The 57671-nt window shown below is 56.6% G+C and carries 49 protein-coding genes (2 of these 49 cut by a window edge); 30 read left to right on the forward strand and 19 right to left on the reverse strand.

Annotated features, from left to right (window positions below; translation table 11 throughout):
• Both clsB and P2R09_RS01955 read right to left on the reverse strand, forming a co-directional pair.
• Positions 1–813, reverse strand: partial view of a cardiolipin synthase ClsB gene (gene clsB / locus P2R09_RS01950; protein WP_275766620.1) — the 5' portion only. 432 nt of this gene lie to the left of the window's left edge; only the first 813 of its 1245 coding nucleotides appear in the window; the start codon lies at positions 811–813; the stop codon falls past the left edge of the window.
• Positions 810–1571 (reverse strand): endonuclease/exonuclease/phosphatase family protein, encoded by a 762-nt coding sequence (locus P2R09_RS01955; RefSeq protein ID WP_275766623.1) that lies wholly within the window; start codon positions 1569–1571, stop codon positions 810–812. The genes clsB and P2R09_RS01955 overlap by 4 nt, the downstream gene beginning before the upstream one ends.
• Positions 1572–1750: 179 nt before the next feature.
• Between P2R09_RS01955 and P2R09_RS01960 the strand changes: the two genes are divergently transcribed.
• The 4 genes from P2R09_RS01960 (at position 1751) to P2R09_RS01975 (ending at position 5945) form a co-directional block, all read left to right on the forward strand.
• Positions 1751–2143 carry a YbhQ family protein gene (locus P2R09_RS01960; protein ID WP_003851829.1) on the forward strand — a complete coding sequence of 131 codons (393 nt, stop codon included), beginning with the start codon at positions 1751–1753 and terminating at the stop codon, positions 2141–2143.
• 217 nt (positions 2144–2360) lie between these two features.
• Positions 2361–3734 (forward strand): ATP-dependent RNA helicase RhlE, encoded by a 1374-nt coding sequence (gene rhlE / locus P2R09_RS01965; RefSeq protein WP_003851827.1) that lies wholly within the window; start codon positions 2361–2363, stop codon positions 3732–3734.
• A gap of 2 nt (positions 3735–3736) precedes the next feature.
• Positions 3737–4687, forward strand: a complete 951-nt coding sequence (gene dusC, locus P2R09_RS01970) for a tRNA dihydrouridine(16) synthase DusC (RefSeq protein ID WP_140033593.1) — start codon at positions 3737–3739, stop codon at positions 4685–4687.
• 70 nt (positions 4688–4757) lie between these two features.
• On the forward strand, positions 4758–5945 hold the full coding sequence (locus tag P2R09_RS01975; RefSeq protein ID WP_275766629.1) for an MFS transporter: 1188 nt from the start codon (positions 4758–4760) through the stop codon (positions 5943–5945).
• 50 nt (positions 5946–5995) lie between these two features.
• Here P2R09_RS01975 and P2R09_RS01980 read toward each other — a convergent pair whose 3' ends face one another.
• From P2R09_RS01980 to P2R09_RS01995, 4 genes are all read right to left on the reverse strand, one after another.
• The gene (locus tag P2R09_RS01980; protein WP_275766631.1) at positions 5996–7597 is read right to left on the reverse strand and encodes an inorganic phosphate transporter; all 1602 of its coding nucleotides are present in this window, start codon (positions 7595–7597) and stop codon (positions 5996–5998) included.
• A gap of 187 nt (positions 7598–7784) precedes the next feature.
• Complete coding sequence (locus P2R09_RS01985) at positions 7785–8906, reverse strand: L,D-transpeptidase family protein (protein WP_039659227.1); 1122 nt, start codon at positions 8904–8906, stop codon at positions 7785–7787.
• Positions 8907–9120: 214 nt separating this feature from the next.
• Positions 9121–10935 (reverse strand): glycoside hydrolase family 15 protein, encoded by a 1815-nt coding sequence (locus P2R09_RS01990; RefSeq protein ID WP_275766635.1) that lies wholly within the window; start codon positions 10933–10935, stop codon positions 9121–9123.
• 236 nt (positions 10936–11171) lie between these two features.
• Positions 11172–11753 carry a DedA family protein gene (locus tag P2R09_RS01995; protein WP_003851812.1) on the reverse strand — a complete coding sequence of 194 codons (582 nt, stop codon included), beginning with the start codon at positions 11751–11753 and terminating at the stop codon, positions 11172–11174.
• 209 nt (positions 11754–11962) lie between these two features.
• Here P2R09_RS01995 and P2R09_RS02000 point away from each other — a divergent pair, with 209 nt between their 5' ends.
• From P2R09_RS02000 to P2R09_RS02010, 3 genes are all read left to right on the forward strand, one after another.
• On the forward strand, positions 11963–12550 hold the full coding sequence (locus P2R09_RS02000; protein WP_008925064.1) for a Yip1 family protein: 588 nt from the start codon (positions 11963–11965) through the stop codon (positions 12548–12550).
• Positions 12551–12728: 178 nt separating this feature from the next.
• Positions 12729–13676 (forward strand): D-alanyl-D-alanine endopeptidase, encoded by a 948-nt coding sequence (gene pbpG / locus P2R09_RS02005; RefSeq protein ID WP_275766640.1) that lies wholly within the window; start codon positions 12729–12731, stop codon positions 13674–13676.
• A 226-nt stretch (positions 13677–13902) separates the two neighbouring features.
• Positions 13903–16347 carry a DUF3772 domain-containing protein gene (locus tag P2R09_RS02010; protein WP_275766642.1) on the forward strand — a complete coding sequence of 815 codons (2445 nt, stop codon included), beginning with the start codon at positions 13903–13905 and terminating at the stop codon, positions 16345–16347.
• A gap of 94 nt (positions 16348–16441) precedes the next feature.
• Here the strand turns inward: P2R09_RS02010 and P2R09_RS02015 are convergent, their stop codons facing one another.
• From P2R09_RS02015 to dld, 3 genes are all read right to left on the reverse strand, one after another.
• Positions 16442–19093, reverse strand: a complete 2652-nt coding sequence (locus tag P2R09_RS02015; protein WP_275766645.1) for a beta-N-acetylhexosaminidase — start codon at positions 19091–19093, stop codon at positions 16442–16444.
• 48 nt (positions 19094–19141) lie between these two features.
• Complete coding sequence (locus P2R09_RS02020) at positions 19142–20509, reverse strand: OprD family outer membrane porin (RefSeq protein ID WP_275767259.1); 1368 nt, start codon at positions 20507–20509, stop codon at positions 19142–19144.
• A 390-nt stretch (positions 20510–20899) separates the two neighbouring features.
• Positions 20900–22603, reverse strand: coding sequence for a D-lactate dehydrogenase (dld, locus tag P2R09_RS02025; protein WP_275766648.1), 1704 nt, complete (start codon positions 22601–22603; stop codon positions 20900–20902).
• Positions 22604–22758: 155 nt separating this feature from the next.
• Between dld and bglX the strand changes: the two genes are divergently transcribed.
• Both bglX and P2R09_RS02035 read left to right on the forward strand, forming a co-directional pair.
• Complete coding sequence (bglX, locus tag P2R09_RS02030) at positions 22759–25056, forward strand: beta-glucosidase BglX (protein WP_275766650.1); 2298 nt, start codon at positions 22759–22761, stop codon at positions 25054–25056.
• A gap of 96 nt (positions 25057–25152) precedes the next feature.
• Positions 25153–26025 carry an oxygenase MpaB family protein gene (locus tag P2R09_RS02035; RefSeq protein ID WP_275766652.1) on the forward strand — a complete coding sequence of 291 codons (873 nt, stop codon included), beginning with the start codon at positions 25153–25155 and terminating at the stop codon, positions 26023–26025.
• 131 nt (positions 26026–26156) lie between these two features.
• Here P2R09_RS02035 and P2R09_RS02040 read toward each other — a convergent pair whose 3' ends face one another.
• Positions 26157–26639, reverse strand: coding sequence for an anti-virulence regulator CigR family protein (locus tag P2R09_RS02040; protein ID WP_275766655.1), 483 nt, complete (start codon positions 26637–26639; stop codon positions 26157–26159).
• A 260-nt stretch (positions 26640–26899) separates the two neighbouring features.
• Positions 26900–27340: a GNAT family N-acetyltransferase gene (locus P2R09_RS02045; RefSeq protein ID WP_275766658.1), complete on the reverse strand. Its 441-nt coding sequence runs from the start codon at positions 27338–27340 to the stop codon at positions 26900–26902.
• Between the two features lie 297 nt (positions 27341–27637).
• Here P2R09_RS02045 and P2R09_RS02050 point away from each other — a divergent pair, with 297 nt between their 5' ends.
• The 5 genes from P2R09_RS02050 to idi all read left to right on the forward strand — a co-directional run bounded on the left by P2R09_RS02050 (position 27638) and on the right by idi (position 32963).
• Positions 27638–27949: a hypothetical protein gene (locus P2R09_RS02050; protein ID WP_275766661.1), complete on the forward strand. Its 312-nt coding sequence runs from the start codon at positions 27638–27640 to the stop codon at positions 27947–27949.
• 143 nt (positions 27950–28092) lie between these two features.
• The gene (locus P2R09_RS02055) at positions 28093–28824 is read left to right on the forward strand and encodes a 2-phosphosulfolactate phosphatase (RefSeq protein WP_275766664.1); all 732 of its coding nucleotides are present in this window, start codon (positions 28093–28095) and stop codon (positions 28822–28824) included.
• Positions 28825–29077: 253 nt separating this feature from the next.
• Positions 29078–30187, forward strand: a complete 1110-nt coding sequence (locus P2R09_RS02060; protein ID WP_275766667.1) for a suppressor of fused domain protein — start codon at positions 29078–29080, stop codon at positions 30185–30187.
• Positions 30188–30378: 191 nt separating this feature from the next.
• Positions 30379–32274 carry a methyl-accepting chemotaxis protein gene (locus tag P2R09_RS02065; protein WP_275767261.1) on the forward strand — a complete coding sequence of 632 codons (1896 nt, stop codon included), beginning with the start codon at positions 30379–30381 and terminating at the stop codon, positions 32272–32274.
• 146 nt (positions 32275–32420) lie between these two features.
• Complete coding sequence (gene idi, locus P2R09_RS02070; protein WP_275766669.1) at positions 32421–32963, forward strand: isopentenyl-diphosphate Delta-isomerase; 543 nt, start codon at positions 32421–32423, stop codon at positions 32961–32963.
• 158 nt (positions 32964–33121) lie between these two features.
• Here idi and P2R09_RS02075 read toward each other — a convergent pair whose 3' ends face one another.
• Positions 33122–34597: an MFS transporter gene (locus P2R09_RS02075; protein ID WP_275766671.1), complete on the reverse strand. Its 1476-nt coding sequence runs from the start codon at positions 34595–34597 to the stop codon at positions 33122–33124.
• Between the two features lie 310 nt (positions 34598–34907).
• Between P2R09_RS02075 and P2R09_RS02080 the strand changes: the two genes are divergently transcribed.
• Genes P2R09_RS02080 through P2R09_RS02095 form a run of 4 tightly spaced genes read left to right on the forward strand, consistent with a single transcriptional unit; the run spans position 34908 to position 38657 of the window.
• A complete protein-coding gene (locus P2R09_RS02080; RefSeq protein ID WP_275766673.1) occupies positions 34908–35819 on the forward strand; it encodes an ABC transporter substrate-binding protein in 912 nt (303 codons plus the stop codon).
• Positions 35820–35822: 3 nt separating this feature from the next.
• Positions 35823–36998, forward strand: coding sequence for an ABC transporter permease (locus tag P2R09_RS02085; protein ID WP_275766675.1), 1176 nt, complete (start codon positions 35823–35825; stop codon positions 36996–36998).
• A complete protein-coding gene (locus tag P2R09_RS02090) occupies positions 36991–37938 on the forward strand; it encodes an ABC transporter ATP-binding protein (protein ID WP_275766677.1) in 948 nt (315 codons plus the stop codon). The genes P2R09_RS02085 and P2R09_RS02090 overlap by 8 nt, the downstream gene beginning before the upstream one ends.
• Complete coding sequence (locus tag P2R09_RS02095) at positions 37926–38657, forward strand: ABC transporter permease (RefSeq protein ID WP_275766679.1); 732 nt, start codon at positions 37926–37928, stop codon at positions 38655–38657. The genes P2R09_RS02090 and P2R09_RS02095 overlap by 13 nt, the downstream gene beginning before the upstream one ends.
• Here the strand turns inward: P2R09_RS02095 and P2R09_RS02100 are convergent.
• Together P2R09_RS02100 and P2R09_RS02105 are read right to left on the reverse strand one after the other, a co-directional pair.
• Positions 38638–38745 carry a hypothetical protein gene (locus P2R09_RS02100; protein WP_008925078.1) on the reverse strand — a complete coding sequence of 36 codons (108 nt, stop codon included), beginning with the start codon at positions 38743–38745 and terminating at the stop codon, positions 38638–38640. The two genes, P2R09_RS02095 and P2R09_RS02100, sit on opposite strands and share 20 nt — an antisense overlap.
• 88 nt (positions 38746–38833) lie before the next feature.
• Positions 38834–39568 (reverse strand): MerR family transcriptional regulator, encoded by a 735-nt coding sequence (locus tag P2R09_RS02105; RefSeq protein ID WP_003851779.1) that lies wholly within the window; start codon positions 39566–39568, stop codon positions 38834–38836.
• A gap of 148 nt (positions 39569–39716) precedes the next feature.
• Here P2R09_RS02105 and P2R09_RS02110 point away from each other — a divergent pair, with 148 nt between their 5' ends.
• The 4 genes from P2R09_RS02110 to ybiB all read left to right on the forward strand — a co-directional run bounded on the left by P2R09_RS02110 (position 39717) and on the right by ybiB (position 44082).
• Positions 39717–40280 carry an XRE family transcriptional regulator gene (locus P2R09_RS02110; RefSeq protein WP_275766685.1) on the forward strand — a complete coding sequence of 188 codons (564 nt, stop codon included), beginning with the start codon at positions 39717–39719 and terminating at the stop codon, positions 40278–40280.
• Complete coding sequence (locus P2R09_RS02115; RefSeq protein WP_275766687.1) at positions 40277–40795, forward strand: GNAT family N-acetyltransferase; 519 nt, start codon at positions 40277–40279, stop codon at positions 40793–40795. The genes P2R09_RS02110 and P2R09_RS02115 overlap by 4 nt, the downstream gene beginning before the upstream one ends.
• Positions 40796–40918: 123 nt before the next feature.
• Complete coding sequence (dinG, locus tag P2R09_RS02120) at positions 40919–43087, forward strand: ATP-dependent DNA helicase DinG (protein WP_275766689.1); 2169 nt, start codon at positions 40919–40921, stop codon at positions 43085–43087.
• Positions 43088–43113: 26 nt separating this feature from the next.
• Positions 43114–44082 (forward strand): DNA-binding protein YbiB, encoded by a 969-nt coding sequence (ybiB, locus tag P2R09_RS02125; RefSeq protein WP_275766691.1) that lies wholly within the window; start codon positions 43114–43116, stop codon positions 44080–44082.
• Position 44083: 1 nt separating this feature from the next.
• Here the strand turns inward: ybiB and P2R09_RS02130 are convergent, their stop codons facing one another.
• The 3 genes from P2R09_RS02130 to hutH (P2R09_RS02140) form a co-directional block, all read right to left on the reverse strand.
• On the reverse strand, positions 44084–45241 hold the full coding sequence (locus P2R09_RS02130) for a M20 aminoacylase family protein (RefSeq protein WP_275766694.1): 1158 nt from the start codon (positions 45239–45241) through the stop codon (positions 44084–44086).
• A gap of 208 nt (positions 45242–45449) precedes the next feature.
• Positions 45450–47135, reverse strand: coding sequence for a urocanate hydratase (gene hutU / locus P2R09_RS02135; RefSeq protein WP_275766696.1), 1686 nt, complete (start codon positions 47133–47135; stop codon positions 45450–45452).
• 15 nt (positions 47136–47150) lie between these two features.
• On the reverse strand, positions 47151–48701 hold the full coding sequence (gene hutH, locus P2R09_RS02140) for a histidine ammonia-lyase (protein ID WP_275766698.1): 1551 nt from the start codon (positions 48699–48701) through the stop codon (positions 47151–47153).
• A gap of 326 nt (positions 48702–49027) precedes the next feature.
• On the opposite strand from hutH (P2R09_RS02140), the gene hutC reads away from it, so the two are divergent.
• A complete protein-coding gene (gene hutC, locus P2R09_RS02145) occupies positions 49028–49783 on the forward strand; it encodes a histidine utilization repressor (RefSeq protein WP_003851761.1) in 756 nt (251 codons plus the stop codon).
• Here hutC and P2R09_RS02150 read toward each other — a convergent pair.
• Together P2R09_RS02150 and P2R09_RS02155 are read right to left on the reverse strand one after the other, a co-directional pair.
• Positions 49767–50309, reverse strand: coding sequence for a HutD family protein (locus P2R09_RS02150; protein WP_275766701.1), 543 nt, complete (start codon positions 50307–50309; stop codon positions 49767–49769). The genes hutC and P2R09_RS02150 overlap by 17 nt on opposite strands.
• Positions 50306–51661, reverse strand: a complete 1356-nt coding sequence (locus P2R09_RS02155; RefSeq protein ID WP_275766703.1) for a formimidoylglutamate deiminase — start codon at positions 51659–51661, stop codon at positions 50306–50308. The genes P2R09_RS02150 and P2R09_RS02155 overlap by 4 nt, the downstream gene beginning before the upstream one ends.
• Positions 51662–51741: 80 nt before the next feature.
• Here P2R09_RS02155 and hutI point away from each other — a divergent pair, with 80 nt between their 5' ends.
• The 7 genes from hutI to hutH (P2R09_RS02190) form a co-directional block, all read left to right on the forward strand.
• A complete protein-coding gene (gene hutI / locus P2R09_RS02160; protein ID WP_275766705.1) occupies positions 51742–52959 on the forward strand; it encodes an imidazolonepropionase in 1218 nt (405 codons plus the stop codon).
• On the forward strand, positions 52956–53747 hold the full coding sequence (hutG, locus tag P2R09_RS02165; RefSeq protein WP_275766707.1) for an N-formylglutamate deformylase: 792 nt from the start codon (positions 52956–52958) through the stop codon (positions 53745–53747). The genes hutI and hutG overlap by 4 nt, the downstream gene beginning before the upstream one ends.
• A gap of 307 nt (positions 53748–54054) precedes the next feature.
• The gene (locus P2R09_RS02170; protein ID WP_275766709.1) at positions 54055–54903 is read left to right on the forward strand and encodes a transporter substrate-binding domain-containing protein; all 849 of its coding nucleotides are present in this window, start codon (positions 54055–54057) and stop codon (positions 54901–54903) included.
• A gap of 12 nt (positions 54904–54915) precedes the next feature.
• Positions 54916–55635 carry an ABC transporter permease subunit gene (locus P2R09_RS02175; protein ID WP_003851749.1) on the forward strand — a complete coding sequence of 240 codons (720 nt, stop codon included), beginning with the start codon at positions 54916–54918 and terminating at the stop codon, positions 55633–55635.
• A gap of 8 nt (positions 55636–55643) precedes the next feature.
• Positions 55644–56384 carry an ABC transporter permease subunit gene (locus tag P2R09_RS02180; RefSeq protein ID WP_275766712.1) on the forward strand — a complete coding sequence of 247 codons (741 nt, stop codon included), beginning with the start codon at positions 55644–55646 and terminating at the stop codon, positions 56382–56384.
• Entirely contained in the window at positions 56377–57171 is a 795-nt protein-coding gene (locus P2R09_RS02185) for an ATP-binding cassette domain-containing protein (RefSeq protein ID WP_275766714.1), read from the forward strand. Before P2R09_RS02180 ends, P2R09_RS02185 begins: the two co-directional genes overlap by 8 nt.
• Positions 57172–57179: 8 nt before the next feature.
• Positions 57180–57671 carry the 5' end (the start) of a histidine ammonia-lyase gene (hutH, locus tag P2R09_RS02190; protein WP_275767262.1) on the forward strand. The gene runs 1014 nt beyond the window's last position, so 492 of the gene's 1506 nt are visible here — the first part of the coding sequence; its start codon is at positions 57180–57182; its stop codon lies off the right edge, out of view.

Here is a 57671-nt window from a genome sequence, read left to right on the forward strand (position 1 = left end):
GAGCAGCTCCGCACCTACTTTTACTATCGGCATATCTGGCTCGCCCTGAACGATCAAGCGTACCCGGACGCCACGCTGTGCGGCATTACGCATCTCACGCAGAAGCCGGTAGCCAGGGAAGAAGTAGGCGTTGGCAATAATGACATCCCGCTTCGCCTCGCGCAGCATCTCCAGATAATGCACTTCGATGTCGTCGCGATGCTCGTCATTATCGCGATAGACATAGAGCACCTGGGCATCGCCAGGTGTAGCGTTCACTGCCGGACGATGAGAACGCGAGCCCCACCAGCGACGGGTAGGCTGCTCGCTGCCAATCGCCTTTTGCAGATAGCGGGCAATATCTGCCACAACCGGGCCTTTAACCTGCACTGAGTAATCCTGTTTCGCCTCCGGGCCATAATCAGTGTTGTGCTCAGCCGAAAAGTTGATGCCGCCCACAAAGGCGACGACATCATCCACCACCACGGTTTTGCGGTGCAGACGTCGGAATACGTTGGTGCGCATCCCCATCACCAGCGGACGGGGATCGTAATAGATGAAACGTACGCCCGCGCTGGTCAGGCTGTTCACAAATTTATCTGAGAGTTCAGCGGAGCCATAACCATCGACCATCACTTCAACCCGCACGCTGCGCTGTGCCGCAGCCAGCAGCTCACGGTGCAGAGCGTTGCCTACCTCATCCTCAAACAGAATAAAGGTTTCGATTAATACCGTGCGTTCTGCCCGCTGAATCGCGCCAAAGACGCGCGGGAAAAACGCTTCGCCATTTTCCAGCAACAGCAGCCGGTTGCCTTCCTGCCAGCTAAAATTCATAGGTGGATCTCCACGGCCAGCGGTGCATGGTCCGACAGATGTGACCAGGGTTTACGTGGCAGCGCCCACGGATGACTGACCGTGGCGTTACGCACATAGATGCGGTCAAGTCGCAGGATCGGGAAGCGTGCCGGAAAGGTCCGCGCCGGGCGTCCGGTTTTCATGCTGAATACCTCTTTCAAACCCGCACCCTGTTTTAAAATTGAGTTAGCGCGTCGCTGCCAGTCGTTGAAATCACCCGCCACGACGACCGGTGTGTCGGGCGGCAGCGAGTTAACCATTTCACATATTTTCTTCATCTGCGCGTGACGATGCGCTTCTTTCAGGCCCAGATGTACGCAGATGACATGCAGCGTGCCGTGCGGTTCCGGCAGGGCAATCTGGCAGTGCAGCATGCCGCGATTTTCACTGCCTGCCACCGAGATATCCCGGTTTTCATATTCGGTGATCGGGAAGCGTGACAGCACCGCATTGCCATGATGTCCCTCCGGATAGACCGCATTTCGCCCATAGGCGAAATCGTTCCATATGGTGTCGGCCAGAAACTCATAATGCGGAGAATCGGGCCACGCCTCATGATTAAGGGCATGGATAGCATGCGTGCCCATTACCTCCTGGAGAAAGACCACATCCGCCTCTGTTGCGCGAACGGCGTCGCGTAATTCGGGCAGGATGAATCGGCGATTAAACGGGGCGAAACCCTTGTGTGTATTGATCGTCAGGACTTTTATTGAAAATCCTTGCGTGTTTTGTGGCATACTCGCGACGCACTCCTTTTCATCATCATCAGAATCAAAGTGTAGTCTTTGTCACAAATGGGTGGTGAAAGAGGGCAATAATTAGGGCGTTATCCGAAAATTGTTTTACATTGAGGAAATCGTTTCCGGCTTCTGCCGGTAGCACTTGGGCGACCTGTTGGGTCTGCCAGGAGAACTGAATGAAATGGTCTAATCGTATTCAAATCATCACGGGTCAAACGTTATTGCATATTGCTATGCATTTACTGGTGATCGCTGCGCTGATCTGGGGCTGGAAGCACAAGGCTCTGGTTGATGTCTGCAGTACGCTGGTGGCGATGTATGCACTGGTTTTTGTTGCCATGCTGGTAACACAGCGCATCCCACGTTTACGTACTCTCGGCGATTATCTTGAAGAAGCGACCACCACTTACTACTTTGGCGCCGCCATGATGACACTGTTCCTGGTGTCGCGAATTTACCACAACAACCTGCTGCTGGCGTGTCTCGGCGTAGTGATGTTGCTGGGTCCGGCGCTGGTCTCGCTGCTGGCGAAAGAGCCGCCGCGGCGAATCGAAAACAAACGTAGTTAAGTTGAAGGCCACCGGAAGGTGGCCTTCCTGTTTTCAGGCGATTAAGTTGTGTCAGTAAATGTGAGCTATCTCGCACACTGTCTATAAAGCTGATACACTCGCTCGCTTACGCATCGTAGTTTGTGCCCTTTTCACGCGTCAGCCCCAGCTGGCGTCATTATCCCTCTGAAAACTACACCGTGAATCACGGCCAGAGCGGACCGGAGTAAATCACGTAATGTCTTTTGACTCTCTCGGCCTGAGTGCCGATATTTTGCGCGCGGTCGCCGAACAAGGCTACAGCGAACCTACACCTATCCAGCGCCAGGCGATTCCTGTGGTGCTGGCTGGCCGCGATCTGCTGGCGAGTGCCCAGACCGGCACCGGCAAAACGGCCGGCTTTACTTTACCGCTGTTACAGAAACTCTCTGCCACTGCCACGCCAATCCGCGGTCGTCGCCCGGTGCGCGCCCTGATCCTGACCCCAACCCGTGAACTCGCGGCGCAGGTCGGTGAAAACGTCAGCGACTACAGCAAGTATCTTTCGCTGCGTTCGATGGTGGTGTTTGGTGGTGTCAGCATCAATCCCCAGATGGTCAAGCTGCGTGGCGGCGTTGATATTCTGGTCGCAACACCAGGCCGCCTGCTGGACCTGGCGCAACAGAATGCCGTTGACCTGTCACAGGTCGAAGTTCTGGTGCTGGATGAAGCGGACCGCATGCTGGATATGGGCTTTATCCATGATATCCGTCGTGTACTGGCGCGCCTGCCGGCGAAACGTCAGAACCTGCTGTTCTCTGCCACCTTCTCTGATGAGATCAAAGGTCTGGCTGAGAAACTGCTGACCAATCCGGAAATGATTGAAGTGGCTCGCCGCAACACCGCCTCTGAGCAGGTTGCGCAGCAGGTGGCTTTCGTTGATAAGAAGCGCAAGCGTGAACTGTTGTCGCAGCTGATTGGCGAAGGTAACTGGCAGCAGGTGCTGGTCTTCACCCGTACTAAACACGGTGCGAACCACCTTGCCGAGCAACTGGGCAAAGATGGCATCAGCGCTGCAGCGATTCATGGCAACAAGAGCCAGGGTGCACGTACCCGTGCGCTGGCCGACTTTAAGTCAGGCGGCATTCGCGTGCTGGTTGCGACCGATATCGCGGCCCGTGGCCTGGATATTGAAGAGCTGCCACACGTCGTGAACTACGAGCTGCCTAACGTCGCCGAAGATTATGTTCACCGTATTGGCCGTACAGGTCGTGCAGCCGCGACTGGTGTTGCACTGTCGCTGGTCTGCGTCGATGAGCATAAACTGCTGCGTGATATTGAGCGTCTGCTGAAACGTGAAATCCCGCGTCTGGCCGTTGAAGGTTATGAACCCGATCCGAGCATCAAAGCGGAGCCGATCATTAATGGTCGTCAGCAGCAGTCTCGCGGCGGTGCAGGTGGCGGCGGCCGGGGTCGTGGTCAGGGCGGACAGGGTGCAGGCGCATCGCGTTCATCTTCATCCGGCGACAAGCGTCCTCAGGCGCGTCGTCAGAGCCAGGCCGCGCCTCAGGGCGATAAGCCCGCGTCGCGTCCGCGTCGTCCGGCAGCCGCGAAGCGTACCGGTAACGTCTGAGTATGAGGGTTTTACTGGCGCCGATGGAGGGCGTGCTGGATTCACTGGTGCGCCAGCTGTTATCGGAAGTGAACGACTACGATCTCTGCATCACTGAGTTTTTGCGCGTTGTCGATCAACTGCTGCCGGTAAAATCTTTCTACCGTCTCTGCCCCGAACTGCATAACGCCAGCCGCACGCCTTCAGGCACGCGGGTGCGTATGCAGCTGCTGGGGCAGCATCCCGAATGGTTAGCCGAGAATGCCGCACGCGCGGTGGAGCTGGGTTCCTGGGGTGTTGATCTCAACTGTGGTTGTCCCTCTAAACTGGTCAACGGCAGCGGAGGCGGCGCGACCCTTCTTAAAGACCCCGATCTGATTTATCGCGGCGCGAAAGCGATGCGTGAAGCCGTCCCTGCGGATTTACCGGTAACGGTAAAAGTGCGGCTCGGCTGGGATTCCAGTGCCCGCAGTCTGGAGATTGCCGATGCGGTTCAGCAGGCGGGAGCCAGCGAGCTGACGGTACATGGGCGGACCAAGGAAGAGGGTTATCGCGCAGAGGCGATCAACTGGCAGGCAATTGGCGAGATTCGTCAGCGGCTGCGCATTCCGGTGATTGCCAACGGCGAGATCTGGGACTGGCAAAGCGCGCAAAATTGTATGGCAGTGACGGGCTGCAATGCGGTAATGATTGGCCGTGGTGCACTGAACATCCCCAACCTGAGCCGGGTGGTGAAATACAACGAACCGCCGATGGCCTGGACGGATGTGGTGCGGTTACTGCAGAAGTACAGCCGACTGGAGAAACAGGGCGATACCGGCCTCTATCACGTGGCGCGTATCAAACAGTGGCTGGGTTATCTGCGCAAAGCCTACGGTGAAGCCGATGGCTTATTCAGTGAAATCCGCGCGTTAAAGAACTCGGGCGATATTGCGCAGGCAATCGATCGTCACGCGATTGTTCACGGTTTGTGATAAAAAATCAGGCGACCCCTTCGCGACCTGACGGTATAGTGGGCAAAATTTCCTATACCACTAGCCTGCTATGTCTGACACCGCTGTACTGAGCAACAGCCAGCTCAACAAACGAATCCTCTCTGTTATTGTCTTCACCTTCTTCTGTTATCTCTCCGTCGGACTGCCGCTGGCCGTACTGCCGGGCTTTGTCAAAAATCATCTTGGCTTCAGCTCCTTTATTGCCGGACTGATTATCAGCATTCAATATTTTGCGACGCTGCTCAGTCGTCCGCAGTCGGGCCGTCTGGCCGATCGGCTGGGGCCAAAACGGGTGGTGATGCTGGGACTGCTCTGCTGCGGCATGAGCGGGGTGCTGACCATCGTGGCCGCAATGCTGAGCAGCTGGCCGTGGCTGAGTCTGGCGCTGCTGGCTATCGGGCGACTGTTTCTCGGGGTAGGCGAAAGCTTCAGCAGCACGGGCTCTACGCTGTGGGGTATGAATATCGTCGGGCCGTTGCAGACCGCGCGCGTCATCTCCTGGAACGGTGTCGCCACGTATCTGGCGATGGCTGTCGGTGCACCGCTGGGCGTGCTGCTCAACAATCAATTTGGCATGAGTGGATTTGCCGGGCTGATTGCGCTGATGGGCGTCGTCGGTTATCTGATGGCCAGCCGCAAACCGTCGGTCACCGTCAGCGTCGGCGAGCGCATTCCGTTTCACCGTGTCTTCTCCCGCGTCTGGCTTTATGGTCTGGCGCTGGGCTTCGGCACGATCGGTTTTGGCGTCATCGCGACCTTTATTACCCTCTATTTTGCCAGCCGTGACTGGCAGGGCGCAGCCTATGCGCTGACGCTGTTCAGCCTGGGTTTTGTGCTGGTGCGGCTGGGGTTTGGTCGCTTTATTACCCGCTTTGGGGGATTGCGCGTGTCGCTATTCTCTTTTCTGCTGGAGTGTCTGGGACTGCTGATTATCTGGCAGGCGGATAGCGCCTGGCTGGTGGGCGTGGGCGCATTCCTGACCGGCAGCGGTTTTTCGCTCGTCTTTCCGGCGCTGGGTGTTGAGGCGGTAAAAAGGGTTGAGCGTCAGGATCAGGGCTCGGCGCTGGGCACCTATTCCGCTTTCCTCGATCTTGGGCTGGGTTTAACCGGCCCGGTGGCGGGACTGTTTATCGGACACTGGGGAATGCAGTCAGTTTATCTGGCTGCTGCGATGATGGTGCTGGGCGCATTACTGATTACGCTGCGGCTCTATGGGCAACAACGGCTCAGCGCCTGATTATGGTCAGCATTGGCTCACTCCCTGTCAGGGAGTGAGCCAGAGATGCATCAGAAATGAGTAAACAGCCAGTAGAGCAGGGCGGAAAGCAGAATAGAAACCGGCAGTGTTAATATCCAGGCGACAGCCAGATTACGCAGGGTTGAAAACTGCAGACCTGAGCGGTTGGCCGCCATGGTGCCTGCCACGCCAGACGACAGCACATGTGTAGTCGACACCGGCAGGCCAAAGCCATCCGCTGCGCCTATCGTCAGCATCGCCACCAGTTCGGCGCTGGCACCCTGCGCATAGCTGAGGTGCGTTTTCCCAATTCGTTCTCCCACTGTCACCACAATTCTGCGCCAGCCCACCATCGTGCCCAGACCCAGCGCAATCGCCACCACCACTTTCACCCACATCGGGATAAAGCGGGTGGCGCTGTCGAGTTCCGCTTTCACCGCCTTAAGGTTGCGTTCCGTCTCCTGCGGCATTGCAACTTTCGTGTTTTGCAGATGCTTAATCGACTCTGAGGCCAGATACATCTGGTTGCGGGTGTTGGTCACCGCCTGAGCAGGAATATTGTCCATGGAGCCGTAACGGCGGATCTGATCGCCTACCTCGTTCAGCGTCCTCGCCAGCGCTGGCAACACATCGGCATTCATCTGGTTACTGCCGACAAAGCCAGTCAGCACGTCGCGGGCCGCTGGCGGGTTCGCCGTCGCCGGTTGCAGCTGCAACAGCTGATGCGCGGTCACTTCGGTCAGCGCGGCCACGCGTGGGATCTGATCGGCAGGCAGCGATCGGTTGAGGGCATAGGCGATCGGCATGGTGCCAACCAGGATCAGCATAATCAGCCCCATCCCTTTCTGCCCATCGTTGGAGCCGTGCGCAAATGAGACGCCAGTACAGGTCAGGATTAGCAGGCCACGAATCCAGACCGGTGGCGGTTGATCGCTTTTCGGCGCCTGATAAAGCTGCCGATTGCGGATAAAGATCTTCATCACCCAGAGCAACAGCCCGGCGCAGACAAAGCCGACCACCGGTGACAGTAGCAGAGCGTAGCCCACCTTCAGCGCCTGATCCCAGTCTACGCCGCTCACACCGCTGCGCCCGTGCAGCATGGCGTTGGCAACCCCGACGCCAATAATCGAACCGATCAGGGTATGTGACGACGACGACGGCAGGCCGAAATACCAGGTTCCGAGATTCCAGATAATGGCGGAGAAAAGCAACGCATAGACCATGGCGAAGCCGTTGCCGCTGCTGGCCTGCAGGATCAGCTCGACCGGCAGCAGCGAGATAATGCCAAATGCGACCACGCCGCTGGAGAGCAGCACGCCCATAAAGTTACAGAAACCGGACCAGACCACCGCGACGCCGGGCGTGAGCGAGTGAGTGTAAATCACTGTGGCAACTGCATTGGCGGTATCGTGGAAACCATTGACGAACTCAAAGCCGAGCGCAATCAGCAACGCCAGTCCCAGCAGAAAGAACGGCAGATAGCTGGTGACCGGCATATTGGTCTGTTCGACGTCATTGACCAGGTTGAGTCCGGCGAAGGCCAGTCCGGCGACCAGCAGAATAAAAAATAGCGGCTTGCTGAAGCGACTGCCCTTGCCGTTGAAATCGGGCCGTCCCTGGGCTGATGAGGAGGAGAGACTGTTTTCGCTCATGGTGTACCTCATATGGCTGATGCCGGATGCTGATATGCATCGGGTTAACGGAGTGTGATACGCGCTTTATATGACAGATTAATGATGGTCACGTGGGGAAGGAGAGGAGAAATATTCGTTAATTTGCCTTTATGCAGGCAATAAAAAAGCCAGCGACAGGCGCTGGCTTCAGAAGGCAGAGTGACAGTTACGAGCTGGTATTTGCCGCTGCTGCTGGCGCTGCAGGTGTTACCGGCGCAGCAGGTGCAGCTGGCTCAGTGGCTGGCTGCTGTGGTTGCGTGGCATCACTGCTTGCACCCTGTGGCGTTACCGGCGTCATTGGCTCTTCCTGAGGAGCAGCCTGTGAGTTTTCGGGTACCGGAACAGGCGCAGTCTGGACATTGTTTTCCACACCATTCACTTTTACTGGCATACCGGTACGGCTCTGAATCGCGGCATTAACCTGATCCTGATTCACGCTGGCATCAACCACAATTTTGCTCACGGCCTGAGTCAGGGTAATCGGCACCAGCTCACGTGAGTTGAACTGCTCTTCAGTGGTCGACAGTGGGTTATGTACTTCCACATAACGTGAACCGTCCGGCTCTACAGTCGCTTTCACGGGCTGATCAACGAACTGTACGCGTGTGCCAACCGGCACATTCTGATACAGCCATTTGATATCGTCAGCACGCAGACGCACACAGCCATGGCTCACGCGCAGGCCGATACCGAAGTTGGCGTTGGTGCCGTGAATCGCATAGAGACGACCAATGTAAAGCGCGTAAAGGCCCATTGGGTTATCCGGGCCTGCCGGGAACACCGCTGGCAGCGTTTCGCCGCGAGCCGCGTAGTCCGCATGCATACCTTTGGTTGGCGTCCAGGTCGGGCCATCTTTCTTACGTTCTACCGCGGTAGTCCAGCTGATCGGCGTATCTTTACCCAGTTCACCGATACCAATTGGCAGAACCACGACGGTTTTGCTGCCCTTCGGGTAGTAGTAAAGACGCATCTCCGCGCTGTTAATCACAATGCCTTCACGCGGTGCGTCAGGCAGGATCAGCTGCTGTGGGATGATCATTTTGCTGCCAGCCTTTGGCAGATAAACGTCAACGCCCGGATTGGCTTCCAGCATATTGCTGAGGCCCATCTGGTACTGTGCCGCAAAAGCTTCCAGCGGCAGTTTGCTGTCTTCAGGAACAGTAATTTCGATATTTTCCCCGATCAGACGGCTGTTGGCCGGCGGCAACGGGTAAACCACAGCAAAGGCTGACTGGCTGAACGCCGCCAGAGCCAGTGCGATTGAAGCGAAAGCGCGAATGATTTTCATATTTTACAATTCTTTATCGCCATATTTCAGGCTGTTCAGTGTGTCGAATTCATGCTGGCCAATGTGACCTGCTGCGCATTATATGTTCATTAAACTGACGTTGTGAATCGGGATTTTAACCTCCCTGCAATACTTTACGTAATTTCAGCGCGGATGTTAGCGCATTTCCGTAAATCAGGAGGGTAAAAATGGGGCTTTCCGGGGTTACCACCGATTAAGGTTGCCACTGCGTCTGTTCGCCACTGAGTTTGCGGTTCAGGAAAAAGGCGGCACTGATCAACGCCAGATGTGTCAGCGCCTGCGGTGTATTCCCCAGCGCATGGCCGTGACTGTCAAACTCCTCGGCATAAAGGCCCAGCGGATTGGCGTAGCTCAGCAACTTCTCGAATTCAAAATGCGCCTCCTGAATCCGCCCTGCGCGTGCCAGACATTCGACATACCAGAAAGAGCAGGCGCCAAACGAGCCTTCCGATCCTTTAAGACCGTCGGCAGGCGTCTCATGCGTATTGTAACGCCGCACCATACCATCACTGACAAGGTTGGCTTTGATCGCATCCAGTGTGGCAATCCAGTCCGGATCGGTGGCACCGACAAAGCGTACCAGCGGCATCAGCAGCATGGAGGCGTCAAGGTATTCGCCATGCCGGGTCGAAGAGAAGTGACCGCGTTCGCTGTTCCAGAAGTTCGCCCAGATATCTTCGCGGATCTCACGGCGTGCCCGATCCCAGCGCTCGTAAGGCATCGGCAGGGATCGCTTCATGCCGAGACGCAGCGCACGATCCATCGCTACCCAGCACATCAGACGTGAATGCAGGAAATGCTCCGGTTCGCCGCGCATCTCCCAGATACCGGCATCGGGCTGATCCCAGTTCTCGCTCAGCCAGTCGATCATTTTGACAACATGTTGCCAGCCGCGCTGAGAGATCGCCTCGCCATATTTGTTGGCCAGATAGACCGCATCCATCAGTTCGCCATAGATATCGAGCTGCGTCTGCTGCCAGGCATCATTGCCGATGCGCACCGGTCGGGAGTCGGCATAGCCGGAGAGATTCAGTAATTCCATCTCATGCAACTCAGTGCCGCTGTCGAGACGGTACATCACCTGCAGGCGCATCTCATCATGATGGCTGTTTTCAACGCAGCGACCCACCCAGTGAGTAAAGTGTTTAGCTTCATCGACATAACCCAGCCGCATCAGCGCATACATGCTGAAGGACGCGTCGCGGATCCAGGAGGCGCGATAGTCCCAGTTGCGTTCGCCACCCAGTTCTTCAGGCAGACCAAACGTTGCCGCCGCCGCAATGGAGCCTTGCTGATGCGAGGTCAGGAGCTTCAGGACCAGCGCCGAACGCTGCACCATTTCACGCCAGCGTCCCTGATAGGTGCTGTGGCTGCTCCAGTGTCGCCAGTAGTTCAGGGTCTCTTCAAAGCAGTGTTCAGTGGCCAGCGCTTCGATATGCGCATCATCCACGCTGCCAAATTCGAACTGCACATATTCGCCGGACTGTAACGTGAAGTGGGCTGTCGCACTCGCATCCTCCAGCGTCATTACCACCGAGGCAGCGAGGCGCAGCGACGGCTGGCCCTCAGCATGAAAGTCAATACAGCCGTTATGCGCTTCTGCATGGGTCCGCGCCCGGGCATAGTCGTGGCGGGGGGAACAGCGCATCTGAAAGGTGGCACTGCCGCGGACCATTTTGAGCCGACGGATCAGGCGCGGCATCTTATCCTTGTCATCACAAATCGGCATGTAGTCGGTGATTTCTGCCACGCCTTCATCATCCAGCCAGCGGGTCTGCAGGATGTTGGTGTCGGGCAGGTAGAGTTGCTGACGTCGTGCACTGGGCCAGTCAGGAGCCAGAGAGAAAAGTCCGGCGTCATCGCTATCGAGCAGGGCGGCAAAGACCGACGGGCTGTCGAGTTCAGGCCAGCAGAGATAATCAATGGTGCCATCATTGGCGATTAGCGCACAGGTGCGCAAATCGCCAATGACACCGTGGTCCTCAATCTTACGTTTTACCTTACTCATTCTCATCTCCCTGTCAGTGTCCCTGCTAACTATAGCTGAGCTATTCGATGCGGCTTCGGTTGGGCACAGATGGTTAACGTAAGGTTGAGTAAGGCAGGTAAAGGGAAAAGGGTGGAAAAGGGCAGGTGAAACCGACGACGTGGTCAGCAGGGTGGCCGGGCGCTGATACGTGTCTGGCGACCCTGCTGACGTTCACTGCCAGTGACGCCTGCTGGCAACGGCGTTGTTTATTTCATTTATTCCTGATCGGCCCGACGGTTATGCCAGCGGCGGATGAACCAGCGCAGCACAAAGGCAAAGATTACTGCGCCCACCAGCCACAGCAGATGTTTCAGATGCTGATCGAGTTTGTGCAGCCACGGCGCGATGATGCCGCCCGCGAAATAGCCGAGGGTCACGAAAATCACGGCCCAGATGGCCGCTCCGATAACGTTAAGAATGAAAAACTTCATTGGATTAAGGCGGCTGGCACCGATAATGATCGGGCCAATCAGTCGGAAGCCATACATAAAGCGCACGCCAATCACAAACAGGCTGGGACGGCGTTTAATCAGTCGGTTCGCCTTGACCACTTTATCCTGATGCTTTTTAAAGCGGCGCAGGATGCGCGTGCCCCAGCGGCGGCCTACCCAGTAGAGCAGCTGATCGCCGACAATGCCGCCACCCATCGCGGCCAGCACCACTCCGACGTAATGCAGCAGTCCCTCATGCGCGGCAACGCCGCCCAGCAAGGTAAATGTTTCCCCTTCGGCAATACAGCCAATAAAAAGTGCCAGATAGCCGTACTGTGTAATTAATGCGTTGATATCCAGATGCAAAATGACTCTCCCTGTGCATGGGGTGATAGTTTCTTTCAGTCTATACGCGATTTGGCCTCCCTTCCGCCCGTGCACGATGGAAGGGTTTATTTACGCTGTTTTTTTGTCCGGTCACCACGAAAGTTTTACTGCCGTTTATACTTGAGAAGACGCTGCCCCCAAAGACGCATGCATCACCGGGCGGCCCATCGCATCAGAGGAGTGACTGTATGAACCATGTCTGGGGACTTCTGGCGCATCCGAACCAGGAAATGCGTCATATCAAGCAAGAGAATGAAAGCGTATCGCACCATTACACCCATCATGTTCTGCTGATGGCGGCGATCCCGGTGATCTGCGCCTTTATCGGAACAACTCAGCTGGGCTGGAATCTGGGCGATGGACAATATGTGCAACTTAACCTGGCGACCGGGATCGGGCTGGGCATTCTGTTCTATCTGATTATTCTGGGTGGCGTGGCGGTAATGGGACGCGTGATTCACTGGATGGCGCGGGATTACCCTCAGCGTCCCGGCGTTCAGCGCTGTACGGTCTTTGCCGGTTACGTCGCTACGCCGCTGTTCCTGAGCGGACTTGTCGCACTGTATCCGCTGGTTTGGCTCTGTGTGCTGGCAGGTGCACTGGCGCTGCTCTACACCGGCTATCTGCTCTATATCGGCATCCCACTGTTTCTGAATATCGACCGCGAAGAGAGCCTGCGCTTTTCCGGCTCAACGCTGGCCATCGGCGTGCTGGTATTTGAAGTGTTACTGGCATTAACTGTCGTGCTGTGGGGATATGGACCGCATCTTTTCTGATAGACCGCTGCCGCCGCTCTGGCGGCAGTTCTCTTTTTACGCCCGGAAACAATCTCACCAGGAAATTTCTTAACCTTACGCGTATGATACCGCTGCCAGCCCGCGCTGCGACTTTACTGAAGCGGGCGGCCTGTGTCGGTCTGACACAGTACATCTTCATAACCGGGTTTTTTCTACGATGCCTGCAAAAATTCGTTTTACCCTGCTTTCGCTGGCGCTGCTCGTTTCAGGGCAGATTGTTTCACTTCCGGCACAGGCGACTACCACACTGTCGCAACTTGCGCCTATCGCTCAGCCGCAGATCGCCTCTGGCAGTGCGATGATTGTCGACCTCACGACCAATAAAGTGCTGTTTTCCAGCCATCCGGATCGGGTCAGGCCTATCGCGTCGATTACCAAGCTGATGACGGCGATGGTGGTGCTGGATGCGCATCAGCCGATGAACGAGATGATTCCTGTCGATATCAGCCAGACGCCGGAAATGCGCGGTGTCTTCTCACGCGTGAAGCTCAACAGTCAGATCAGCCGCCGTAATATGATGCTGCTGGCACTGATGTCCTCGGAAAACCGTGCTGCTGCCAGTCTCGCGCACGCCTATCCAGGCGGTTATAAAGCCTTTATCCGGGCAATGAACGCCAAAGCGCGATCGCTGGGCATGAAACAGACCCGCTATGTCGAGCCGACCGGTTTGTCGACGCAAAACGTCTCAAGTGCACAGGACCTGGTTAAGTTGCTCAAAGCCACACGGGAATATCCGGAGCTGGGTGCGCTTAGCACCACGAAAGAAGAGACGGCGGTTTTTGCTCATCCAAGCTATGCGCTGCCGTTCCGCAACACCAACCATCTGGTCTATAAAAATGACTGGCATATTCAGCTGACCAAAACCGGTTACACGGATGAGGCAGGCCACTGCCTGGTGATGCGTACCATGATTAATAATCGTCCGGTGGCGCTGGTGGTACTGGATGCCTTTGGCAAATATACCCACTTTGCCGACGCTAACCGTCTGCGCAGCTGGATCGAGACCGGTAAAGCGGCGCCGGTCCCTGCGGCCGCACTGGCTTATAAAAAACAGAAGTCGGGCCAGGTCGCCAGCAATGGTGCCAGCAGTGCCGGCGTCGAGTAAAAATAGCCGACGTGTTGTATTGCGCGACGGGCATTGCCTGCAGGCTGAGCAGGATGCCAGAATAGAATATGGTCAGAGGCTTCAGGCCCTTTTTTGCCTCTGACCGCCCGGAATCAGCCCCAAAAAATGCCCGTTATTCCTATATTGCCCTCCCTTGCAAAGCCCTACACTACGCGCGACTGGCGAGGGAAGATCGCCTGATTTAAGCTGCCGGAATCTTACTCATATGTTTATACGATCCTTTTTTGCATTGTTAATGCTGGCGCTGGTGGGGTTTGCCCCGGCGCTGGCGCTGGCCGTGGATGATACGGCCACGCCTGCTCAGGAACAGGATGCGCCGCCGAAGCTGAATGCTGCGGTGGAACTGCCGAAAATGCAGAAGATCCTCGATAAAATTAAAAGTCAGGTCTCCGTCGATGCCGGCGAGAACAAGCTGACACAGCTGAATGAAATGGCGCTGGAACTGTCGGGTAACGCCGATACACTTGGCCAGGCATTGGTTCCCGATCGCCAGCAGGTGGAAGCGCAGTTGCAGGTGCTTGGGCCGGCCCCTAAAGCCGACAGCGGTGTGAAAGAAACACCGGAAGTGACGCGCAAGCGAAACACGCTGGGGAGTCAGAAAAGCAAACTCGACGACCAGATTAAACAGGCCGAAGGCATTAAAAATGGCGCGCTGATGCTCTCTTCGCAGATTGTTAACCTGCGTCGTGATCAGCTGAAAAGCCAGCTGGCGCTTAACTCCGGCAGTATCCTCGGTGCGCGCTTCTGGTCACCGCTGCTCAGCGCTCAGGATCTGGATGGCGAGAAAATTGGGGAGTTCCTGCAGGAGTTGCAGGACACCGCCGCGCTCTCATGGGAGCCGGGCTGGCGCGTGGGTAGTGTATTCTGGCTGCTGGCGGCAATGCTGGTGATGACGGTGGGGCGTCGCTACTGCGAAGAGTTTCTGGCCTGGATCAGCATTAATAAATTGCCGGAAGGGAAGCTGCGTCGTAGTTTCCTGGCGGCAGCGGTAGCGCTGACTACGCTGGCGGCTGTTGTCCTCACCTTTAACTTTCTCTCTCTGGCCTTTACACGCCGTGATGAGGTCTCTGAAAACGTTCAGGACTTTGTTGATCGTCTGGTACAGTTAAGCGTCTTTTGTGGCCTGATTGCCGGACTGGGGCGCGCATTCCTCTCTACTCGCAGACCCAGCTGGCGCTTACCGGCTATCTCCAATGAAGTGGCGATGGCATTAAAGCCGTTTCCACCCATCACTGCTGTGCTGGTGTTTATCTTCCAGACGGTTGAGGCGTTTAACTACAGCGTCGGCACCAGTCTGAATACCACCATTTTTGCCAACGGCCTGACGGCACTGTTGATTGGCAGTACTGCACTGGCGATCAGCATGCGCACCAACCGCGTACGCCGTCGCCTGACCCAGGCGGGCACACCGCCGGAAGCACGCTCAACGCTGGTCGGGCTGATTCAGATGGGCCTGACGCTGACCGCGGTTGCCATCCTCGTGTCGCTGCTGATTGGTTACGTTACGCTGGCGCGCTTCCTGAGTTATGAAGTGATCTGGTGCGGTCTGCTGTTTGGTTCGTTCTACTTCCTGAGTCACCTGCTCAAGGATGGTTGTGAGAGTCTCTTTTCGACCAGTAATGCCACCGGTCGACGCATTCAGAGTTCACTTAACATCAATGAGCGTCATTTGCAGCAAACGGCTACGCTGCTGACGGCCATCGGTAAAACCTTCCTGGTGCTGGTGGTGGCGCTGGCGCTGGTCAACGGCACTTTTGCCTCTTCAACGCCGATTGAGCTGCTGCAAAAAGTCATTGAGTTCTGGGGCGGTAAAGGCCTCGAATCCCTGAATATCGTGCCAGCGCATATGGTGAATGCGATAATTTGCCTGATTGTCGGCATCTATGTGCTGCGCTCGGTGCGTCGCTGGCTTGATACCGATTTCCTGCCAAAAACCACCATGGATGTGGGGATGCGGGTGTCGCTGGTGACGCTGTTCAGCAACATCGGTTATGTGCTGATCATTCTGCTGACCCTGTCGATAATGGGGCTGCAGTGGAACAAGCTGGCCTGGATCGTCAGTGCGTTGTCGGTTGGTATCGGTTTTGGCTTACAGGAGATCGTGAAGAACTTTATCTCCGGTCTGATTCTGTTGACCGAGCGGCCAGTGAAAGTCGGCGATCTGGTGAGCATCAGCGGCATCGAAGGGGATATTCGCCGGATTAATGTGCGTGCCACGGAAATTCAGCTGGGCGACAAATCCACCGTGATTGTGCCGAACTCGCAGTTTATCTCGCAGAACGTGCGCAACGCGACAATGGGCAATGCGCAGGGTGTGGTCACCATTACGCTGACCTTCCCGCTAAATATCGACCCGGTAAAGGTGCGTGATATTCTGCTGGAAGTTTATAACGAAAACGAACGTATTCTGGAAACACCTGAGCCATCGGTTTCGTTTAAAGATCTGACCCAGCAAGGGATTGTTCTGAGCGTCACCGGTAATGTGGCCGGTCAGCGGCAGATAGCAGGAGCGAAGAGCGATCTGCTGTTCGATATTCTGACGCGTCTGCGTAAAGAGGGCATTCTGCTCTCCACTCCGCAGACCATGATTATTGAGCGCCGTCAGCAGATAGCAGATGTGGAGCCGGTACCCGAAGAGAAGCTGGTTTAAAAGAACCCGTTTCAGAGGTGAAAGGGCCGACGTCTGTCGGCCTTTTGTATGTCCAAAACACGGGCTTGTCAGCCTGTTCTCTCACTCCCGCTGACTACAACGTTTCCTCACGGCTGGTGCGCTGGCCATCGCTGCTCACTGAACGAATGGCGACAGTACCGTTGACCTGCGGCGGTCTGTTGGCGTCGTACCGCTGCCAGTTCTCACCCTTGTCCAGGCTGTATTCCAGCGTAATGCCAGGCAATGCCACGTTCATCAACAGAATACCATCAGCAATTTTTGCTCCCGGTACGGGCAGGCGATAATCAATACCCGCCTTATCCAGTTTCGCCAGTTCCCGTTGTCCCAGCAGGTTGGCAAATCGCTGCCAGTCGTTCAGAAGCGCTTTTTGATCAACAAGTTGCGTTTTTCCACCGGTATACTCCTCACCCGGCTGATAGTCCCGCTCCCAGCTGGCGCGGTGCCAGCTGCGTTCTGCTACTGAAAGGAGGCGAGGATAGTTCATGTACTCCATTTGATCGTCGGTGCGCACGGTCTCGCTCCACAGCTGAGCCGAAATACCATAAGCCCCTTTCCAGGGTTTCGCGGATTTGGCGCTGAAAACGTTACCGTCGCGATCTACCGAAGTTTCAGCATTCTGCGGCAGGTTGTCCGGTGCGAAGCCAAAGATTTTTCGCTCATCGTTGAAGCGGGTGCCCCAGTAATAGCCGCGCTCCAGTGGGTTAACTTCATACGGGAAGTCCAGATAGAGATAGTCAGGGCTGGAGATGACTACGTCGTACCCTTTCTGTGACCAGTCACCGGCGCTGTCAAAACCGCCCCAGTAGAGGGTATCCCAGAAGTTGACTGCGACACGCGGCGTCGCGAACTCTCCGGCATGTTTGACATCTTTCAGGCCATCCTGCCAGGCCTGCATTTTGCCAATACCGTGCCGGTTCACGATTTCGTTCACGGTCAGGGCAAAATAGCTTGGCAGATGCGCCAGATCTTCCACTTTGCCGCTTTTCACCAGTGCCTGACAGGCCTGTGATTTTGCCCATGGCAAATCTTCGCGGCTCAGGTCTTGCAGACCGGTACCGGGTTTTGGACTGTTTTTGTCAGAGTAGCCTGCGCCCAGCCGGATATTCTTCGCTTCATCACCGCCAAAATGCCAGACGCTGAGTGGTTGTCCAGCCTCCTGGTGCATCGCCTTGATTTCACCAATCACTTTATCCACGAAGCGTTGTGAACTTTCAATGCAGGGATTGAGATAGCTGGTACGGTCGTAAAGCTGCACTGAGGTGGTGTTGGAGTTATCGGTCGGGTCGATCAGGCGCCAGGCGTTGGCCTCGTCAGGTTTTCCCTCCTTCATCAGCCGCTGATAGCGCGCCTCCATTGAGATGACCGCCGCCCGGGCATGGGCGGGCATGTCAATTTCCGGGATGACCTGAATGTGGCGCGCCTGCGCATATTTAACAATCTCTATATAGTCAGCGCGACTGAAATAGCCGCTGCCATTGTTATCACTGAAGGGGCCGGAACCCAGTTGCGGCAGCAGACACTTTTGTTCGGAAAGATCATGACAGCGTTTCGCACCCACCTCCGTGAGTTCCGGCAAGCCTGGAATTTCAATCCGCCAGCCTTCATCATCACTGAGGTGGAAATGGAAACGGTTCATCTTCCACGATGCCATCTGATCAAGCTGTCGCATCACCGCCTGTTTACTGTGGAAGTTACGGGCAACGTCAAGGAAGGCACCGCGATAAGCAAAGCGCGGCGCATCATGGGCTTCCAGCGTGGCAATCCGTGGGGCGCCCTCTGAGGGGACCAGTGACAGTATCGACATCAGACCGTAGAACGCACCGGCAGCGTCGTAGCCGACTATGCTCGCACGGCGGGAAGTGATGTCGAGGTCGTATGCGCCTGATATCGCTTTTTTGCCGCTAAAGTGACCCGGTTTGACCTGCGTGGTAATAGCGAATCCATCAGGCGATTCTTTGAGGCCAAGCAGTGCCATACGCTGTCTCACTGCCTCAGCGGTTTCGCGGCTCAGTCCAGTCAGTGACAAGGTGACGCCACGGCTGAGATCGGCATCCTGCGAACGAAGTTTAACGTCCAGCGGCGTGGGTGTGATTTGCCCCCGCAATGCTGAGGCTGGCAGGGTGGCGACATCGCTGTTTTTCTCAAACCGGCTGACAGGCTGCATCAGGACGTTATTGTCATCGGCACTGCGTCGCCAGTGGTTATCCAGCGGCAATACAAACTGGCTGGGATCTTCGTAGTCGGTGCTGGCAATAATTTTTGGCGTCGCCTCACCGGAAGTGACATACCAGCGCGGCATCACATCAGTAACGAACAGTTGCCAGTATTCGTTAACGATGGGGATCTGCACTGATTCGCCCGCGCCAATACCCGTGAATTTCTCTGTTGGCTCCAGTCGGGTTAAGTCTCCGACCAGATGCGTCAATGTAAATTGCTCATTATCGACCCGCAGCGTCTGGCGGATGTTGCTCATGTAGATGGCCCAGTTTTTGTCGGTCAGTGCGGGGCCGTTATTGGTCAGCGTGATAATGGCGCGGTTACAGGAGGCAAAGTCGGCGCCTAACGCGGCGCAATCTGTACCGTGCAGTCCCGCCTGGTTGTCTGTTACCTGATAGGTCACGCCAAACTGGCTGATTTGATCAACCACCTTCTGCTCTGACGAGCTGGCGTGGCCTGTGGCGGTAACGCTCAGCAGAGTGAGCGCGATAAGGCTTAACTTGAACATGTTGATTCATCCTTAATGGTGAAAATAGTTCCGAAAGTCCGCAGGGCGTCAGAACAGCGTAAACGGCGCGATAACAATAAATTTGATGTCCTTCTCGTCCTGGAAAATGTTGTTGTATCCATTGCTGAAGCTGGGCAGGTCGCTGTGATTTTTGTAGCGGGTATAGTGAAGATGGAATTGGGTGTCTTTGGCCCGGCCCTGCTGGATTTGATAGATCAGATCAAGGTTCCAGGCCGACTCTCTCAGTCGCTGACTCTGGTCAACGGTGGGGAGCGTGGCGGGTTTTGCATCCCAGCCCCAGACGTAAGATGCGCCGGCTTTCCAGCCCGTCAGCTGCCACGGCGATAAATCGAGCATCGCGCCCGCAAAGATCGCTTTTTCACCATTGGCGTTCCAGTCAGAACGCGAATCCCACCAGATATCCATTCGTCCGTTGGAGGTGGCGTAGCCCGGCGTCATGCGCTGCAGGAAAAAGCCCTGATTCCCTTCAGCTTTAACCCAACTGCCTTCAAGTCGGAGATCCACCGGGCCGACGGTATAACCGACGGTGATCGCCTGTAACCAGGCCAGGCCATCATAGACGTCACGCGGGTTTGCGGCGCCCCCCGAGACTTTGTCGCGTGCGCCATAAAACTGATAGCTGGTGCGCAGTTCGTTGCCGCCTGGGCTGGCAGACCAGGATGCTTTGGCAAAATATTGATCCATATAATTTGCGGCCTGACCAAATGCACCTTCAAGCACCAGATTATTTTTGAAGTCATATTTCATGCCAAATGAATGCAGGTAGCTGACAGGGGTTTTATTATCAGCCTGCCGAAAATCATATAAATCACGATACCAGGGTGCTTTATATTTATCGGTCCACATCCAGGAGAGTGATAATGCGCCTGCTTGCTGGAAATCATAAAGTGCACCCGTTTCAAATCCGCGATAGGTGCCGGGCAGGAAACTCCAGTGAGGCGCAATTAGTGTCTGTCCGGTTGGCTGGATATAACCCGCGCGTAACCAGTAGTCGTTATGTTTTAATTTCAGTGCGGCTTTATAAACCGATGCGCCGCTGCTGTCGCCATTCCATTTTTCATTCCAGCGGGAATGCGATTTACTGAAGCCAATTTCATTGGGTGCGGCGGGACCGCTATTGGAAAGTTCAACGGCGCCAAACACGGCGAGGTCCATGCCAATCCAGTCCCCGGCATAGCCGGACTGATAGTCGAGGTTACTGTTGAGTGAAGTATGGTGTAAATTAGCCTGGTACTCTCCCTGATGCTGACTGGCGGGATCGCTCTCTTTTCGGTCTCGCTGTCGCTGCCAGTAAAAAACATTTCCTGTCAGCGTTGAGTCGTCAACAAATCCGGCAGCATAGGCTGGCGTTGATGACATTGCCGTTACGCCTGCTGACAGCGCTATTATTTCCATCAATACTAATGTGTAGTTTTTTTTAGACATGGAAGATCCTACCCTGAGGTAAATTAATTTTTGTGGTTTTTTATTTTTGTGTCGTGAATATATTTTTCGCGACGCGAATTATCAATTGGCAGGGTGGTTTTTTGTGAGGCGTTGCGCATAACCCAGAGACATAAAATAATGTGGGTTCAATATGGGAGGATGGATTAATTTTTTATTAAAATATTATTAGCAGACAAGGTAAGGGCAATCGATAATCAGGCAAAGCAGTCAGGCTGAATTAATTGATGACTATTTCATTAACTGAATAACCAAATAGTCTGCAGGTTTTATGGGGTCTGCTGGTTCGGCTGTTTTGAACGTCAGCCTGCAGAGAAGGGCAGGCTGACAGATAACAGCGAGTTAAACCTGTTTCACCGCCCAGCCTTTTTGCTTGCTGGTTTTGCCAATGCCAGGATTAAAGCTGTTCGTCGGATCGAGCTGGCGATAAAACGCTGCCAGCTGGGGTTTTGCCTGATAGAGATGCCCGACATTATGCTCAGCGGGATATTCCGCGCCGCGCGCGTGAAGGATTTCCAGCATCTGCGCTTTCAGCGCGTGTACATCAACCCCTTTTCTGACGATGTAATCCTGATGGAAGACATGACAGAAGAAGTGACCATAGTAGAGACGATGGCTTAGCGAGGCGCGGATCTCATCGGGCAGCGTTTCGAACCAGTCCGCATCATTTCGACGCAGAGCGATATCCAGCGCCAGAATATCCTCGACCTCATCCGCATGTACCGCGTGATAGCGCACCGCCGCACCTGCCGCCGCAAAGCGATGCAGAAAAGCGTGCGCACCTTCTTTACCTTCACACTCAAAGAACTCGCCGCCGCCTTCGCGGAAGTAGTCGCGCAGGTAGTTACGTGCTTCCGCCACACCGTCGCCCGACATCTTCAGCATCAGATGGTGTTCATATTTGTCACGATACTGCTTCATCCGTTTGGGCAGATGCGCCGGGAACAATTTACTCAGACGCTGTAACAGGCGATCGCTGAAGTGCGGTTTAACGAAGGAGAGCTTGCTCAGCCAGGCATCAACCCGCCCCTTCAGCGTGAAAAACAGCGGCATCTTGTCGGTGCCCAGTTTGTCGATCATCAGGAAGGTATCTTTGCCGTAAACTTCCGCAATGTCATAGATGTCGCGGTGCATATATTCGCCTGCCACCGGCAGATGGGTAAAATGCGCCAGCATGTGACGGCGGATATCGTTGAGTACGCCCGGTTCATTGGTGCCAATGTAAAACACCTGTTGCTGCGGTTCGCTGGGGAAGGTATCGAGTCGCACCGCGAAAACTGCCAGTTTCCCGGCACAGCCGGACGCTTCAAACAGGCGACGCGCATCGGCGTTGTAGCGGGCTGGCGTATCCGCATCGACTTCACGCACCCGTTCGGCATAGTCATGATCGGAAGCGTGACGGCCATCGTGCTGCACATCCTTAGGCTGCCAGCGATCGTCATCCAGCCGCCCCAGAATCTCTTCCGGCGACGTTCCCAGATCGATGCCGAGATGGTTCACCAGCTTCAGTCTTCCCTGCGCATCAATCTGGGCAAACAGCGCCATTTCGCTGTAGGCCGGGCCGCGCTTGATCAGCGAACCACCGGAGTTATTACAGATGCCACCCAGCACCGAGGCACCAATACAGGAGGAGCCAATCACCGAGTGAGGCTCGCGTCCCAGCGGCTTTAGTGCTTTTTCCAGCTGATAAAGTGTGCTGCCAGGGAACGCCAGGACCTGCTGACCTTCGTCAATCAGCTGAAGTTTATCGAGTCGCAGGGTGCTGATAATCACCAGCGGGCGATCGTAGTCGTCGCCATGCGGCGTTGAACCTTCAGTCAGGCCGGTATTTGCCGCCTGCATCAGGATAATAACGTCCGCATTCACCAGCGTTTGCAGTACCCGCCAGAGTTCCAGCAGCGTACCGGGAAACGCCACGGCCAGCGCGTCACCTTCGCCGGAGCGAAAGCCTTTGCGATAACGGGCGGTCTGTTCAGGTTCTGTCAGCAAATGGGCAGGGCCGACCAGGCGGCGCAGGTCAGAAAGCAGGGCAGAGGTTGGTATCATGAGCAATTCCCTTGTCTTATCAGTGCGTCCTAACTGTAGCACGTCAACTCATCTCAATGCAGTGTGAGCCTGGCCGCTACCTGCTATTCTCATCTTGTGGCACACTGCCGCCTGTTAATTCGATATTGCGCAGTTACTTAAGAGAACCCAACCTGATGAAATGGATTTACTCTGTTAGTCTCGCTGTCTCCCTCGCGATGCAACCCGCATTGGCTGAGACAAAGCCAGGTAACCACCCGATGACCGAACAGGCGCGGGATGCCTTCGTCAACCAGCTGCTCAAAAAAATGACGCTGGACGAGAAAATTGGCCAGCTGCGTTTAATCAGCGTCGGTCCTGATAATCCAAAAGAAGTCATCCGCGACATGATTCAAAAGAGTCAGGTTGGCGCGATCTTTAATACCGTGACCCGTCAGGATATCCGCGCGATGCAGGATCAGGCGATGCAGCTCAGCCGCCTGAAGATTCCGCTGTTTTTCGCCTACGACGTTATTCACGGCCAGCGCACCATTTTCCCGATTCCTTTAGCGCTGGCGTCGAGCTGGGATCTTGATGCGGTGAAAGAGGTGGGGCGTGTCTCCGCTTATGAAGCCGCCGATGATGGCCTGAACATGACCTGGGCACCGATGGTCGATGTCAGCCGTGAACCGCGCTGGGGCCGTGGCTCAGAAGGATTCGGTGAGGATACCTACCTTACCAGCGAAATGGGTCGCAGCATGGTGCAGTCGATGCAGGGCAAAAGCGCTGCCGATCGCTACAGCGTCATGACCAGCGTGAAACACTTTGCGCTTTATGGCGCAGTCGAAGGTGGACGTGACTACAACACCGTGGACATGAGCCCGCAACGTATGTTCCAGGACTACCTGCCGCCTTATAAAGCTTCACTGGATGCTGGCAGCGGCGGCGTGATGGTGGCGCTGAACTCGATAAATGGCGTGCCCGCCACGGCGGACAGCTGGCTGCTGAAAGATCTGCTGCGCGATAAGTGGAAATTCAAAGGTATCACTATCAGCGATCACGGTGCGATTAAAGAGCTGATTAAACACGGCGTCGCCAGCGATCCGCAGGAAGCGGTGCGCATCGCCCTGAAGTCGGGCGTCGATATGAGCATGAGCGACGAGTATTACAGCAAGTATCTGCCTGCTCTGGTGAAAAGCGGCGACGTCACCATGGCTGAAATTGATGATGCGGCGCGCCATGTGCTCAACGTTAAATATGACATGGGCCTGTTTAACGATCCCTACAGCCATTTAGGTCCGAAAGAGAGTGACCCGCAGGATACCAATGCGGAAAGCCGTCTGCACCGCGCGGAAGCGCGCGACGTCGCGCGTAAAAGCATCGTGTTGCTGAAAAACCGTCTGGAAACGCTGCCGCTGAAAAAATCGGGCACCATTGCCCTGATTGGTCCGCTGGCAGACAGTCAGCGCGACATTATGGGCAGCTGGTCCGCGGCGGGCGTGGCGAAGCAATCCGTTTCGCTGCTGCAGGGCATGCGCAATGCTACCGAAGGCAAAGCGACACTGCTTTATGAGAAGGGGGCTAACGTTACCGACAATAAAGGCATTCAGGACTTCCTGAATCTCTATGAACAGGCGGTTTCCGTTGATACGCGCTCACCTCAGAAGATGATTGATGATGCAGTCGCCAAAGCGAAACAGGCCGATGTGGTGGTGGCTGCCGTGGGCGAAGCGCAGGGTATGGCGCACGAAGCCTCCAGCCGCAGCGACCTGGTGATCCCGCCGAGCCAGCAGAAACTGTTAGCGGCACTGAAAGCCACCGGTAAACCGCTGGTGATTGTGCTGATGAACGGCCGCCCGCTGTCGATAGTGAACGAAGATCGCATGGCTGATGCCGTGCTGGAAACCTGGTTCAGCGGCACCGAAGGTGGCAACGCCATCGCCGATGTGCTGTTCGGTGACTATAACCCATCGGGCAAACTGCCGGTCTCCTTCCCGCGTTCAGTGGGTCAGATTCCGATCTACTACAACCATCTGCCAACTGGCCGGCCTTACAACTTTGCGAAGCCGAACAAGTACACCTCGCACTACTACGATGCGGTTAACGGCCCGCTCTATCCGTTTGGTTACGGCCTGAGCTATACCACGTTCACTGTGTCGCCGGTAAAAATGTCTTCACCGACCATGCCGCGTAATGGCAGCATTGAGGCCAGCGTAACGGTAACTAACAGCGGTAAGCGCGATGGTGCGACGGTGGTGCAGATGTATCTGAACGATCCGGTCGCCTCTATCAGCCGTCCGGTGCAGGAGCTGCGTGGTTTCAAACGCATCATGTTGAAAGCAGGCGAGTCGCAAACCGTGACCTTTAAGATCGACGTCGATGCGCTGAAATTCTGGAACCAGCAGATGCAGCATGTTGCCGAGCCAGGCAAATTCAACGTGATGATTGGACTCGATTCCGTGCGTACTCAGGATGCACAGTTCAACTACCAATAACCGTCAGCCTTTCCCCTGAATGCAGGAGAAGGTGATGCGGCGCGTCGTGAGCGTCCTGCTACCGCGCGCCGCATCATATCCACTATCAGAGCCGCTATGATTAATCTGCGTGACCGCATTCAGCAGCAGGTCTTCCGCCTTAATGGCCTGTCGATGAATGAATTTGACCTCTCTCAACCGCCTGGCGATCCCGGCCTGTTTGGCCCGGACAGCGTGATCTGGCGCGTCCACGGTGATTTCACTTCCATGATGTGCGGCGGGATCAGCGCGCTGCTGTTGCAGATGCTGCATCCAGCGGCGCTGGCGGGCGTCTGGGATCACTCCAATTTCCGTGAAGATATGATGGGCCGCCTGCGGCGCACCAGTCAGTTTATCGCTGTGACCACCTACGGGAATTCGCAGGATGCCCGGACGCTGATTGAACGAGTAAAACGCATTCATCTGAAAGTCAGCGGCGTCGACAGCGAAGGCAAACCTTATGCCGCCAGCGATCCACATCTGCTGACCTGGGTGCATGTGGCGGAGACCAGCCGTTTTCTGGCGGCACATCTGCGCTATAAAAATCCGCAGCTCAGCCGCGCCGAACAGGATCAGTACTATCAGGAAGCGGCGCAGATTGCCGAGGCGCTGGGCGCGGAGAAGGTGCCGAAAAGCGTCGTTGATGTGGCGGATTACCTGCAACAGATGCGTGCAGAGCTGCGCTTTGATGAGCGTACCGCCGAAGTGACGCGATTGCTGATGAACGCCCCTGCACCGAGCTGGCAGGCGAAACCAGTAATGAAGATCATGCTGAAATCAGGCTTCGGGCTAATGCCAGCCTGGGCGCAGGCGATGTCCGGTAGAGAAATCGGCCGCTTTGAGCAGGCAATCATTGACCAGAAGATTAATGCCATCGCGGTTGGGTTGAGATGGTCAATTCAGCGCGGGGCGTGGTATCGGGCGATGGTAAGGATGGGTAGGTTGGGGTGAATGAGCTATGAATGCCCGCTTTGTGCCAGAAGCGGACATGATTCCTTTTGACTGCAACTGCTTATTGCAACTCATTGTCAGCGAATGAATAACTTCCATGAGACTTAAGCCGGATTCAACCTGAACGGTGGTTAGTCGAAAACGCCATTAATTACGGCGGTTACAACAGCCGTACTCAGAGCAATAAGCACTAAATCATCGCCTACGGCCCGCCACTCATATCCGGGATAATAGGGCAGATCATTAATCATTGACGCAGGTAAGCTTTTTTTAGCGATACCTGGAGGTAAGGGTTTACCACGTGCAACCTTTTTAGCGATACCGGGGGGCAGAGACTCATACCCTGTCAGGCCATAATTGACGGCAAGAGAACGTGCACGAGAGAAATTTATATCAGACCCGACACGGTCCGGTTGTCCATAATTCTTACGATTTCCATGTTCGTCTCCAGACTTAACATTATGATGTCTTTTTCCACCGTGCGCGCCATTGTTACCGTGATTGCCATTGCCATTGCCATTGCCATTGCCAGGATTTGCATAAGCTGGAGCAGCTAAAACGGCGAAACAGATAACAAGTGCAAATGCTGCTTTAAGAGTGCGATGCTTGAGCATGATATTTCCTCAATATTTTTTATTACTCTAATGAAATATAAGATCACGCCGTAAACCTGACAATGTCAGTATGGCTTGAATTTATGCCAGCCAATGGGTTAAAGCTAAAATTAACTTTCTTGCTTGTGAGACTGCCGTGTCTTAGCGTTGAAAAAGAGCTCGCTTTTCGCTCATAGCGGACCTCGCTATGCTGACATGTCTGCCTATGCTGACCTATCTGCGCTATGCCTGATGAGTCACTTAAAGAGAGCCGTATAAGGTCAACTACCACGTTGTTTCTCTAATCGAATATAAGCCCCATCTAATGTTGTCATATTACCCCAGCCAAGGTGCAGGTAGAATTTAGCCGCATGACTGTTTCTATCGGTTTCCAGCCAGGCAACTTCGTGATGTTTGAACAACGCCTGTTCCGCAATCTCTGTAAGTCTGCGACCAATGCCTCTGCCTTCATAGTCAGGAAGGACAAAGAGACCAAAAAGAGAGCCTTTCTCCCTTAAAATCATCGAAAAACCCACTGCTTTATCATCATCTGTCGCAACCCATGCGCAACGACTCTCTTTGATCATATTGCTCACAGTACTTTCGGTTATGCCCATCTCCTGCATCTCTTCACGGCTCAGGTGATTTTCAGCAACAGACGTTCTGATAGTAAAAATACATTCAACATCAGACAGTTGAGCTGGTCTTATCTTGATATCCATTAGTCTTATTCCACATATAAAATAGATAAATTTTGAGAGTGATATCATCCTGTCCTTTACAGAAGCATAGAACCTTGAGCGAACTCACTACCGCACATCATGTCCGCTTATCGCTCATAGCGGATATTAGCCTGAAGTCAGTGCATCCGTTTTACTCCAGAATGGGTTACAGGTAACCTCATAAAAAAAGTCACCATTGCCATGTGCAAAGAGAAGATGGCACATTTGACTTGTTGACAGTGGTGAATAATAGGGCTGAATCAGAGCAATAAAATCATCTGTATCGAGGGCTTATCGATGGGTTGTGAATACTGCCAGGATTTATGTGTTAAATACGTTATACGTCAACCGGAACACTTACGTAAGGCAATTCGTATTGCAAAGCACGCACTTAGCGAAGGCGTTCTAACCGAAATCAAAGCAACTAATGACTGGAACCAATACAGTTTTGATGAGTGTGCTGAAAAGATGATATGGGGCGATATAGTTGATTATCATTTTGAATGTAATTATTGCGGTATTCAGTTCGTATTAGGCGCTGAAACATATCATGGAAGTGGTGGCTATTGGGCACCCGAGAATGAAAAACCACTTAAAATCATTGACTAAACTTCGCGTGTCCTGGCCTGAGAACGCTACCGAAAGCGGCCTGGTGCCAGAAACGAAAGTTGTTCGTCAGGATTTAAATGAAAAAAAGCGCAACATGGCTATGTTAAATTTGACTCTTCGGAAAATGTTAAGAGAGAAAAATAATGGAATGGTTTAGCCAGGGTGGGTTCGACATTCGTCTTGAATGGGGTCAGGCGGCTGTAGATTATTTAGCTGAAAAAGCAGACTGCGCCGTAATAGTCGATGTTATGTCCTTTTCCACCTGTGTGAGCCTGGCTGTTGAAAAGGGAGCCCGTATTTACCCTTATCCATGGAAAGATGAATCTGCAAATGAATATGGTATAAAAATAGGCGCGAAGGTAGCCAGCCTGAAGAGAAAATTCAGCGGTGAAGGTTACAGTCTGTCGCCCGTTTCTATACAAAAAATAAGCAATGGCGAAAGGCTTGTCCTGCCATCCCCTAACGGATCGACCCTCTCTTTCAAGGCGCGGGATACCGGGATTGCGGTTTTCAGTGGCTGCTTCAGGAACATGTCTGCCACTGCGAAAGCATGTGGCATCTTTAAACGTGTTCTGATTATTCCCTGCGGAGAGCGATGGCCTGATGGCACTCTCCGTCCCTGTGTCGAAGATTACGTAGCAGCCGGCGGCATTATCAATGCGATGGGGCGTGGAAATTGCTCACCTGAGGCGCAGGCGGCAGTTGCAGCCTGGCACTTTTATCAGCAGCAAAATCTGCATCCTCTTTATGATTGTTCCTCAGCCTGTGAACTTCAACAGCGCGGATTTAGTAAGGATGTCAGACTCTGTCTTGAAACGGATACCTCTGATCTGGCATGCCGGTTAAATGGCGACTTTTATGCATCACATGCTTAGGTCTTTCATTTCAGCACCGCTGAGCCAGTTTTGCCTGAATAATGTCTGGAAAGCCAATATCCCCTTTACGTTCATCGTGGTTTTTCAGACACCCGCAACGCCTACACAGTAAAAAGTCTTAACCACACTAAAGCCTTTACCAACCCTCTCAGCCCCACACTTTGAGACTATTACCCTTGTCTCAGATCGCCACAGCCAGGATCCTGCTCTACTCTCGGGGAAAATGGATTCCTCCAGGCTTTGTCGAGGCACTATGACGTACAAATCCCTGATTGCTGAAGTCCACAATCAGCAGCGCACCCTGACCGCGATTGTCGAACAGGATGAGCGCACCGCCTATTTTTACATCTGGCCTACCGACCTGTTCCGCAGTCAGTATGCGGTGCGCGGCTGCTGGCTGCGAAACCTGCTGCCCGCACCGGCGCAGGAAGACCGCGAGGCGATGGAGCAGGGCATAGCGCCGCTGCTCAGCGCAGAGTATTGCCGTAATCTGGAAGCGGAACCCGCGCTGGACCCGGCCGGTCTGCAGATCCTGTGGGAGCCTTCTGATGATGGTGCAGCACTGTGGTATTACGGCCAGCTGCTGGCTGTCATCCCTGGCTGGAGCCTCTATCAGGAGAAACAGGTGAGTTTCTCCGCAGGCTGCATCAAAAAGAACCGTCTGACGGCCCCACTGGGGTCAGCATCAACCAATGACTACTATGCCCGTGCAGAGCATCAGCGTCAGTTCTGGCGAGAATGGCACGACGGCAGCGAGTGGGATAAGGTCCAGCAGGATCTCATGGCCTGCTATCAGGCACGCTTCGGCGAGTCGGTGAAATATTACGCGATTGATCAGGGTAGCTGGCCGCCAATGGCAATCTCGCAGCACTGGCATCAGGGTGTCTGGTATTTCCTGACGCTTGGCATGAGTATCCGGCCCATGCCGCAGGTCGATTATCTTTTTGATGAGCTGGCACCGCAGTATCGACGTATCGAACTGGGTATGGCGGTTGACGGTGAAATCATGACGGAAGGCAATGCGGTGCAGATGGCCAGTGCACTGGCGGAATTTGTACATCTGCCCTGGGCGCGTCTCACCTGGCTGGGCGAGGGCCATACGCTGGCGTCAGAAGTGGCACCGGTCGGCTTTGAAAGCTTCCTGCTGGCGAATGAACTGGCAACCGAAAAAGGGCAGTTCACGCTGCCTAAGCGCGATGGCGATCGTCCGACACTGCTCTGGACAACGCCGATTACTGAAGCGGAGCGGCAGTTCGCGCAGGCCGATGAACACGGCGGCCAGAAGTTACGGGAGTTGTTAACAGCAGACGGTAACAATCACGTTTTCCGTCCACGCCAGCAGGTGGTCGATTCGCCAGAGTAGCTCAGCAATGACGCGCCTGTAGACACTTTCCCCGGCGACTTCCGGGGAGGTGATAGTTCCGGAGTGAAATTAAATTTTCACATAAATCATACATTTCTTAAATATGTGATCCCGCCCATCTCAAGTTCCCCTTAAGCGAGCCGTTAACCCGGATAAGGCAATCGCGCCGTACCAGGGGCAGGGGCATGAAGATGTTCAAAACAACACAATCCCGCTTTACCGCAACAATGATCGCATTCTTTGTTGCGCTTTTACTCGTTACAGTCTGGGTGATTAATCAGTTCGTCGCGCCACAGCTCGTCGACAGCGAAAGCCGTCTGGTTCGCTATCAGGTTGATTCACTGGCCTCTGGCATCGTTGAACAGATGAACCGCGTGCAGGCTCAGCAGCGTGCAATTACCGAAGCGGCCTCCGTTATGGACAGCGCGACTATCGACACCCTGTTACCGACGCTGGTAAACCAGTATCAGGACAGCAATGTGTTTGGTGGCGGTATCTGGCCACTGCCAAACCGTCGTGATCCGGCCAAAGAGAAAGACAGCAGCTTCTTTGCCCGTAATGCCAGCAATGAACTGCAGGTCAACACCTACTGGAACTCCGACGCCGCCGACAAATACTGGGAGCAACCCTGGTACAAAGATGGCATGGCTGCTGCAAAAGGGCAGTGTGCCTGGGCTAAAGCTTATCAGGATGCCGCCAGTCCGCAGCCGCGTACTAACTGTGCTATGGCCATCTACAAAAATGGCACGGCCTGGGGTGTTGCCACTATCGACGTCACGCTGGGGTTCTTTAATCAGCTGGCGAAGCAGATGGGTGAAACCATTCATGGCAACGTGCTGATTGTTGAAGCCGACGGCAAAGTCGTGGGTAATGGCGCACTGGTCAATGCCGCACCGAAGCTGGAGAACCTGGCTGACGTGCAGATGCCGATGGCAGCACCGCTTAAAGCGCTGCTGAACGGTGTTGGCAGCCAGCCGCTGGAAACCACCTATGACAGCAGCGAAGGCGAGCAGACCCTGTTCGTTCAGGCGATTCCTGGCAGCCCGTGGTATCTCGCCAGTAGTCTGCCGACCAGCCTGCTGAAAGCGCAGTCGCATAACATGCTGACCCGCCTGGGCCTGGTGCAGATTCCTCTGGCGGTAATCCTGCTGCTGGTGTCGCTGGGCTTTGTCCGCGCCATGATGAAGCGTCTTAACGTGCTGAACAGCAACATCGAAGCACTGTCGAAAGGGGGCGCCGATCTGACGCAGCGTCTGCCAGCCAGCAACAGCCCTGAGTTCAATGCCGTCGCGCAGAGCTTTAACCAGTTCATCAGCTATCTGCAGGGGCTGCTCCAGCAGGTGGGCGATAGTGCGCTGGCGATCACCGCCGCATCGCGGGAAATTGCCAGTGGCAATGCCAATCTCTCCTCCCGTACTGAAGATCAGGCCAGCTCAATTGTAGAAACCGCCGCGTCAATGGAACAGCTGACCGGAACCGTCCGTCAGAACGCCGACAACGCGACGCATGCTAACCAGCTGGCAGGCGATGCCTCCCAGGTGGCCGCTCGTGGCACTGAAGTGGTCCGTCAGGTGGTCACCACCATGGGTGAGATTCATCACTCGTCCCGTAAAGTGGTCGATATCATCAGCGTAATCGACAGCATCGCATTCCAGACCAATATCCTGGCGCTGAACGCCGCAGTTGAGGCTGCACGTGCCGGTGAACAGGGTCGTGGATTTGCGGTCGTGGCATCGGAAGTGCGTAACCTGGCACAGCGTTCAGCTAACTCGGCACGAGAGATTAAAAAGTTAATCGAAGAGTCAGTGGCGAACATTGATACCGGCAGTGCGCTGGTGGAACAGGCGGGTCAGACCATGGATGAGCTTATGCAGGGCGTGAGCAGTGTGACCACCCTGATGAGCGAAATCATGTCAGCCAGCCGTGAGCAGAGCATGGGTATCGAACAGGTCAACGTGGCAATTACCCAGCTGGATGGCACCACACAGCAGAACGCCGTGCTGGTGGAGCAGGTTTCCGCTGCCGCGCAGGCGATGGAATCACAGAGTACCCAGCTTGAGCGGGTTGTTCAGAGCTTCCGACTGTAATTCTCCTCCAGGCCAGCCTTGCTGGCCTGATTTCCCCTCTGCTTCATCCGCTTATCTCTGACGGACCTGGGTAAAAAATCCGCGATGATCCGCCCAAACTGCGCATTCTGTGCCAGAATAGTTGGGAATAATCTCAAGGAAACGCCATGTCTGCTATTGAAGTTATCCTCGTTGACCACCTCGATCGTCCCACCGGCAAAATGGAAAAGCTGGAAGTGCATGAAAAAGGATTGCTGCACCGCGCGGTGACGGTCTACGTCTTCAATTCCCGGCAGGAGCTGCTATTGCAGCGGCGCGCCAGCGATAAGTATCACTGTGGTGGCTTGTGGAGTAATACCTGCTGTGGTCATCCTTATCCCCATGAATCGACCCGCGACGCCGCCGAGCGCCGTCTGCGTGAAGAGATGGGGATGGTAGTATCGCTGACGCCGGTATTTGAACTGAGCTACAACCTGAAGCTGAGCAATGGCCTGACAGAGCATGAATATGGTCATGTCTTTTTTGCGATCTGTGACAGCCTGCCGCAGCTTAATCCTCAGGAAGCGGATGCCTTTGATTATCGTCCAATGACGATGATCGAGCAGCAGATGCAGCAGCAGCCACAGCAGTTCACTCCGTGGTTTTTGCATACCTTCCCGCGTATCCCGGACTATCTGGAGCAGTTTCCTTTTCCGGCCGTCACGGCATAAAAAAACCGCACTAAAGTGCGGTCAGACGGTTTGAAAGTCAAAGCGATGGGCGCAAACGTCCATCGCAAAGCATCGCGGGCCATGGGTGGCGTTTTTTGCGTCTTTGCAGAGGACGTTTGTTCCCTGAGCCTGCGTGCGCTCCACGCCCGGAATGTTGTTTAACGCGGCAGATCAAAATCCTCCGCATCCACATCATAGCCCGACGGTTCCCAGCGGATCGCCAGCAGCGTAAGAAGACCGGCCAGCGGCGCCAGGAAGATCACCCAGAACACGCCAGTGCCCAGCGCCGCGACCAGCACCGGGAACAGAAACAGCGAAACGGTCGAACTCCCGCGCATCAGCGTCTGGTTAAAGCCCACTCCCACGCCGCGCAGTGAAGTGGGATAGCTTAGTGAGGCAAAGGTCATTGTGTGCGAGCCCGGCCCGAATCCCTGACCAAACAGGAACAACGCCAGCATTGCGATAGCCATTGCTGCCTCCTGACCGCCTTCCGGGCGACCAATCAGCGCCAGCCCAAGCAGCGCCACACACTGACAACCATATCCCGCCACTGACATCTTCCACGCACCCAGACGCGGCACCAGTCGCACCGCCAGAATCCCGCCAACAAAGGCAAATAGCAGATTCAGTGCCAGCGATACCAGAATGGTGGTGAGCATCGACTGAGCAAAGAAGCTGGAGATAATCACCGGCAGTCCAAACGCCACGGCGTTATAGGCAAACGACGAGGCGATAGAGGTAATGGTCGCCAGCAGCGTACGGCGGCGATAGACGCCCTGCAGCAGCGCACCATAGTTTCGCCAGCTTGCCTTACGCACCGGCGTGGCAGCGGTCAGTGCGGCGTCGGACGCGACCTGAGCGTTGATATTCCACGCACTGCGTAAAATCGCCGCGGCTCCTTTCAGGTCGCCCTGATTGGCTGCCCACACAGGCGATTCACTCATGTAACGGCTGCGGATAGCGATGATGACAATCGCCGGAACCGCGCCAAAACCGAGGATCAGCCGCCAGAGCCAGTCGGTGTGACTTTCGGGCAACACTGCATAGAGCAGCAGCACCAGCAGATAAGAGATGCTGATCGCCGCGTACCAGGTCGGACACCACATCGCCACGCTGGCCGCTTTATTTCCCTTGCCACGCAGCTTTGAAAACTCCGCCAGAAAGGCCATCGCCACCGGCAGATCGATCCCGACGCCCAGCCCCATCACGAAGCGCGCGCCAGCCAGCACATATTCATTGGGCGCAAATGCACAGGCGATAGCCGCCACCACGAAAAAGAACATATCGGCCATGAAGACCCGATAGCGGCCAATTTTATCAGTGAGATAGCCGCCAATCAGCGCGCCGATAATCGCCCCGAAGGTAATGGCCGAGGCAACCATGCCGGTGCCGGTCGGGGTGAGAGTAAACTCGCGTGTGATGTCTTTGATGCCAAAGGCCAGCGCACCCAGGTCGTAGGCGTCGAGAAACACGCCTCCCAGGGCAATCGCCACCACAATGCGGGCATTATTACGGGCGCTGTCGCCGCTGTTAACTAATCGGGAGACGTCAGCTGCGCTACGAATCCACTGTGTTTCGCCACCGGGCGAACTCCCTGCTGTTGCCACATGGGCGGAAGACGTCAGATCGGACATGATGTTATGTATCTTTTATTTTAAACAGATTACCGAGGATAGCCGTTTAGACGCCCAGACGTAAATTCATTTCAGTTATATAAAATAATCCTATAATCCCAAATCGTTATTAATTTTCGATAAAGTCAGCTGCATCACCGCTGTGCCAGGCTACGCTTTTAAAGCAGATAATTTATCGCTGCACGCCTTGCCAGCAACACTCTCAGCGGCAGGAGAGCAGCCTGCACCCTCAGGCGCATGACGCCTTGTAAGTCATCACGCACTCACGAAACACAAAAACAACACGCGAAAATGCGATAAGGAAAAGGCCATGGTCAGAATTCGGGGTTGGATGGGCGTCAGCGCGTTGCTGCTTAGCATGGGGATGGCACACGCGGCCGATCCTGTGCGGGTCGGCTCAAAAATTGATACCGAAGGATCGCTGCTGGGCAATGTGATTCTTCAGGTGCTGGAAAAGCATGGGGTAAAAACTGTCAATAAAATCCAGCTCGGTACGACCCAGGTCGTCCGCGGCGCCATTACGGCGGGCGAACTTGATATCTACCCGGAATACACCGGCAACGGCGCATTCTTTTTTAACGATGAAAAAGACAGTGCCTGGAAAAATGCCGACGCAGGCTACGAAAAAGTGAAGAAACTGGATGCGGAGAAAAACCATCTGGTGTGGCTGACACCGGCTCCGGCCAACAACACCTGGACCATCGCCGTGCGTAAGGACCTGGCGGAGAAGAACCAGCTCACCTCGCTGGCCGATCTCAGCGCTTTCCTGAAAAAAGGGGGCACCTTCAAACTGGCGGCCTCAGCCGAATTTATCGAACGCAGCGATGCCTTACCGGCCTTTGAAAAAGCCTATGGCTTCGACCTTAAGCAGGATCAGCTGTTGTCTCTGGCGGGTGGCGATACCGCTGTCACCATCAGCGCGGCAGCACAGCAGACGTCGGGCGTGAACGCGGCGATGGCCTATGGCACCGACGGTCCGGTGGCGGCACTGGGCCTGCAGACGCTCAGCGATCCTAAAGGCGTACAGCCGATCTATGCGCCGACGCCGGTGATCCGCGAATCGGTGCTGAAAGCCTACCCACAGATTGCCGACTGGCTGAAGCCGGTCTTCAGCGCGCTTGATGAGAAGACGCTGCAACAGCTCAATGCGAAAATCGCGGTCGACGGTCAGGATGCGAGCAGTGTAGCGACTGAGTGGCTGCAGCAGAAAAAGCTGCTGTAACCGATGCTGATAGCGCGGGACGCGATACGCCGCCCGGCTCAGCAGCCGGTAGCATTGTTGCTGCTGACGCTGTTGAGTCTGGCGCTGGTGACCTTGCCGTTTCTTAACTTCGCTCCTAACCGGCTGGTGGCGGGTGAACCGCTGATGAGCTGGCAGGTCAACAGCGCCGGGCTGTTACTGCTGCCGCTGATGATTCTGTGGCTGCTGCTGTGGCGTCTGCCTGGGCGTACTACGCTGATTCTGGCGCTGCTGGCGGCAGAGCTGCTGCTGGCCGCCATGCTCTGGCTCAGCGGTCATCAGGCGACACTACTCAGTCAGCAGGGCAGCCGTCTGGCACGAACCAGCTTTGCCAGTGGCTTATGGTGCAGTGGTGCACTCATTCTGCTGCTGATTACCGATCAGGTGCGTCAACTCACTTCCCATCGGCTGGCTCAGCTGCTGCTCAATCTGCAGGTCTGGCTGTTGCCGCTGTTGCTGCTGTTTAGCGGCCAGCTCAGCGATCTCTCCCTGCTGAAAGAGTATGCCAACCGTCACGCGGTGTTTGATGCGGCACTGAGCCGTCATCTCACTCTGCTGGCGGGTACGGTACTGCCAGCCTTAATGTTTGCACTGCCGCTGGGCGTCACGCTTTTCCGGCGGCCCGACTGGCAAGGCAGTGTGTTTGGCGTCCTTAATGTTATTCAGACAGTACCGTCAGTGGCGCTGTTTGGTCTGTTAATTGCGCCACTGGCCGGGCTGGCGCAGCATTTTCCGTGGCTCAGTGACTGGGGCATTAGCGGCATCGGCATGGCTCCAGCCTTGATCGCGCTGGTGCTTTACGCCCTGTTGCCGCTGGTGCGCAGCGTGGTGGTGGGCTTACAACAGGTGCCGCAGGAGGTGCGCGAAAGCGCGCGCGGCACGGGCATGAGTGGCTGGCAGCAGTTTGTCGCGGTGGATGTACCGCTGGCGCTACCGGTCTGGCTGGCGGGCCTGCGGGTCGTCGTGGTGCAGACGCTGGGCATGGCGGTGGTTGCGGCATTGATTGGCGCGGGCGGCTTTGGCGCGATTATTTTCCAGGGGCTGTTAAGCAGCGCGCTTGATTTGGTACTGCTTGGGGTGATCCCGGTGATTGCGCTGGCGGTCGTCATCGATGCGCTGTTCCGCCTGCTGATCTCACTGCTGGAGAGAGAAGATGATTGAGTTTGATAGCGTTTCCCGCGCGTTTAACGGCAAGGCGGCGGTGAAAGATCTGTCGCTGCAGGTGGCAAAAGGGGAGTTCTGTGTACTGCTCGGCACTTCCGGCTCCGGCAAATCGACCACCCTGAAGATGATTAACCGGCTGGTGGAGTATGACAGTGGTGAAATCCGCTTTGCCGGTGAGTCGATTCGCCAGCTCGATGCCCGCTCGCTCAGGCAACGCATGGGCTATGCCATTCAGTCGATAGGGCTGTTTCCACACTGGACGGTGCGAAAGAATATTGCCACGGTGCCGGTGCTGCTGGGCTGGTCCAGAGCAAAGATCAACGAACGCATCACGACGCTGCTGGCGCTGCTCAATCTCGACGAGCACCTGCTGAATCGTTATCCGCATCAGCTCTCAGGCGGCCAGCAGCAACGTGTCGGCGTGGCGCGTGCGCTGGCGGCTGATCCGGAGGTCCTGCTGATGGATGAGCCGTTTGGTGCGCTCGATCCGGTGACGCGCGGCGTGCTGCAACAGGAGATGCTGCGTATTCATCGCCTGTCGGGGCGAACCATCGTGCTGGTGACGCATGATATCGACGAAGCACTGACGCTGGCGGACCGCATCGTGCTAATGGATAACGGTGAGATTGTTCAGCAGGGCAGGCCGGTTGAGTTGCTGACCCAGCCGAAAAATGATTTTGTGCGCGACTTCTTTGGCCGCAGCGAAATGGGCGTACGGCTCTTGTCGCTGGAGCAGGTGGGTAATGCCGTGCGACGCGGTGAGTGGCTGGCGGGTGAACCGATTGCTGCAGGGCTGACGCTGCGCGACGCCCTGTCGCAGTTTATTGCCCGGGGCACTGACAGACTCCCGGTCATTGACGATCAGGAGCAGCCGCTGGGCGTGCTCTACTTTGGCGACCTTCTGCGACAGCGCGAGGCATTAACATGCGCAGGCTAAGGGATCCGCTGTTGTGGCTGGTACTGCTCTATGGCGCGCTGCTGACGCTAATGCCTTTGAGTGGGCCGCTGTTTCACCTCTGGTTTCCGGAACTGGCCCGGCCACTCTATCAACAGGAGAGTTTCTGGCAGTTGACGCTGGCGCATCTGTTTCTGGTGATCACCGCCAGCCTGCTGGCGATCGTCATCGGCATTGGCAGTGGCGTGCTGATAACCCGGCGGGCAGGGCGTGCGTTCCGGCCGCTGATAGAAACTATCGTGGCAGCGGGCCAGACTATTCCGCCGGTAGCCGTGCTGGCTATTGCGGTGCCGGTGATGGGTTTTGGTGCCTGGCCTGCCGTGGTGGCACTGCTGCTCTATGGTTTATTGCCGATTTTACAGGGAACGCTGGCGGGCATTGATAGCGTACCGTCCAGCAGCCGGGAGATCGCTATTGGCGTAGGCATGAGCAACTGGCAGCGGCTGTGGCAGATTGAGCTGGCGCTGGCTGCGCCGGTGATCATTGCCGGGATACGCACCTCGGTGATCATCAACATCGGCACCGCGGCCATCGCCTCAACGGTCGGGGCAAAGAGTCTCGGGTCGCCAGTGATTATCGGCCTAAGCGGCTTTAATACAGCCTACGTAATTCAGGGAGCACTACTGGTGGCGCTGCTGGCGATAGTGAGCGACCGCCTGTTTGAGCGCCTGCAACGTCGGCTTAGCGTGAGTGAACGATGAGAGAGTATCCCACCAGCATGAGACCGCTGGTGCCGCCAACCGCCATAATAAAAAACAGCGTGGCGAAAAAGGCTTTTTTGACATTCATGACGGAAACCTGAACTTGTTAACAGTGAGGCGGGGATAATAGCGCGCGCAAGGCAGCAGGCAAAGCGCCCGGCGTGCGTTTTTTGTTATCAGCCGGGTTCATGTAACCGCACGGCATAGCCCTGTTCCTGCCAGTGTGACAGCTGTTCCTGCTGGCGACGGGTTAATTTTTTACCGGTAAATACAAACATATTCATGCCAGGAAAAAGTTCAGGACGCGGGACATCAAGCGGTTCAGCCAGCACATCAATCCGCCAGCCATGCTGTGACAAACGCCAGCCTTCCAGCCAGATACGGGTACGATCGTCGGTACCCCAGCCAATGATCAGCGCATCTTTTCCCGATTTTTTGCGACTGCCGGTCAGACAGAAAGCGACATAGTCGATCAGCAAACCATCCAGCAGGCTGCACATGGTTCGGGCAGTATTCTGGTCCAGACTCAGTTTCTGGCGCACAGGCATGAAAACGTGATCAATCAGCGCATCAATCGGATGTTCGCGACCAATCGCGGCAATTTTGTTACGCAGTTTAGCGGGTCTGACATGACGTAATACGCTGATTAGCTCATCCTGCAGTGTGGTCCAGCCATCGTGTGCATCAACATCGCCACCTTCCAGCAATGCCTTTACTTTACCGACCGGCACGCCGCTTTCAATCCAGCGCATGATCTCTTCAATACGCTGCACATCCTCTTCATCAAACTGACGATGTCCGCCTTCGGTACGTTGCGGCTTCAGTAAGCCATAACGACGCTGCCAGGCGCGCAGGGTAACTGGGTTTATGCCACAGCGCTCGGCGACGTCACCGATACTGTATAAGGTCATAAATTCCTCTTTCGATTGGTCTGAGTGTAATTACCATAACGAAGCAAACTAAGTTGTACAATACATTTCTCAATGTACAACTTGACTGATACGCCCTTTTTCAGCTATATCTCATTAAAGAGAGCATTTCCCATAAGTGAGAAAGGTGATGTCTGAGCTGAATACTGAGCAACGACTGGCTGTGCGGCTGTCAGAGTTACGCCTGCAGCGCGGCTGGTCGCTGGATGAACTTGCGGTAGCCACGGGCATCAGTCGTGCGACATTATCGCGCATTGAGCGAAGCGAGACCAGCCCTACGGCTGCACTGCTTAACCGTCTGTGTGTCGCCTACGGATTAACGATGTCACGCCTGCTGAGTGAGGTGGAGGAGGAGTCCAGTTTGCTGGTCACCAGCCAGCAGCAGCCGGTGTGGCAGGATGAGGCCAGCGGATTTATTCGCCGCAATATATCCCCTCCTGCGCTTCATTTCAGATGCGAACTGGTTGAGGGCAGGTTACGGCCTGGTGCGCGTATCAATTACGATGCACCACCCATCCAGGGACTGGAGCAGCATATCTGGCTGCGCGAGGGCGGTCTCACCGTCACGATGGGATCCCAGGCGTGGACGTTGCAGCCAGGTGACTGTTTACGTTTTCATCTGACAGGAAAATCGGCCTTTGAAGCGCACCTGACCGACGGCGCGCGCTATTTACTGGTGGTGGCGAAACCATGATTGAGTACGCAACCCTCAGCGCCACCCAGGCGCAACAGAATCTGGCCGAACTGACCCATGTTTTACAGGGCTGTGTGGCAGATGGGGCCAGCGTCGGGTTTATTGATGCTGAAGACATTGAGGTGATGACGCGATTCTGGCAGCAGCGGATCATCAGCATCACAGGCGGCGACAGCGAGTTAATCGTGGCGCGTCAACAGGGTCGCATTGTGGCGACGGTGATGATCAATAGCAGCGGCATGCCAAACGGCCGCCACCGGGCGGAGATCAGCAAACTGCTGGTGCATCCGCAGGCACGCCGACAGGGCATCGCCCGTGAACTGATGCAGCGCGCCGAGCAGCGGGCGCGCGAGCGCGTCAAAACCCTGCTGGTACTGGATACGCGCAGCGGCGATGTCGCCAGCGATCTCTACCGCTCGCTGGGCTGGCAGGTAGCGGGGTCGATCCCGTTTTATGCGGAATCCACCAAAGGCGTGCTGGACGCCACCACCGTAATGTACAAAGTGCTGGCGTAAATCACCGCCGCCAGGCACGCACTGAAATTTAAGACAGCGCACGAAAAAATCGGCGTGAAAGCTGACGCCGCCGGGATACTGTGTAAAAATACAGGCCATATTTTCAGTGTGGTAACGCAAATCATGGCCCTGACAGCCGCAGTAAAAAGCCAGATAGCGCAATGGTATAAAGCGCTTCAGGAGCAGGTGCCTGATTTCATCCCGCGAGCGCCGCAGCGCCAGATGATTGCCGAAGTGGCAAAATGCCTGGCCGGTGACGATTCGCGCCATCTGGCGGTTGAAGCGCCAACCGGCGTGGGTAAAACCCTCTCTTATCTGATCCCAGGCATTGCGGCCAGCCGCGCCCAGGAAAAGCAGCTGGTCATCAGCACCGCCAACGTGGCGTTGCAGGATCAGATCTTCACCAAAGATCTGCCGCTGTTGAAGAAAATCATCCCCGACCTCACCTTTACCGCTGCTTTTGGCCGTGGGCGCTATGTCTGTCCGCGCAATCTGGCGGCGATGGCAGCCGACGCCGATCAGCAGGGTGATCTGCTGCTTTATCTGGACGATGATGCGGTCAGCAGCACCAAAGAGGAACAGACGCAGTGTGGCCGCTTACAAAAATCCCTGGATCGCTATCAGTGGGATGGCCTGCGCGATCACAGCGAAGAGAACGTCAGCGACAGCCTGTGGCAGCGCCTTTCTACCGATAAAGCAAGCTGCCTGGGCGCGCACTGCCACTGGTATCGTGAATGCCCGTTCTTTGTGGCGCGACGCGAAATCGAGCAGGTGGATGTGGTGGTGGCGAATCATGCGCTGGTGATGGCGGCGATGGAGAATGAGTCGGTGCTGCCACCGGCTAAAAACCTGATGCTGGTGCTGGATGAAGGGCACCATTTGCCCGACGTAGCCCGCGATGCGCTGGAGATGAGTGCCGACATTACGCCGGGCTGGAGCAGCCTGCAACTTGACCTGTTTATCAAGCTGGTTGACAGCATCATGACGCAGATGCGGCCAAAATCGCCGCCGCCGCTGGCTAACCCTGAGCGGCTGAAAGCACACTGTGATGAGCTGCGCGAACTGCTGACCGTGACCGCGCAGGCGCTGAATCCGCTGCTGCCACCGCATAACCAGCCGGGTGAATTTCGCTTTGTGCTGGGTGCGCTTCCGCAGGAGCTGCTGGATCTCTGTGCCCGGCTGTTCAAACTCAGCGACGCGCTGCGCGGTTTGAGCGAAGGCCTGATCAATGCCCTCAGTGAGCAGACTGGCAAGGTGGACGTGGTGCGTCTGCATCGCAATCTGCTGCAGCTCAATCGTCAGTTTGGCTGGTTTGAGTCGGTGAGCAAATTGTGGCGGCTGGCGGCGATGGAAAAAGCGTCTGGCGCACCGGTATCGAAATGGATCACCCGCGAGCTGCGCGAAGGTCAGGCGCATCTGCTGTTTCACTGCGCCGGCATTCGCGTCAGCGATCAGCTGGAAAAGCTGCTGTGGCGCAAAATCCCACATGTGGTGGTCACCTCTGCCACACTGCGATCGCTCAACAGTTTCAACCGCCTGCAGGAGATGTCGGGACTCAGCGAAAAAGCAGGCGATCGTTTTGTGGCGCTGGACTCGCCGTTTAACCATGTAGAGCAGGGCAGGCTGGTGATCCCGCAGATGCGCTTCGAGCCGCTGATGACGCACGAAGCGGAGCACATTGCGGAGATGGCCAGTTTCTTCCGTCAGCAGATGGCGGAGAAAAAGCACAAAGGCGTGCTGGTGCTGTTTGCCAGCAACCGGGCCATGCAGCAGTTTGTCGCCTGTCTGCCTGACCTGCGGCTCTCGATGCTGGTGCAGGGCGATCAGCCGCGCAGCCGGCTGGTCGATTTGCATCGCCAGCGCGTCACCAAAGGGGAAACCAGTATTCTGATTGGCCTGCAGTCCTTTGCCGAAGGGCTTGATCTGAAGGGCGATCTGCTGAGTCAGGTGCATATTCACAAAATCGCTTTTCCCCCGGTGGACAGTCCGGTAATTTTGACCGAAGGCGAGTGGCTTAAAAGCCTGAAGCGTTATCCGTTTGAGGTGCAGAGCTTACCCAGCGCCTCGTTCACCCTGATTCAACAGGTCGGGCGTCTGATTCGCAGCCATCAATGTTATGGCGAAATCGTTATTTACGACCGTCGTCTGCTGAGCAAATCCTACGGCAGTCGGTTATTAGCCGCGTTGCCGATCTTCCCGATTGCGCAGCCGGAAACGCCAGAGCCGGAAGCGATATCGGTCACCGTGGTGCCAAAAAATACGGTGCGAAAACGACGTCCCACGCGGCGCTAAGCCGCGCACTTAACCGGAAGCGAGTGATGGAACTGAATAAAATCATTAAAGAGATTGGTCGCGGTAAAAATCATGCCCGTGACATCGATTTTGATACCGCGGTGGCGCTTTATGGCGCAATGCTGGCGGGTGAGGTGCCGGACCTGGAGTTGGGCGGCATCCTGATTGCGCTGCGTATAAAGGGCGAAGGCGAAGAAGAGATGCGCGGCTTTTATCAGGCGATGCAGGCGCAGATGATGCAGCTGCGAGCGCCAGAAAACCGGCCGATGCCGATCGTCATCCCCAGCTACAACGGCGCACGCCGCCAGGGCAATCTGACGCCGTTGCTGGCACTACTGCTGGTGAAACTCGGCTTCCCGGTGGTGGTGCATGGTGTCAGCGACGACGCGACGCGTATCACCAGTGAGGCGGTGTTTGCCGTGCTGGGTGTAACACCTGTCACCACCGCAGAAGCGGCGCAGGCGAAACTCGACCAGGGCGAACTCGTTTTTATTACTATCGATCACCTCTGCCCGCCGATGGCGAAACAGCTGTCATTGCGCTGGCGGATGGGCGTCCGTAACAGCGCACATACGCTGGCAAAACTGGCAACCCCGTTTGCAGAGCGTGCGGCGCTGCGGCTGTCGAGCGTGTCGCATCCGGAGTATGTGCCGCGCGTGGCAAAATTCTTCAGTGACATTGATGCGCCAGCGATACTGCTCAATGGCACTGAAGGGGAAGTCTATGCAAATCCGCAGCGCTGCCCGGCAATCAGTATGATTCAGGGCGCAGGCGTGGAAGCTGAAGTGTGGGTCGAGCGTCAGCCTGAAGTGGCGGTTGAACTGCCGGCGGACAAGACGGCAGAGGTGACGGCGCGCTGGATTGAGGAGGTGCTGAATCAGCAGCGCCCGGTGCCTGCGTCACTGCGACTGCAGCTCGCCTGCTGCCTGCGCGCCAGCGGCCAGTGCGACTCGCTGGCGGCGGCCGGGCAGCAGATTGCCGCCGCCGGATACTGAGTCAGGCGGCTGGCAGCGCCTGTTCAACCAGGTTCTGCCAGAAACGGATGCCAATCGGCAGCAGCGCGTCGTTGAAATCATAGCGAGCGTTATGTAGCGGCGCGGAGGGCGTCTCACCATCCGCGCCCAGCCAGAAGTAAGCGCCGGGACAGGCTTCCATCATGCAGGCAAAATCTTCTGACGCCATCGACGGATTGACCTGCCAGTGAACCTGTTCTGCGCCCAGCGTTGCCAGCGCCACGTCGCGCACCTGCTCAGCCGGGGCCGCATGGTTAGCCGTGACCGGATAGCCCGGCAGCCAGTTAATCTCGCCGCTGACGCCAAACGGACGTGGCAGGGTCGCCACAAACTCATCAATCAGTCCGCGTACTTTTTCGCGCACGCTGGTCTGCAGGCAGCGCACTGTGCCGCGCAGCACAATCTGTTCCGGAATCACGTTGATCGCTTCACCCCCGTGGATCTGCGTCACACTGACCACCGCAGAGGCGAGGGGCGAGAGCCGACGCGAGGGAATTGTCTGCAGCGCCAGAATCAGCTCGGCCGCTACCACCATCGGATCGGCGCCACTTTCTGGCATCGCCGCATGGCAGCTTTTACCGTGCAGGGTAATTTCGAATGAATCCAGCGATGCCATCATTGCGCCAGGATTAACAGCCAGTGACCCCAGCGGCAGCCCCGGCCAGTTGTGCATCGCATAGATCGCATCCATCGGAAAGCGCTGGAACAATCCCTCTTCCACCATTTTGCGCGCCCCGCCCAGATTCTCTTCGGCAGGCTGAAAGATGAAATGCACCGTGCCGCTAAACTGACGCGTGGCAGCCAGCTGTCGGGCGGCGGCCAGCAGAATGGCGCTGTGACCATCGTGGCCGCAGGCGTGCATGACGCCAGGCGTCGAAGATCGCCACTCAGCGTCGCCTTTCTCTGTAATCGGCAATGCATCCATATCCGCACGCAGCCCGATAACCGGACCGGGACCGTTTTCCAGCGTACCGATGACTCCTGTTCCCGCCAGACCACGAAACACCTGCAGCCCCGCCCGCGCTAATTCTTCAACGATAAACTGGCTGGTTTGCTGTTCCTGGTAACCTAATTCGGGGTGGCGATGAAACTCACGGCGCCAGTGCTGGGCGTCTTCAAGCAGGGCAGGGGAAAGGGTCATGCAGCATCGCGCTCCATACAGAATGAGAAGATTTCACTTTAGTGATTGGGTGGCGCGGCGTCTATCGCTGTCGGGACTAAATATGGCTATAGGCTAAATCAAAATGGAATAAGTAATAAGGAAGTGATTTCAGCGAGGGGTTTCACAATGGAAAAGTCAGAAAAACGGGGCAGGCCGCAGCGTGCCCCGTGTAGTGAACGATATCAGACTATTTTTGCATTGGCAGATTCAGGCCGTGCTCTGCAGCACAGCTCTGCGCCAGCTCATAACCTGCATCCGCGTGACGCATGACACCGGTGGCCGGGTCATTCCATAACACACGACCCAGACGCGCATCGGCCTCTTTGCTGCCATCGGCAACAATCACTACGCCAGAGTGCTGCGAGAAGCCCATGCCAACACCGCCGCCATGATGCAGGCTGACCCAGGTCGCGCCGCCCGCGGTATTCAGCAGCGCGTTAAGCAGCGGCCAGTCAGAGACCGCATCCGAGCCATCTTTCATCGCTTCGGTCTCGCGGTTTGGTGAGGCAACTGAACCGCAGTCGAGATGGTCGCGGCCAATGACCACCGGCGCTTTCAGCTCGCCGTTGCGCACCATTTCATTGAACGCCAGACCGGCAAGGTGTCGCTCACCCAGTCCCAGCCAGCAGATACGTGCCGGCAGGCCCTGGAAAGCGATGCGCTCCTGCGCCATATCAAGCCAGCGATGCAGCGTTTTGTGGTGCGGGAACAGCGCTTTAAGTTTGGCATCGGTCTTGTAGATATCCTCCGGGTCGCCTGACAACGCCACCCAGCGGAACGGGCCTTTGCCTTCACAGAACAGCGGACGGATATAGGCCGGTACAAAGCCAGGGAAGTCGAAGGCGTTGCTGACACCCTCATCCAGCGCTACCTGACGGATGTTGTTGCCGTAATCCACGGTCGGAATGCCCATATGACAGAAGTCGAGCATCGCCTGGACGTGAACTGCCATAGAGGCACGCGCGGCTTTCTCAACCGCTTTCGGCTGTGAAACGCGCTCCTGTTGCCAGCGCGCCAGATCCCAGCCAATCGGCAGATAACCATTTATTGGGTCATGTGCCGACGTCTGGTCGGTCACGATGTCCGGCTTCGGCCCGCCCGCCCGGGCGCGTTTCACCAGCTCTGGCAGGATTTCAGCGGCATTGCCCAGCAGCCCGACTGAAATCGCTTTTTTCGCAGCAGTGGCTTCGCTGATGATGGCCAGCGCTTCGTCCAGCGTGGTGGCTTTGTAGTCTACGTAGCGGGTACGCAGACGGAAATCGATGCGTGACTCCTGGCACTCAATCGCCAGTACGCAGGCACCGGCCAGCACACCCGCCAGCGGTTGCGCGCCGCCCATGCCGCCCAGCCCGGCGGTGAGAATCCAGCGTCCGCTGAGGTCGTTGTTATAGTGCTGACGTCCCGCTTCCACAAAGGTTTCATAGGTGCCCTGCACGATGCCCTGTGCACCGATATAGATCCACGAACCGGCGGTCATCTGCCCGTACATCATCAGGCCCGCTTTATCCAGCTCATGGAAGTGATCCCAGGTCGCCCAGTGTGGCACCAGGTTGGAGTTTGCCAGCAGGACGCGCGGCGCATCCGCGTGGGTGCGGAAGATGCCTACCGGTTTGCCGCTCTGGATCAGCAGCGTCTCATCCGGTTGCAGCGCCCGCAGCGAACGCAGGATCTGCTCAAAGCATGCCCAGTTTCGCGCTGCTTTACCGATGCCGCCGTAAACCACCAGATCTTCCGGCCGCTCGGCCACATCGGGATCGAGGTTGTTCTGAATCATGCGGTAAGCCGCTTCAATCAGCCAGTTAGCGCAGTGCAGTGTGGTGCCATGTGGCGCACGAATTTCACGTGCCACAGCCTGAGAAAGAGTTTCGCTCATAAGAGATTCCTTAATTCAAGAAGTTGGGCGCATGCTCGGCAGCAGCGCGGTCAATGCCTGAGGCCAGTCAGCGCGACTTGCCCACTGACGCATGGCCTCGATATCGGGTGCCAGCAGGCGATCTTCCTCAAGGAAAGCGACCTGCTCGCGAATGGTGTCGATGGCTTGCTCAATCAGCACAGAGCTTTTCAGCGGCCGGTTAAATTCAATACCCTGCGCGGCAGCCATTGCTTCGATGCCGACCACCGCGGCGCTGTTAAAGCACATGCTGCCGAGACGGCGGGCGGCATAGGTCGCCATTGAGACGTGATCCTCCTGGTTAGCGGAGGTCGGCAGACTGTCGACGCTGCCCGGATGGGCCAGCGATTTGTTCTCAGAGGCGAGCGCGGCGGCGGTGACCTGGGCGATCATAAAGCCAGAGTTCACGCCACCGTCACGCACCAGGAAAGGCGGCAGGCCAGATAAGCCGCTGTCCAGCAGCAGCGCCAGGCGCCGCTCGGAGATGGCGCCGACTTCAGCAATGGCCAGCGCCAGGATATCTGCGGCAAAGGCCACGGGTTCGGCGTGGAAGTTGCCGCCGGAGATCACATCACCGCTGTCGCTGAACACCAGCGGGTTGTCCGAGGCTGCGTTTGCTTCGATTTCCAGAATCCGCGCCGCGTGGCTGAAATTGTCCAGGCAGGCACCCATCACCTGCGGCACGCAGCGGATGGAGTAGGGGTCCTGCACGCGGCCGCAATGGGTATGCGACTGCAGAATTTCACTGCCCTCTATCAGAGCGCTGACGGCGGCGGCGACCGCAATCTGGCCCTGCTGACCACGCGCTTTATGAATACGGGCGTCGAACGGTTTCAGCGAGCCTTTGATCGCTTCCAGCGAGAGCGCACCCGCCATCAGACCGGCAGCAAACAGATTTTCACCTTCAAACAGGCCACGCAGCGCCAGCGCAGTCGAAACCTGGGTGCCATTGAGCAGCGCCAGTCCTTCTTTTGGACCGAGCACAAACGGCGACAGGCCGACGCTTGCCAGTCCTTCTGTTGCCGGGATCAGCTTACCAGCGAGCCGTACCTGACCTTCACCCAGCAGCATCAGCGACATGTGCGCCAGCGGTGCCAAATCGCCAGAAGCCCCGACCGAGCCTTTTTCCGGGATGCAGGGCATCACACCCGCGTTAAACAGGGCAAGCAGCGCCTCAACGAGTTCGATTCGCACGCCAGAGTGACCGCGCGCCAGACTGATGATTTTGGTTGCGACCACCAGCCGGGTGACATTGTCGGGCAGCAGATCGCCCAGTCCGACGCTGTGTGACAACACCAGATTACGCTGCAGATCCGCCAGCCTGCTGGCCGGAATTTGGGTCTGCGCCAGTTTGCCGAAGCCGGTATTAATGCCATAGACCACGTTACCGGAGGCGACAATGGCATCTACGGTTTGCTGCGCCGCTGCAATCGCCTGACGCGCACGCTCATCGAGAAGTAATGTGACATTACCCTGATAGATAGCGCGTAATGTGGCGAGGTCCACCTCGCCTGGCACCAGGCGCAATGCCTGAAACGAACCTGACATAGCCTACTCCTGTCGATACAAGTGTGCTGGTGTGGCGAAGCTGCTTCCCTTGCCCTGAACCAGCGGGATAATTCGAGTGAAACATAAGCATTAAATCTTGTCTATGCTTGTCTATACAATCAAGTAAAGGAAGCAAAGGACGTGCCAGGCCGATCACAAAAATCGAATCTCCATGTGCTGCGGGTCGGGTGTTTAGCATGTGGGAGAAGCTGCACCATCAGGATGCGCAGGCTGCACCATTGAAGCATCGCGTGCTCTGCTGGATGTATATACATTCACGCAGTGAGACAGTAAACTCAGGGGACTTTCAGCATAAGGAACAGCAAATGGTTGAGCATACGGCACTGGCACAACTGGCGGCGGCAATGAGCGATGAGCCCGCACCGATTTATCAGCGGGTGAAACAGGCCATCGTCAGCCAGATTCGTGAAGGGTTGTGGAAAGCGAATCAGCGTGTGCCATCAGAAAGTGAACTGGTCAATGAACTGGGCGTCAGCCGCATGACCATTAACCGGGCGCTGCGTGAGCTCACCAGTGAGGGATTTCTGGTGCGGATGCAGGGTGTCGGGACCTTTGTGGCGGAGATGAAAGGGTACACCGCCATGCTGGAGGTGCATAACATCGCCGATGAGATTGCTCAGCGCGGTCATCAGCACAGCGCAAAAATCCTTACCCTCGGTCAGAACAAAGCCGATCCCGAGCAGGCGGCCGTACTGGGTCTCACTACCGGGCAGACGCTCTTCCATTCGCTGATTGTGCACTACGAAAACGATCTGCCGGTGCAGCTGGAGGATCGTCTGGTCAATCCGCTGGTCGCGCCCGACTACCTGACGCAGGATTATGAGAAGATGACGCCGTACACCTATCTCATGCGGGTCGCGCCGCTGACGGCGGGTGAGCACATCGTTGAGGCGGTGCTGCCCGATGCGCGTCAGCGTAAGCATTTGTCGCTGGATGAGCACGAACCCTGCCTGCTGATTCGCCGTCAGACCTGGAGCGACACGAAAATCGTGACCTATGCGCGATTGCTCTATCCTGGCTCACGTTACAAACTGCTGGGCCGCTTCAGAGGACACGGTTAAGTCGGGTAAACAGCAGCCGGGCATCCGTGTCACACGGGCTGAGTTGTGTCTCTTCATCGACCCACCACGTCCCCTGTTGCGCGCTCAGCTTTTCTCCGTCAGCCGTCTGCCATGCGCCAGCCAGCACCCAGGCGACGCCATGCAGCGCGCTGACCTCTGTGGTCACCATCTCCACCGTTGCCTGCCATTCACCACGACGCGTCATGATATTAAAATCTTCGCTGACGCTGCCCTGCAGTTGTGCCGTTAAGGCGAGTTCGCCGGCAAACGCCCACGGCTTTTGCGGCGTCAACAGATGCTGCACGCCGGGCGCGGTTAACAACACCGGATCGCCGTGCAGCAGGGTGATAACCCGATCAATCTCCGGAAAGGCAGAGAAGGGGCCATCCTGCGCCAGGGTCGCAATACTGGCGCGCCAGCCAAAGCGATCTGCGCCGGGCGGGAAACTGATAATTTCACGGGTCTCACCGCCACCGTTGCGCCAGCGGCTGACCGCCAGATCAACATATGCGAACCGGGCGATCATCGCAGCGCCGCCATTGCCTGAGCAAAGCGTGCCGCACACGCCGCCTGCTGCGGATGCTCGCCATCTTCCACCACGGCTTTACCTGCAACATAGACGTCGCGAATCTGATCGCGCTGTCCGGCAAACAGCCAGCGGTTCATTACGGCGTGTGATTCCACGCTGCCGAGCCATGCCTCATCACGCAGCACCAGCCAGTCAGCACGTTGTCCCACCGCCAGCGTACCCTGCTGAATGCCGCACGCCTGCGCACCCCCTGCTGCAGCCTGTTGCCAAAGCAGATCGCCTACCGAGGGCTGGCCAGGCAGGGTGATTCGGTTGCGGCGCTGGTCGCGCAGGCGCTGGGCATACTCCAGCCAGCGCAGCTCTTCCTGGGTGCTCAGCGAGACGTGACTGTCGGAGCCAATGCCCCAGCGTCCGCCCTGCGCGATATACTCCACCGCCGGAAAAATGCCGTCACCGAGGTTGGCTTCGGTTGTCGGGCAGAGACCCGCCACCGCACCGCTGCGGGCAAGGCGTGATAGTTCGCTCTCATCCAGATGCGTGGCGTGGATCAGACACCAGCGCGTATCTACCTTAAAGCGGTTAAGCAGCCAGGCAACCGGCCGTTCGCCGCTCCACGCCAGCGAATCATTGACCTCTTTCTGCTGTTCAGCCACATGGATATGGACCGGCAGCGCAGGATCGCTGGCCGCCAGCACGTCGTGCATCTGACTTTCACTTACTGCCCGCAGCGAATGGAAACAGAGGCCACGATTCAGCAGTGGCCGCTGCTGCTGCCACTCCTCCAGTCGTGCCTGCTGTTGCAGATAATGGTCGGTCTGCTGGATAAAACGTTTCTGACCCGCCGTTGCAGGCTGGCTGCCAAAGCCGCTGTAGCTGTAGAGCACCGGCAGCAGGGTCTGACCGATGCCGGCGATCTCCGCTGCCTCGATCAGTTGTTGCAGCATCGCATCATCACCATAGGGTGCGCCGCTGGGGTCGTGATGCAGATAATGAAACTCCGCCACCTGGGTGTAGCCGCCCTTCAGCATTTCGATGTAGAGCAGGGCGGCAATATCGCCCACCTGCCGGGGCGTCAGGCGCTGCACCATGCGGTACATCAAATCCCGCCAGGTCCAGAAGCTGTCCTGAGGATCGCCCGCGACTTCTGCCAGCCCCGCCATGGCACGCTGAAAGGCGTGCGAGTGCAGGTTGGCGATCGCCGGAATCACTTCGCCGTTGAGCTGGACAGCATTCTCCGCATGGCTATCCGGAGCAATGGCATCGATAAAACCCGCCTGATTAACTGTGATACGAACCTGCTGCTGCCAGCCATCTGCCAGCAGTGCACGCGGGGCAAAAAAAGTTACCATGGTTGATCCTCACAGGATGTGGTTGTATATACATATACATACTTTGAGGCACAGTGTAAACGGTGGAGGCATAGGCAGCGATGGCAGAAGAGATGCGTGTAGAAACGGTATGGACCGGGGCCGACCTGGTTACCATGCGTGACGGAAAGTACCATCTGATTCCGCAAGGCGCGCTGGTGGTGCGGGCAGGTAAACTGGTATGGGTGGGCCCGCAGGCGGAGATGCCCGCGTTCGTCGCCGATCAGCATCATCAACTGCCAGGCGGCATCGTGACGCCAGGGCTGGTGGATTGTCATACCCATCTGGTGTTTGGCGGCGACCGCAGCCAGGAGTTTGAACAGCGCCTGAATGGCGTCAGCTACGCAGAGATCGCCGCGCAGGGCGGCGGCATTCTCTCCACCGTGCGCGCCACCCGCGCGGCCACGGAAGAGGAGCTGGTAGCGTCGGCCCGCTGGCGGCTCAATCGGCTGCTGGCCGAAGGCGTTACCACCGTGGAGATTAAGTCCGGCTATGGTCTGGATGAAGAGAGCGAACTGCGGATGCTGCGGGCGATTCGCCAGCTGGGAGAGAGCGTGGCCGCCGATGTGCGTGCCACCTGTCTGGCAGCACATGCCTTTCCGCCGGAGTTTAAGCACGACCCGGATGGCTGGGTCGATATCATCTGCGATCGACTCCTGCCGCAGGTGCAGGCGCTGGGGCTGGCGGATGCGGTGGATGCGTTCTGCGAGCATCTCGCCTTTTCCCCTGCGCAGGTGGCGCGGGTGTTTGACCGGGCGGTGGCGCTGGGTATGCCGGTGAAACTGCATGCGGAACAGCTTTCGGCACTGGGGGGCGCAGCACTGGCGGCGCGCTACGGCGCACTCTCTGCGGACCATCTTGAATACGCCACTGAAGAAGATGCCAGAGCGATGGCAGAGCATGGCACCGTCGCGGTGCTGCTGCCTGGTGCGTTTTACCTGCTGCGTGAGACCCAGCGCCCGCCGGTGGAAAGCTTCCGGCGACATGGGGTGCCGATGGCACTGGCCAGCGATGCGAATCCAGGCACCTCGCCTGCGCTATCGCTGCGTCTGATGCTCAATATGGGTTGCACGCTGTTTGGCATGACACCGGAAGAGGCGCTGGCGGGCGTCACCCTGTGGGGAGCAAAAGCGCTGGGGCTGGCTGACAGTCACGGCTCGCTGGAGGCGGGAAAAGTGGCAAACTTCGTGCACTGGCCGCTGGCTCGTCCCGCGGAACTGGTTTACTGGCTGGGTGGTGAGCTGCCCTGTACCGTTATTTATCGTGGAGAACCACAATGAACCCTTTCTATTTCACCCAAGGCAGCCTGCCGCTGCTGGTCAGCATTCCTCACGCCGGTACCGACCTGACGCCCGCCGTGGAGGCCGGATTAAGTGAGGCCGCGCGCGGCCTGCCTGACACCGACTGGCATATCCCGCTGCTGTATGATTTTGTGCGTGACCTCGGGGCCAGCGTGTTAATTGGCCGCTACTCCCGTTTTGTGGTTGATCTTAACCGTCCGCCCGATAACCAGCCGCTCTACACGACGGCCACCACTGGCCTGTTCCCGGAAACTCTGTTCGACGGCACACCGACCTTTGCGCCAGGTAAAACGCCTGATGCCACGGCGCGTCAGGGCTACATCGATCAGATCTGGCAGCCTTATCATCAGCAGATTCAGCAGGAGCTGGCGCGACTTAAAGCGCTGCATGGTTATGCGCTGCTGTTTGATGCTCACTCCATCGCCAGCGAAATTCCCCGCCTGTTTGAGGGCCGTCTGCCCGATATCAATGTTGGCACCAACGACGGTGCAAGCTGTACACCTGCCATGAGCGCGGCGATTGAGGCAGTATGCAGCGCACAGAACGACTACAGCTGGGTGATTAACGGACGCTTTAAAGGCGGCTACATCACCCGCGCTTATGGACAGCCGCAGCAGCATATCGAAGCCGTACAGCTGGAGCTGGCGCAGCTCAACTACATGGATGAGATGCCTCCTTACGCCTGGCAGCAGGCGCGTGCCGCCCGGTTACAGAAAGTGCTGAAGGCGATGATTCATGCCATGCTGGCGCAGGCTAAACCGCAGTAAATCAGCGATGCGCCACGCCGGTGCAGCGCTGCGCTAATCGGGTGCAGGTGAGGGCAGCCAGTCTGGCTGCTCCCTTGCTACCGCCTCCATTCTTCGCTTTTTCAGAGCTGGCATAACCTTTGCTTGGTTGTATGTACAAGTACTGCAGTGCGTGCTCTATCTGAATAAATTCCGTCTGGCTCACAAAATGAAAAAGCCGGCAATGAACTGCGTTGCGTTAACTTGTATATACATGACATATCATCTTGTGAGATTTATGTTAAATCTCATCAGGGCGATCACCAGGCCGCTACTTCAGGAGAACCGTATGACACACCCTCTGACTCTTCGTCGTTTATGTCTTACTACGCTGGTTTCCAGTCTGCTGCTCTGTGGCATCAGCGCCCAGGCTAAAGAGTGGAAGTCGATCACCATTGCCACTGAAGGCAGTTATGAACCCTGGAACCTCACCCTGCCGGGCGGCAAGCTGGGCGGTTTCGAACCGGAGCTGATGGCGGATCTCTGCCAGCGCATGGCGATCCAGTGCAAGCTGGTGGTGCAGAACTGGGATGGGATGATCGCCGGACTGAATGCCGGAAAATATGACGTCATCATGGATGCGATTGTGATTACGCCCGACCGCAAAAAAGTGGTGAATTTCACCGTGCCTTACGCCTCAACACCCGCCACCTTTATCACGGTAAAAGGGTCACTGCTGCCCGCTGACAGCAAGATCATCAAACTCACCGACGATGAAAAAACCATTGAGCCTGCCATCGCACCTCTGAAAGCCGCGCTGAAGGGCAAAACTATTGGTATCGCCTCTGGCACGGTCTATACGCCGTTTATCGACAAATACTTCAAAGGGGTGGCGGATGTGCGTGAATACACCAGCTCAGCCGATGCGATTCTTGATTTGCAGGCCGGACGCATTGATGCGGTGTTTGACGATGTGACGTTCGCGCAGTCGATGCTGGCACGACCGGATAACCGCAACCTCAGTTTCAGCGGTCCTCAGCTGGGCGGCCCAATCTGGGGTGAGGGCGAGGCGATGGGTGTACGCATGGCCGACAACGATCTGAAAGCCCGGCTGGATCAGGCGATTAAAGCCGCGCTGGCCGATGGCACAGTGAAAAAGCTGAGTGAGAAGTGGTTCAAAACTGACGTCACACCCTGAGTGAGGTAACTGATGATAAGCCTGCTGAGTTTTGGCCCGGACGGCTGGGGACGGTTGATTCTGAGTGCCACGCTGACCACGTTGCTGCTGTCGTTTTGCGCGCTGCTGGTCGGCGCGGTGGTGGGATCGGGCGTGGCCGCCGCAAAGTTATCCCCGCACCGGGCGGTACGCTGGCTGGGTGAAAGCTACTCGGTGATCTTTCGGGGTATCCCTGAATTGCTGGTGATCTACCTGTTCTACTTCGGTGGATCGGGACTGATCACGCAGATCGGACAACTGTTTGGCGCAGACGGTTTTATCGAAGCGCCGCCGTTTCTGATCGGGGCATTGGCGATCGGGCTTATCTCCGGCTCTTACCAGGCTGAAGTCTATCGCGCCGCGCGGCTGGCTCTGGCGAAAGGGGAGATCGAAGCCGCCGTCGCTATTGGCATGCCGCGCTGGCGCATCCGGCAACGTATCCTGTTGCCGCAGGTGGCGCGCTATGCGCTGCCCGGCCTGTCTAACGTCTGGCAGATGAGCCTGAAAGATTCCGCGCTGGTATCGGTGACCGGCATTGTCGAGCTCATGCGGGCCAGCCAGATAGCAGCCGGTTCCACCCGGGACTACTTCTCCTTTTACCTGGTGGGCGGAGCCTGTTATCTGCTGCTGACGCTGCTGTCGAATCGCGCCTTTCTGCGCGCCGAATCCCGTCTGGGTCGCGCCTGGCAAAGCCGCACCGCTGCACAGCATTAAGGAGAGTTATGATTGATTTTGCGTTCCTTACTGACACCTTCCTGAAACTCAGCGCGGCGCTGCCGGTCACGCTCGGCCTGTTTATCAGCGCCTTTCTCTGCGGGGGCGTGCTGGCGGTCGGTATTCTGGCGCTGCGCATGAGCCGCTGGCGGCTGCTGAGTGCATTTGCCCGCGGCTACATTCTGGTGTTTCGCGGCTCGCCGCTGATGATTCAGTTGTTCCTGATCTATTACGGGCTGGGACAGTTTGGGGTGATCCGCCACAGCGTCTTCTGGCCATTTCTGCGTGAGCCTTTTACCTGCGCGGTGCTGGCCCTGTCCCTCTGTACCGCCGCCTACACAGCGGAGATCCTGCGCGGCGCGCTGCTGGCGGTCCCGCCCGGTCAGGTGGAAGCGGGGATGGCATGCGGCATGTCGCACAGCCTGCTGCTGCGGCGCATTATCGCGCCGGTGATGCTGCGTTATGCGCTGCCCGCGTACTCCACCGAAGCGATTCTGCTGGTGAAATCAACCGCGCTGGCGAGTCTGGTGACGGTGTGGGATGTCACCGGGGTCGCGCAGCAGATTATCCAGCGTACTTACCGCACCATGGAAGTGTTTCTCTGTGCGGCGGCGATCTATCTGATCCTCAACTTCATCATTGTTCAACTGTATGCCCTGCTGGAGCGGCGTCTGACACCGGTTCATAAACCGGAAAAAAAGCCGTTACCGGCCGCTAAGCCGATCCCCGGAGGAGAAAAAAATGTCTGAACTGCCACCCGTCACGCTGTCGGCCAGCGATATCCATAAATCCTTTGGCGCGATGGAGGTGCTGAAGGGCATCTCGCTGCAGGCGCATCAGGGTGATGTCATCTCTATTCTCGGTGCCAGCGGCTCCGGTAAAAGTACGCTGCTGCGCTGTATCAACCTGCTGGAGACGCCTGATTCTGGCGTCGTCAGCGTGGGCGGTGAAACCATTGAGATGAAGCGTCATGCACGCGGGCACCAGCTGGCGGCTAACCCGCGTCAGATTGAACGGCTGCGTTCCCGGCTGGGGATGGTGTTTCAGAGTTTTAATCTCTGGTCGCATCTCACCGTACTGCAAAACGTTATTGAAGGACCGCACTACGTGCTGAAGCGCGATAAAAAAGCCTGCATCGCTCAGGCAGAACAGCTGCTGGATCGGGTTGGCCTGCTGAATCGCAAAGACTTCTATCCCGCTCAGCTTTCGGGCGGCCAGCAGCAGCGGGTGGCGATCGCCCGCGCGCTGGCGATGGACCCGGAGGTGATGCTGTTTGATGAACCGACATCGGCACTGGATCCGGAACTGGTGGGTGAGGTGCTGAAGGTGATGCGCAGCCTGGCCGAAGAGGGGCGCACCATGCTGGTGGTCACGCACGAGATGGGCTTTGCCCGCAACGTCTCAAACCGGGTCGTGTTTATGCATCAGGGCACGATTGATTGTCAGGGCACGCCAGAGGCGATGTTCGGCGAGGCGGGATCGGCGCGCTTTAAGCAGTTTATTTCCAGTCATCATCAGGTGGATCCGGTGGTATGAGCGACGTCATGAGTCAGATGCGGGTCTGGGGCGATGGTCCGCTTAAATGGCAGGAGCTGGTGCAGGTCGCCCGGCATGGCGCGACTCTGACGCTGAGCGACAGCGCCTGGCAGCGAATTGCCCGGAGCCGTGAAATCGTCGGCAACATCGTCGCGGCGGGGCAGGTAGCCTACGGCATTAATACCGGATTAGGGGCGTTGTGCAACATTACTCTTTCCGAAGATGAACTGAGCCAGCTGTCGCGCAATACCTTACTGAGCCATGCCTGTGGTGTCGGGCCGGTGCTTAAAAAAGCGGAGGTGCGCGCCATTCTGTGTGCCGCGATTGCCAACTACAGTCATGGCAAATCGGGTGTGTCAGTGGCGCTGGTGCAGCAACTGCTGGCGCTACTGAATCTGCAGATTACCCCTCAGGTTCCGTCCCAGGGATCGGTGGGCTATCTGACCCACATGGCGCATATCGGTCTGGCCCTGATCGGCATCGGCGAGGTGGAGTGGCAC

Origin of the sequence: Pantoea sp. Cr_R13, from assembly GCF_029222565.1 — a bacterium.
Taxonomy (GTDB): domain Bacteria; phylum Pseudomonadota; class Gammaproteobacteria; order Enterobacterales; family Enterobacteriaceae; genus Pantoea; species Pantoea eucalypti.

Bases quoted from the DNA above. Each gene is read 5' to 3' on its own strand.
- P2R09_RS01955 (WP_275766623.1), bottom strand. From the start codon at position 1,571: ATGCCACAAAACACGCAAGGATTTTCAATAAAAGTCCTGACGATCAAT.
- P2R09_RS01960 (WP_003851829.1), top strand. From the start codon at position 1,751: ATGAAATGGTCTAATCGTATTCAAATCATCACGGGTCAAACGTTATTG.
- rhlE (WP_003851827.1), top strand. From the start codon at position 2,361: ATGTCTTTTGACTCTCTCGGCCTGAGTGCCGATATTTTGCGCGCGGTC.
- dusC (WP_140033593.1), top strand. From the start codon at position 3,737: ATGAGGGTTTTACTGGCGCCGATGGAGGGCGTGCTGGATTCACTGGTG.
- P2R09_RS01975 (WP_275766629.1), top strand. From the start codon at position 4,758: ATGTCTGACACCGCTGTACTGAGCAACAGCCAGCTCAACAAACGAATC.
- P2R09_RS01980 (WP_275766631.1), bottom strand. From the start codon at position 7,597: ATGAGCGAAAACAGTCTCTCCTCCTCATCAGCCCAGGGACGGCCCGAT.
- P2R09_RS01985 (WP_039659227.1), bottom strand. From the start codon at position 8,906: ATGAAAATCATTCGCGCTTTCGCTTCAATCGCACTGGCTCTGGCGGCG.
- P2R09_RS01990 (WP_275766635.1), bottom strand. From the start codon at position 10,935: ATGAGTAAGGTAAAACGTAAGATTGAGGACCACGGTGTCATTGGCGAT.
- P2R09_RS02000 (WP_008925064.1), top strand. From the start codon at position 11,963: ATGAACCATGTCTGGGGACTTCTGGCGCATCCGAACCAGGAAATGCGT.
- pbpG (WP_275766640.1), top strand. From the start codon at position 12,729: ATGCCTGCAAAAATTCGTTTTACCCTGCTTTCGCTGGCGCTGCTCGTT.
- P2R09_RS02010 (WP_275766642.1), top strand. From the start codon at position 13,903: ATGTTTATACGATCCTTTTTTGCATTGTTAATGCTGGCGCTGGTGGGG.
- P2R09_RS02015 (WP_275766645.1), bottom strand. From the start codon at position 19,093: ATGTTCAAGTTAAGCCTTATCGCGCTCACTCTGCTGAGCGTTACCGCC.
- P2R09_RS02020 (WP_275767259.1), bottom strand. From the start codon at position 20,509: ATGGAAATAATAGCGCTGTCAGCAGGCGTAACGGCAATGTCATCAACG.
- dld (WP_275766648.1), bottom strand. From the start codon at position 22,603: ATGATACCAACCTCTGCCCTGCTTTCTGACCTGCGCCGCCTGGTCGGC.
- bglX (WP_275766650.1), top strand. From the start codon at position 22,759: ATGAAATGGATTTACTCTGTTAGTCTCGCTGTCTCCCTCGCGATGCAA.
- P2R09_RS02035 (WP_275766652.1), top strand. From the start codon at position 25,153: ATGATTAATCTGCGTGACCGCATTCAGCAGCAGGTCTTCCGCCTTAAT.
- P2R09_RS02040 (WP_275766655.1), bottom strand. From the start codon at position 26,639: ATGCTCAAGCATCGCACTCTTAAAGCAGCATTTGCACTTGTTATCTGT.
- P2R09_RS02045 (WP_275766658.1), bottom strand. From the start codon at position 27,340: ATGGATATCAAGATAAGACCAGCTCAACTGTCTGATGTTGAATGTATT.
- P2R09_RS02050 (WP_275766661.1), top strand. From the start codon at position 27,638: ATGGGTTGTGAATACTGCCAGGATTTATGTGTTAAATACGTTATACGT.
- P2R09_RS02055 (WP_275766664.1), top strand. From the start codon at position 28,093: ATGGAATGGTTTAGCCAGGGTGGGTTCGACATTCGTCTTGAATGGGGT.
- P2R09_RS02060 (WP_275766667.1), top strand. From the start codon at position 29,078: ATGACGTACAAATCCCTGATTGCTGAAGTCCACAATCAGCAGCGCACC.
- P2R09_RS02065 (WP_275767261.1), top strand. From the start codon at position 30,379: ATGTTCAAAACAACACAATCCCGCTTTACCGCAACAATGATCGCATTC.
- idi (WP_275766669.1), top strand. From the start codon at position 32,421: ATGTCTGCTATTGAAGTTATCCTCGTTGACCACCTCGATCGTCCCACC.
- P2R09_RS02075 (WP_275766671.1), bottom strand. From the start codon at position 34,597: ATGTCCGATCTGACGTCTTCCGCCCATGTGGCAACAGCAGGGAGTTCG.
- P2R09_RS02080 (WP_275766673.1), top strand. From the start codon at position 34,908: ATGGTCAGAATTCGGGGTTGGATGGGCGTCAGCGCGTTGCTGCTTAGC.
- P2R09_RS02085 (WP_275766675.1), top strand. From the start codon at position 35,823: ATGCTGATAGCGCGGGACGCGATACGCCGCCCGGCTCAGCAGCCGGTA.
- P2R09_RS02090 (WP_275766677.1), top strand. From the start codon at position 36,991: ATGATTGAGTTTGATAGCGTTTCCCGCGCGTTTAACGGCAAGGCGGCG.
- P2R09_RS02095 (WP_275766679.1), top strand. From the start codon at position 37,926: ATGCGCAGGCTAAGGGATCCGCTGTTGTGGCTGGTACTGCTCTATGGC.
- P2R09_RS02100 (WP_008925078.1), bottom strand. From the start codon at position 38,745: ATGAATGTCAAAAAAGCCTTTTTCGCCACGCTGTTTTTTATTATGGCG.
- P2R09_RS02105 (WP_003851779.1), bottom strand. From the start codon at position 39,568: ATGACCTTATACAGTATCGGTGACGTCGCCGAGCGCTGTGGCATAAAC.
- P2R09_RS02110 (WP_275766685.1), top strand. From the start codon at position 39,717: ATGTCTGAGCTGAATACTGAGCAACGACTGGCTGTGCGGCTGTCAGAG.
- P2R09_RS02115 (WP_275766687.1), top strand. From the start codon at position 40,277: ATGATTGAGTACGCAACCCTCAGCGCCACCCAGGCGCAACAGAATCTG.
- dinG (WP_275766689.1), top strand. From the start codon at position 40,919: ATGGCCCTGACAGCCGCAGTAAAAAGCCAGATAGCGCAATGGTATAAA.
- ybiB (WP_275766691.1), top strand. From the start codon at position 43,114: ATGGAACTGAATAAAATCATTAAAGAGATTGGTCGCGGTAAAAATCAT.
- P2R09_RS02130 (WP_275766694.1), bottom strand. From the start codon at position 45,241: ATGACCCTTTCCCCTGCCCTGCTTGAAGACGCCCAGCACTGGCGCCGT.
- hutU (WP_275766696.1), bottom strand. From the start codon at position 47,135: ATGAGCGAAACTCTTTCTCAGGCTGTGGCACGTGAAATTCGTGCGCCA.
- hutH (WP_275766698.1), bottom strand. From the start codon at position 48,701: ATGTCAGGTTCGTTTCAGGCATTGCGCCTGGTGCCAGGCGAGGTGGAC.
- hutC (WP_003851761.1), top strand. From the start codon at position 49,028: ATGGTTGAGCATACGGCACTGGCACAACTGGCGGCGGCAATGAGCGAT.
- P2R09_RS02150 (WP_275766701.1), bottom strand. From the start codon at position 50,309: ATGATCGCCCGGTTCGCATATGTTGATCTGGCGGTCAGCCGCTGGCGC.
- P2R09_RS02155 (WP_275766703.1), bottom strand. From the start codon at position 51,661: ATGGTAACTTTTTTTGCCCCGCGTGCACTGCTGGCAGATGGCTGGCAG.
- hutI (WP_275766705.1), top strand. From the start codon at position 51,742: ATGGCAGAAGAGATGCGTGTAGAAACGGTATGGACCGGGGCCGACCTG.
- hutG (WP_275766707.1), top strand. From the start codon at position 52,956: ATGAACCCTTTCTATTTCACCCAAGGCAGCCTGCCGCTGCTGGTCAGC.
- P2R09_RS02170 (WP_275766709.1), top strand. From the start codon at position 54,055: ATGACACACCCTCTGACTCTTCGTCGTTTATGTCTTACTACGCTGGTT.
- P2R09_RS02175 (WP_003851749.1), top strand. From the start codon at position 54,916: ATGATAAGCCTGCTGAGTTTTGGCCCGGACGGCTGGGGACGGTTGATT.
- P2R09_RS02180 (WP_275766712.1), top strand. From the start codon at position 55,644: ATGATTGATTTTGCGTTCCTTACTGACACCTTCCTGAAACTCAGCGCG.
- P2R09_RS02185 (WP_275766714.1), top strand. From the start codon at position 56,377: ATGTCTGAACTGCCACCCGTCACGCTGTCGGCCAGCGATATCCATAAA.